Origin of the sequence: Micromonospora psammae (assembly GCF_036902725.1) — a bacterium.
Taxonomy (GTDB): domain Bacteria; phylum Actinomycetota; class Actinomycetes; order Mycobacteriales; family Micromonosporaceae; genus Micromonospora.
The window spans coordinates 1-42,834 of the sequence record NZ_JBAKHM010000035.1 but is presented as its reverse complement, the minus strand read 5'-3'; the positions used below and the strand labels follow the sequence as shown (position 1 = coordinate 42,834).

Genomic DNA, 42,834 nt, shown 5'->3' with positions numbered 1-42,834 from the left:
GGTCAGCCAGTCCTGGCGGCGGCAGTAGGCGGTGAACGAGGTCAGCGCGGACAGGTGCTTGTTGCAGGTGTTCGCGGCTCGCTCGGCCCAGCGGGCCATCGTCTGTTCGTAGAGCTCCGGGGTGAGCGCCGCGACCGGCGCAGGGTCTCGGTGTAGGTGGCGCGGGTGCCGGGGTCGTCGCGGAACCGGTCGAGGAACGCGTCGACGGCGACCACGAGCGCCACCGCGCGCCCGGCGGTAGGTAGCGGGATCACGGACACCTCGGCGACCCCTTCCGGTGATGTGACACAGAATGTGGCCGGGTCGCCTCCGCCGCTGGTGACGGCGTCCCACAGGTGGCGATGGGTAGAGCATCGGTTCTGTGACAGAGAATACGGGATTCTGTGTCACAAGCGGTGAACGGCGGCCCCGCTACCCTGTCCGGCTGAAAGCGGCACCCCGCGGTGCCTGAGCTGCGATCGAACCACTCTTGCGCGGACCCGGATTGAGGCTAGTCGTCCGGCTCCAGTAGGTAGGCATCCTTCGGGGTGAGTGCCGGTAGAGGTCGCTGGTGGACCAGCGCAGCTTGCGCGCTGTATCGACCGTTCAGTCGTCTGTGGCTGACGATCGGCCATTTCCATGTGCGTGTGCCCATTCAGGACGGCTACGAAGTACGGGTGACCAACGAGATAACCGTCCCCCTGCTGCCCTGCGCGTCCATCGACGACATCGTCGCCTTTTACGAGGTGCTCGGTTTCCACACCACTTACAAGCAGCGCAAGCCCAACCCGGCCGCGGGGTTGCAACGTGAAGATCTACATCTGCAGTTCTTCGAGATCGCGGAGTTCGATCCGGCGCAGTCCTACGGTTCGTGTATCGTGCTGACCTCGGACACGGGGCAGCTGTACCGGGCTTTCGCGGCGGGAATGCGCGCCGCGTACGGCAAGGTGTTGGTCTCCGGAACGCCGCGGATGACCCGGCCCCGGGCGCGGAAGAACGCCGACGGGCTGAGCGGCTTCAGCGTCATCGATCCAGGCGGCAACTGGATCCGCGTCTTCCAAAACGCCCCGGCCTCCCCCGCACCGGCGCCGACTGGGCGGCTGGGCAAGGCGATGGCGAACGCCGTCGTGCAGTCCGACTCCAGAGGGGACGCCCGGCAGGCGGCTCGGATTCTTGACAGTGCATTGGCCCATCCCGAGGCAGACGACGACCCGGTCGCGTTGGTGGAGGTGCTCGTCTACCGCGCTGAGGTTGCGATGGTCCTGAACGATCCGGCCACGGCGGTCGAGATGCTGGCCCGTGTTGACCGTGTCGCGTTGAACGCGGACGAAGCCACACGGGCTGCTGCTGCGCATGAGGCCGCTACCGACCTTGCGGCAGCGCTGTCCTAGGTGCCGCATTCAGCCGACACCGTGCCCCGGCTGAGACCTTGAGCCAGGGCACGGTGTCGGCTATTTGCCGGGAGCGGTCTCGGTCAGCCGTAGCGGCCGGTAGCCGTCGGTGTCGAGTTGGGCGAGTTCGCCGTCGATGTCGACGGAATGGGTGCCGTAGAAGTGCACGTTCTCGTGGTGGGTGGGCCAGATGTGCGCCAGGACCTCGTCGTCGACGTCGCGGCCGGTCCGGCGTAAGGCGGCCACGCCGAGGCCGTGGTACTCCGTTGACCAGCAGACGATCGCGTTGGTGGCCAGGGTAAGGCACCACATCTGCTCGGTCTGTTGTTCGTGGTGCCGGCGCCAACGCCACTTCATCGGGCACGAACCCGAGCCACGGCAGCGTGCACAGCTGGACCGCCACGCCCAGCACGTTGCGGCCCGTGCGGAACTGGCGCACGAACGCCTCGTCCGCACCGGTCAACGTGAAGTACCGGATCAGCTCAGCCCTGTTGATCTCCGGGAAGCCCGAAGCCGCGCCAGTTCCTCCGCAGAGAACACGTCCTGAGTCGCCATGAACCCACCACCGAAGCATCGACCGTCACCAAACGGGACGGCACGCTACGGCCCGGATCAGAGCATGATCAACGCTCAGTTCTTACCGTTGTTTTTGGGCTGGAAACTACGGACAGGCCGATAGCGGGTCGGCCGGCGCGCCGGGCGGCCGGACCGAACAGTTGAGCGACGGCGCGGCTGTCGGCCGCTCACGAGGCACCGGGCTTGCGTTGTGGAGCCTCCACCGCCCCGCCGTACTTGCGCCCCTCCGTCACACCGTTTGGCGCGTCCTAGGACAATAGGTGGCTGCGCTACTGCCTGCCTGCACCGCCTGGGACTGGTTGACTGGGGGCATGAGCGAGATCGTCCTGGTCCGGCACGGCGAAACCGCCTGGAGCCTCAGCCGCCAACACACCTCGTACACCGACCTGGAGCTCACCCCCGACGGCGAGCGACAGTCCCGGGCCCTCGCCGGGGTGCTCGTCGGCCACCGGTTCGTGCGGGTGCTCTCCAGTCCCCGGCTCCGGGCGCTGCGCACCGCGCAGCTCGCCGGTCTCACCGTCGACGCCACGGACGACGACCTGGCCGAGTGGAACTACGGCGAGTACGAGGGCCGGACCACCGCGGACATCCAGGTCGACCGGCCGGAGTGGAACCTCTGGACCGACGGGTGCCCCGGCGGCGAGTCCCCGGAACAGGTGGGCGAGCGTATCGACCGGCTGCTCGCCCGGCTCACTCCCCTGCTGGAACACGGCAGCGTCGCACTGGCCGGCCACGGGCACTGCCTCCGGGTGGTCGGCGCCCGCTGGATCGGGCTGCCCGTCTCCGGGGGCGGGAAGCTGCGGCTGGACACCGCCACGGTGAGCGTCCTCGGGTACGAGCACGGACGGCCGGTCATCCGCCGCTGGAACGGCGGCTGACCGCGCGCCGCCGACCCGCGCCGGCGCGGGTCAGGAGCCGTTGGCCTCCCGCGACCGCACCCGCGACCCACCGCCGGCGGTCTTCGGCGGCCGGCCCTCGTACGGCGTGGACAGCACCACCGTCGTGCGGGTCGTGACGTTCGCGGCGGTCCGGATCTCCTGAAGCACCCGCTCCAGGTCGGCCGGGCCGGCCACCCGCACCAGCAGCAGGTAGAAGTCCTCCCCCGCCACCGAGTAGCAGGAGTCGATCTCGGGCAGGTGGGCCAGCCGCTCCGGGGCGTCGTCGGGCTGCGACGGGTCGAACGGCCGGATCGCCACGAAGGCGGTCAGCGGCAGGTCCAGCGCCTCGAAGGACACCTTCGCGGTGTAGCCGCTGATCACGCCGCGGTGCTCCAGCCGGCGGACCCGCTGGTGCACCGCGGAGACCGACAGCCCGACCTTCTCGGCCAGGTCGGTGTACGACAGCCGACCGTCAGCGGTCAGCGCGGCGACGATGGCGCGGTCGATCTCCTCCACGGCTGGCAACCTACCGGTTGCGGCGCCGCCGTGCGAGTACGGGCCCGCCGAGCGTCACGCTCAGCGGGCCGACCAGTCGCGCACCGCGTCCGCGGCGAAGTTCAACACCTCCGCCATGTCCTCCTCGTCGAGGAAGGGCAGGTCGGTGAGGATGTCCGTGACGGACATTCCCTCGGCCATCATCGCCAGCAGGGTCGCCACCGGGATCCGGGACTGCCGCACGCAGGGCGCGCCGCCCATCACCTCGGGGTCGATGGTGATCCGGGGGAAGGCCACCGGCACAGGTTAGCCCTTCGCCAGCGCCCGGGAGATGACCAGACGCTGGATCTGGTTGGTGCCCTCCACGATCTGGAGCACCTTCGCCTCCCGCATGTACCGCTCGACCGGGTGGTCGGCGACGTAGCCGGCGCCGCCGAGGACCTGCACCGCGTCGGTGGTCACCCGCATCGCCACGTCGGTGGCGAAGAGCTTCGCCTTCGCCGCCTCGATCGAGTACGGCCGGCCGGCGTCGCGCAGCCGGGCGGCGGCCAGGGTCAGCGCCCGGGCGGCGGAGATCTGGGTGGCCAGGTCGGCCAGGTTGAAGCCGAGCCCCTGGAAGTCGATGATCGCCCTGCCGAACTGCTGCCGCTCCTTGGCGTAGCCGACGGCGTAGTCCAGCGCCGCCTGGGCCAGCCCGACGGCGCAGGCGGCGATGCCGAGCCGGCCGGAGTCCAGGGCGGACATCGCGATGGTGAAGCCGGCCCCCTCCCCGCCGATCAGCCGCTCCGCGGGCACCCGGGCGTCGTCGAAGGCGATCTGCGCCACCGGGGAGGAGTGCAGGCCCATCGTCCGCTCGGCGGCCTGCGGGACGATCCCCGGGGTGCCGCGGTCGGCGAGCAGGCAGGAGATGCCCTTCGGGCCGGGGCCGCCGGTGCGGCAGAAGATGTTGTAGAAGTCGGCGACCCGGGCGTGAGTGATCCACGCCTTGGTGCCGGAGACCAGGTAGGAGTCGCCGTCGCGGACCGCGCGGGTGGTCAGCGACGCGGCGTCCGAGCCCCCCTGCGGCTCGGAGAGGCAGTACGCCCCGAGCAGCTCCCCGCCGATCATGTCGGGGAGCAGCTTGCGCTGCTCGTCGGTGCCGAACTGGGCCACCGGGTAGCAGGACAGGGTGTGCACGCTGACCGCCTCGGCGACCGCGAGCCAGCGGCTGGCCAGGATCTCCAGCACCTGGAGGTAGACCTCGTACGGCTGGGCGGCGCCGCCGTGCTCCTCGGCGTACGGCAAGCCGAGCAGGCCGGCCCGGCCGAGGGTGCGCAGCACCTCCCGGGGGAACTCGGCGCGTTCCTCGAAGCCGGCGGCCTTCGGGGCGAGCTCGCGATCGGCGAGTTCGGTGGCGAGGTCCAGCAGGTCGTGGGCCTCGTCGGTGGGGAGGATCCGGTCGATGGTCATAGCGCGATGAGCTCCGTGGGGATGGTGTTGAGCCGGGTCACGCCGTCCGTCGTGCAGACGACGATGTCCTCGATGCGGGCGCCGTGTCGGCCCGCGAGGTAGATGCCGGGTTCGACGGAGAACGCCATGCCCGGTTCCAGCGGACGGGGGTTGCCCGTCACGACGTACGGCTCCTCGTGCCCGTCCAGGCCGATGCCGTGGCCGGTGCGGTGCAGGAACGCCTCGCCGTACCCGGCGGCGGTGATCGGCTCCCGGGCGGCGGCGTCGACGGCCTCGGCGGTGACGCCGGGCGCGACCGCGGCCACGGCGGCGCGCTGCGCCGCGTCCAGCACCGCGTAGTAGTCGGTGAACTCCGCCGGCGGCCGGCCGCCGGCCACGTAGGTGCGGGTGCAGTCGGAGCGGTAGCCGGAGGGCATGGTGCCGCCGATGTCGACCACGACCGGCTCGCCCGCGCCGATCGGCCGGTCGGAGGTGCCGTGGTGCGGGCTGGCGCCGTTCGGGCCGGCGGCGACGATGACGAAGTCGACGCTCACGTGGCCGGCGGCGCGGATCGCCGCGGCGATGTCCGCGGCGACCTCGGCCTCGGTCCGGCCCGGACGCAGCCACTGGCCCATCCGGGCGTGCACCGCGTCGATCGCCGCGCCGGCCTCGGCCAGCGCGGCCACCTCCGCCGGGGACTTGCGGATCCGCAGCTCACGCAGCACGTCCGAGGCGAGCCGCTGGGCGGCGGCCGGGAGCGCGGCGCGCAGCGCGAGGACCTGCTCGGCCCACATCCGGTCGGCCAGGCCGACCGCACCGACCGGCCCGCCGAGAGCGGCGGTGACCAACGGGTACGGGTCGGTGCCGTCGGCGTGGTCGACGATCCGTACGCCGGTGGCCGGGGCCGGGGAGGCCTCCGCCGCCGGGCGTTCCAGGGTGGGGACGATCAGCGTCGGCTCGCCCTGGGCGGGCAGCACGAGGCAGGTCAGCCGCTCCCCCGCGTGGGCGTCGTAGCCGGTCAGGTAGCGCAGGTCGGAACCGGGGGTGAGCAGCAGCGCGTCCAGGCCGGCGGCGGCGGTGGCGCGCTGCGCGGCGACCAACCGGTCGGCCGGATACAGCTCGTCGGTTCCCACCCGGTCAGCTTAACGTTCGTTCGGGGTAGCACCCACCGCGGTGCGCGCCGGACCGCTCAGGCGCGGGCGCCGCCGAGGCCGAGCAGCACCGCGAGCCCCAGGGCGCTGCGCGGCGCGTACGGCACCCGCCACAGCCCGCCGTGCGCCGCGGCGTACGCCTCGTCCTGCCACGGGTGCGCCAGCGCCGGCCCGCCACCGGTGCGCAGGTCGTGCACCAGGAGCGCGGCCATCAGTGTGTTGCTGGTGGCCGGCTCGAACACCTCGATGCCGAACCGGTGGGCGCCGGCGGCGCCACCGTGAACGACACCGTCGCCCCCTCCGCCCGGGCCACCGTGGCCCGCCACCGCTGCAACCGCTTCGGCGACCTGCGAGAGACGGTGCAGCAGGTCGGCGCCCGCGCGGGTGTCCAGCGCCGGGTCGTCGGCGGTGGTGCCGGGCCGGACCGCAGCAGGAGCCGACCGCCGTGGCGGTGGGTAGTCCGCAGCAGCCGGCGCCACAGCTCCGGCGCGGCAGGTCGACCGCGACGACGTCGACGCCCCAGCGCACCAGTGACGGCAACGGGCCCATCTCCGCGCCCGCCCCGAGCACCACCACCCGCTGGTCGCGCAGGTCGAGCCAGTCCGGATTGGGCGAGGACCGCGCGGACCGTCCCACCTCAGTCCGGCAGGCCATCATGGCGTGCCGCAAGGGCGGCACGGTGAGCATCGTCGGCGCCTCGGCGCAGGACGGCTCGACCACGCCGGCGGCGACCCAGGCGTCCAGTCGCCGCCGCAGGTCGTCGCCGCGCAGCCGCTGCCCCCGGTACGGCAGCGACAACTCCCGCTCGACCGGGCCGGCGCCGGTGACCGTCGCCGTCGCCAGGGCCTCGTGGTCGGTGGCGATGGTGAGCGCGGCGTCGCGGGAGAGCAGTCCCGCTCGACGAGCCGAGCCGGCGGAAGTGTCCGAGTTGACGTTCTCTCCGCCTTACGGGACGGAGGTTCCCTCCACGCTGCGCGTGGAACGCGCGGCGTCCGGGCGGATTCCTGCTTCCTCGCGCGGTGCCGGCACGAGTGCCGGTCTTACCTGCGCTCCACAGGCGTTTGAGTTGTCCCAGCGTCCCTGGGCCAACACGTTCATAGCCGCGTTGATGTCCCGGTCGTGGACCGCGCCGCAGGGGCAGGTCCACGACCGGATGTTCAGCGGCTTGGGTCCGTCGAGCCGGCCGCACACCGAGCACGTCCGGGACGTGGGCGCGAACCGGTCGATCCTGGCGAAGGTCCGCCCGTACCGGGCGGCCTTGTACTCCAACATCGCCGTGAACTGCGACCAGCCGGCGTCGTGCACCGACTTCGCCAGCCGAGTCCGGCCCAGACCGACCACGCACAGGTCCTCGACGTACACCGCTTGGTTATCGCGGATGATCGCCGTGGACAGCTTGTGCTGCCAGTCCCGCCGACTGTCGGCCACCCGGGCATGCGCCCTGGCGACCTTCACGACTGCCTTCTTGCGATTCGCGCTGCCCCGCTGCTTGCGGGACAGATCCTGTTGCAGCCGCTTGAGCTTGCGGGCCGCGCGGCGAAGGAACTTCGGCGCGGTGACCTTCGTGCCGTCCGAGAGCACCGCGAAGTGGGTCAGCCCTAGGTCGATACCCACGTCCGCATCCGTCTGCGGCAGCGGCTCGTCCGTGGTCTGCACGACGAACGAGGCGAAGTACCGGCCCGCCGCGTCCTTAATCACGGTCACAGACGACGGATCCGCCGGCAGGCTGCGGGACCAACGCACGTTCAGGTCGCCGATCTTCGGCAGCCGCAGCCGCCCGTTGTCCAGCACCTTGAACCGGGAGTTCTTCGTGAACCGGATAGCCTGCCGGTTGTCCTTGCGGGACCGGAACCGCGGCGGTGCCACCCGCCGGCCCTTGCGCTTGCCCGAGATCGAGGCGAAGAAGTTCCGGTACGCGGTGTTCAGGTCCGCGAGGGCCTGCTGGAGAACAACCGCCGACACCTCGCCAAGCCACGCCCGCTCGGGCGTCTTCTTCGCCTCGGTGATGACCCGCTTCGACAGCTCACCGTTCGGGACGTGCGGCAGCTCAGCCTGGCGGGCCTGCTGCCGGATGCGCAGCCCGTCGTTGAATACCACCCGCGCGCATCCGAATGCCCGGGCCAGCGCTTCCTGCTGGCTGAGCGTCGGATAGACGCGGTATTTGTACCGAAGCTGCACGCCGAACAAATTACCATCGGCCTATGACCGAGACAGAGGGCATGCGGACCGGCAGAGTCTGCGTCTTCGTCCTGCCCGTCCCACTTGGTCTTCGTCTCCGACCCAAGGTGTTCGGCGACCGGCACCTGACCCGCCTGGAGGAAATATGCGGGCGGGTGCGCCGAATTTGAGACCGAGATGGTTGAGTTCAACGGCGAGGACGACACTTGCTGGTCAGCTTTCCCCGAGGTTGCCCTGCCAAAGCTGGTTGACAGCCTTTAAGAGGGCGTCTGATCTCGCTTGGTGAGGTTGGTCCGATAGGTGGTTTCGTTTCGCCAGGTTGGGGTGGATTCTCCGGTGAGGTAGCGGCTCATTGTGTTAGCCATGGCCCAATGGATCATCGCCCGGGTGCGTTGAGGCAGGGTTTCGTAGTCACGCACGAGTCGGCGGTGCTGCATCAGCCAACCGAAGGTCCGTTCCACGACCCACCGGCGGGGCTGGACGTGGAAGCCTTTCCCGGCGTGGCGGGGTACGCGCTCGACGTCGATGCCGAGCCGGGCGCCGTGTGCCCGTACGGCGGTGTTGTAGCCGCCGTCGACCCACGCCTTGACCACCGGTGGATGGTCCGCGGAAACGGTGTCGAGCAGGTGCCGGCCGGCGGTGGAGTCCTGCACCGACGCGGCGGTGACGATCAATGCCAGGAGCAGGCCGAGGGTGTCGGTGGCGATGTGCCGCTTGCGTCCCTTGATCTTCTTCGCCGCGTCGATTCCCTGGCTGGACTCGCCGACGTTGCTGGAGGTCTTCACGCTCTGCGAGTCCAGGACCACCGCCGACGGGCTCCCACGACGACCCCGAGCAACCCGGACCCGCTCCCGCAGCACGTCGTGGATCCGCTGCGTGGTCCCGTCGGTCTCCCACTTGGCGTAGTAGTCATACACCGTCTTCGCCGGCGGGAAGTCATGCGGCAGGTACTCCCAAGCGATCCCCGTCCTGGCCACATACAGGATCGCGTTGACGATCTCCCGCAGGTCATGCACCGGCCGGCTGATCCCCAACCCCACCCGGCCGGCCCGCCACGCCGTCAGCACCGGCTCGATCAACGCCCACCGCTCATCCGACAAGTCCGACCGATACCCACGCCGCTTCGCACCCACGCCACGATCAACGAACCAGGCTCACGATCGCCACGACCGAACGTGAATCAACCACTACACGGATCAGATGCCCTCTTAGCAGATCGCCGTCGGCGGGACCCAGGACGACGTAGCCGACGTCGAGGACGTCGGTGCGGACCTGGCGTACCGGTCCGAGCCGGGGCCGGGCGTCGTTCATGGAACCACCGATCGCCGAGGTCGGGGCGGCGGGCGCCACGTCACATCGAGGCTATGCGGGCCCACCCGGTGGCCTCGGCGGAACCACCGGAAACAGCCGGCGCTCAGTCCGGCAGCACCGCCGCCGCGACCCGGCGGACCCGGTCGGGGTGGCCGAGCACCTCGGTGCTGTGCAGGTACTGGTCGACCGCGCCGACCGGCGGGCGCCGCCGCAGCGCCGGGTCGGTGATCGCAGCGCACAGCGCGGCGGCGAACCGGGCGGCGTCGAGCACCAGGAACGGACGGGAATGGAACGGACGCGCCGCCGGGTCGACCGGCGCGGCCAGCCCGGTGTCGTTGGTCCAGCGGGCGAGGGTCTCCAGGGCCCGGACCAGGCCGGCCTGCCGGTCGGCCCAGTCGCCGGAACCGACGGCGTCGCCGAGCGCGCCGATCACCGGCGCCGCCGCCGGCAGTCGGGCGAAGGCGGTGCCGAGCCATTTGTCGTACGGGGGCCAGCGGCGGTGCAGCAGCAGCCCGAGTCGCATGAGGTCCCGGGCCAGCCCGGCGGCCACCACCCGGCTGCCCAGCTCGTCGCCGACCTCGGCGCACCGTCCCGCCAGGTGCTCGGCCTGCCCGACCCGGCTCCACGCGGCGGCCAGCACGTGCCGCCACACGTCGTCCGGATACCAGGCCAGCCGGGCCCGGGCGGTGGTCAGCGCCCCGTCCAGGCCGTCGTAAAAGACCGCGCCACCGGTCAGCTCGGCGAGCCGCTGGGTGGGTGTGGCCAACCAGTCGGCCGCCACCGCCGCCCCCGGGTCGAAGCCGAGCCGACCGCGCAGCCACCCGCCCAGCTCGTCCACGCTCACTCCGTGCCGGTCGCCCCCGGGATCGGCCACGCCGAGCCGGGTGTCGGCGCCGCCGCGGTACCGGGTCGGCCAGCCGAGGAACTCCGGCGGCAGGTCGGCGTCGAGCACGGCGCGGACCGGCGCGACCTCGGCCGGGTCGGCGACGAAGAGCTGCGCCCGCGGGCCCCAGTCGTGGTCGGTGGAGCGCGGGGTGTCCAGGCCGAGCAGCTCCGAACCGCCGTCGAGCAGACCGGCGGCGTACCGCAGGCCGGGCAGGTGGCGGGCCAGCAACGGGGCGACGACCTCGTCGTGGAAGCGGCGGCAGAGGACCAGAGCGGGCAGGAACGCCATGCCTCGCAGTCTGCCGGTCGACGTCGGCCCCACCCACCCGTTATCGGTCCGCCGGCCGGTCACCGCCGATAGCCTGGACCGGGAGCGGATCGAGCGGAAGGTGGGGGCGGTGGCGGACGACCGGGCCGGGGTACGCCGACGGAGGCTGCTCTGGGCCGGCATCCTCGCCCTGGTCGGGCTGGTGCTGCTCGCCCTCGGCCTCACCGTGGCCGACGGTGCTCTCGCCGGCATCGAGGTGGTGCTGGCGATCGCGCTGCTGGTGGCGAGCTACGCCGTGCAGCACCTGGCCCGCCGGGAGAGCCTCTACCGGCACGACGACCAGCGCTGAACGAGGCGGCACCGCGGGCCCCTTCACACCCGGCGGGACCCGCCCTCCCCCACCTCGTCGGGGGGCTGTGTCACGCTGTCCGGCGTGACACAGCGACCCCCGATCCTGCTGATCGACTCGCCCAGCCTCTACTTCCGGGCGTACTTCGGCATCCCCGAGTCGGCCGCGAGGACCGAGGACGGCCAGCCGGTCAACGCCGTGCGCGGCTTCCTCGACATGCTCGCCCAGCTGGTCCGCACCCGCCGGCCCGACCGGATGGTCTGCGCGTTGGACCACGACTGGCGGCCGGCCTGGCGGGTGGAGCTGCTGCCGTCGTACAAGGCGCACCGGGTGGCGCCCGAGGGGGGCGAGGTGGTGCCGGACACCCTCTCGCCGCAGGTGCCGGTGATCCTGGAGGTGCTCTCGGCGATCGGCATCACCGCGGTCGGCGCCACCGGCTACGAGGCCGACGACGTGCTGGGCACGCTGTCGGTGACGCAGCCCGCGCCGGCCGAGGTGGTCTCCGGCGACCGCGACCTGTTCCAGCTGGTCGACGACGTCCGCGGGGTGCGGCTGCTCTACGTCGGTCGCGGAGTGGCCAAGTTGGACGACTGCGACGACGCGGCGGTCCGCGCCCGGTACGGCGTGCCGGCCGACCGGTACGCCGACTTCGCGGCGCTGCGCGGCGACCCCAGTGACGGACTGCCCGGGGTGCCCGGTGTGGGCGAGAAGACCGCCGCCCGGCTGATCGAGCGCTACGGCGGTCTGCCGGGCATCCTCGACGCGCTCGACGACCCCGGGTCGGGGTTCGCGCCGGGGCTGCGGGCCCGGCTGGTCGGGGCGCGGGACTACCTGGCCGTCGCGCCGAAGGTGGTGGAGGTGGCGCGGGACGTCCCGCTGCCGGAGCTGGCCACCGCGCTACCGACGGCGCCCGTGGACCCGGACCGGTTGCTGGAGCTGGCGCAGCGGTGGAACCTGGCCGGCTCGTGCCGGCGGCTGGTGGACGCGCTGGCCGACCGTTCCTGATGCCCTACGGCCGGCTGCGGCGGTCGTGGTGACCGCCGCGGCCGGCCCGCGTGACCCGCTGGTGACTATGCCGTGGCGTGGTAGGCGAGCACGCCCCGGTTGACGGCGGCGATCGCCTGGCGTGCCGTGGCCCGCAGCTCCACCGACGCGCCGCCGGAGTCGGCGAGCTGGCCGAGCAGGTCGACCACCTGCCGGGCCCAGCGGACGAAGTCGCCGGCGGGCATCTCCCCGTCGATCTCGTGGCCGCTGGCGAGCACCTTGGCGAGGGCCTCACCGCGCGCCCAGCGGTAGATCGGCCAGGCGAAGCCGAGATCCGGTTCGCGGGTCACGGTGAGACCACGCCCGGCCTCGTCGGCCTCGATCTCGCTCCACAGCTTGAGCGTCTCGTCGACCGCGTCGGCTACCGCGCCGCGCGGCAGTGAGGCGCGCTCGTCGACGTCGCGGCGGGCCTCGAAGACCACCACGGAGACGGCGGAGGCCAGCTCGGCCGGGGAGAGACCGTCCCACACGCCGCGGCGCAGGCACTCGGCGACCAGCAGGTCCGCCTCGGTCCAGATCCGACCCAGCATCCGGCCGGCGTCGGTGACCGCGCCGTCGGCGGCGAGGTAACCGCGGGCGGTGAGCAGCGCGACGATCCGGTCGAAGGTGCGGGCCAGGGAGCCCGTCCGGCCGGCGACCCGCTGCCGCAGCTCCTCGGTGTCCTTCTCCAGCCGGCGGCGCCGCTCGGCCCAGCGGGCGTGCTCCTCCCGCTCCGGGCAGGCGTGGCAGGGGTGCTGGCGCAGCTCGGTGCGGAGCTGGCTGAGCTGGTGGTCGTCGCCCGGGGTCTGCCGGGACCGGCCGCCCCGGCGACCGCCGTGCCGGTCCAGCCCGGTGCCGCTGACCTCGGCGGCCAGGTCACGCCGGGCCGCCGGGGAGCGGTGGTTGAAGTGCTTGGGCACCCGGATCCGGGCGAGCACCTCGGCCGGGGTGGTGAAGTCTCCGGGGCTGACCCGGCCGGCCCAGCGGTCCTGGGTGAGCACCAGGGGGCGCGGTTCACCGAAGCCGCCGGTGGCCGGGTCGAGGACGACCGCGAGACCGGCGCGGCGGCCGGAGGGCACCCGGATCACGTCGCCGATCCGCAGCCGCTCCAGTGACTCCACCGCGGCGGCCTTGCGCTGGCTCTGTCCCTGCCGGGCGATGGCGCGTTCCCGGTCGGCGATCGCCACCCGCAGCGCGAAGTACTCCTCGAAGTCGCCGTGGTGGCAGGCGGCCTCCGCGCCGTACTCCTCGATGGTCTCGGTGTTGCGCTGCACCTGCCGGGCCAGGCCGACCACCGAGCGGTCGGCCTGGAACTGGGCGAACGACGACTCCAGCAGCGCCCGGGCCGGTTCCGCGCCGACGGTGCCGACCAGGTTGACCGCCATGTTGTACGAGGGCCGGAAGCTGGAGCGCAGCGGATAGGTGCGGGTGGAGGCGAGGCCGGCGACGTGCCGCGGGTCGGTCTCCGGGGACCAGACCACCACGGCGTGCCCCTCGACGTCGATGCCGCGTCGGCCGGCGCGGCCGGTGAGCTGGGTGTACTCCCCCGGGGTGAGGTCGACGTGGGCCTCGCCGTTGTACTTGACCAGCCGTTCGAGGACCACGCAGCGGGCCGGCATGTTGATGCCCAGGGCGAGGGTCTCGGTGGCGAAGACCGCCTTGACCAGCCCCCGGACGAAGAGCTCCTCGACGACCTCCTTGAAGACCGGGAGCATGCCGGCGTGGTGGGCGGCCAGGCCGCGCTCCAGGCCGTCGAGCCACTCCCAGTAGCCGAGCACCGTCAGGTCCTCGCCGGGGATCGCGGTCACCCGGCTCTCCACCACCTGGCGGATCTCGGCGCGCTCCTCGGCGGAGGTGAGCCGCAGCCCGGCGGCGAGGCACTGCTGCACCGCGGCGGCGCAGCCGGCCCGGCTGAAGATGAACAGGATCGCCGGGAGCAGCCCCTCCCGGTCGAGCCGGTCGACGATGTCGGGGCGCATCGGCCCGCGCCAGCGGGGGCCCCGCCGACCGGCGCCCGGTCCGGCGCTGCGGCCCTCGCCCAGCTCCAGCCGGCGCACCGTGTCGCGGGTGTAGCGCAGCAGCTCGGGGTGCACGTCGTGCTTGCGGGCGGCGTCGGCGTCGTGGAACAGGTCGAACATCCGCTTGCCGACCAGCATGTGCTGCCACAGCGGCACCGGCCGGTGCTCGCTGACCACCACGGCGGTCTCGCCGCGCACGGTGACCAGCCAGTCGGCGAACTCCTCGGCGTTGGAGACGGTGGCCGAGAGGGAGACCAGGGTGACCGAGGAGGGCAGGTGGATGATCACCTCTTCCCAGACCCCGCCGCGGAACCGGTCGGCGAGGTAGTGCACCTCGTCCATCACCACGTACGCCAGGCCCTCGAGGGTGCTGGAGCCGGCGTAGAGCATGTTGCGCAGCACCTCGGTGGTCATCACCACCACCGGCGCGTCGCCGTTGATCGCGTTGTCGCCGGTGAGCAGGCCGACCTGCTCGGCGCCGTAGCGGTCGACCAGGTCGTGGTACTTCTGGTTGGACAGCGCCTTGATCGGGGTGGTGTAGAAGCACTTGCGCCGGGGGGCGGGGCCGTCGGCGCCGTCGGCCACCGCCGGCCTGTCGGGGGTGCCGCGCAGCGCGAGGTGTACGGCGAACTCGCCGACCACGGTCTTGCCGGCGCCGGTGGGAGCGCAGACCAGCACACCGCTGCCCCGTTCCAGGGACTGGCACGCCTCCCGCTGGAAGTCGTCGAGATCGAATCCCAGGTCGAGGGCGAACTCTTCCAGGGCCGGGAACTCGGAGGCCTGCGCGGCCCGGCGGCGCGCCGCGGCGTACCGCTCGGCGGGGCTCGACATGTGTCCAAGATTAGTGCTTCCCCCCGACGCGCACTGGACAAGGCCGTCCGGCGGGACCGTCCGAGGCGGTCGGTAGGGTGCACGACGTGCCGGACCATGCCGAACCGCCCCTCGCCTCGAACGGCGCCGACGACGCCGTCCGTTCGGGCGCGTCCCGCCGCCCCGTGGAGGCGGTCCTCTTCGACTTCCACGGCACCCTGGCGCAGGTGGAGGAGCCCCGCGACTGGGTGCTCGCCGCCGCGTCGGCGTGCGGGGTGAGCCTGGAGCGGATGCGGGCCACCGCGCTGGCCGACCGGCTGATGACGGCCGGGCGGGCGGGCGGGCCGCCGCCGGCCCGGGTGCCGGCCCGGCTGGCGGAGCTCTGGGCCGACCGGGACCTCTACCAGCACGCGCACCGGGGGGCGTACACCGGGTTGGCCGAGACGGTCGACGCCGGCATCGAGGGTTTCGCCGAGGCGCTCTACGAGCGGCTGCTGGTGCCGGATGGCTGGGTGCCCTACCCGGACACCGCCGCCACGCTGACCGCGCTGCGGGCGGCCGGAGTGAAGGTCGCGGTGGTGAGCAACATCGGCTTCGACATCCGGCCGCTCTTCGCCGCCTGGGGTCTCGACGGTCTGGTCGACGCGTACGCGCTGTCCTACGAGGTGGGGCGCTGCAAGCCGGATCCGGGGATCTTCCTGCGGGCCTGCGGGATGCTCGGGGTGGATCCGGAGCGGGCGCTGATGGTGGGCGACACTCCGGCCGACGCGGGCGCGGTCGACGCCGGCTGCGCGGTGCTGGTGCTGCCGTGCGCCGAGCCGGGGCGTCGCAACGGCCTCGGCGCGGTGCTCGACCTGGCGCTGCCGAGCTGACCGACGGTCCCACCGCCCGGTAGCGGGCCGGAGCCGGCCGACTATCACTGCTAACACGATCATGATTCTCGCGTTAGCGATGGCCGCTAACAGCCGGAGGTTATCGTCGCTGTCATGACTGAGACGTCGGCCCGGGACCGGATCGTGCGGGTCGCCGCCGCGCTGCTCGCCGAGGGCGGCCGGGACGCGGTGACCACCCGGGCGGTCAGCCGCGCCGCCGGGGTGCAGGCACCGACCATCTACCGTCAGTTCGGCGACATGCGCGGGCTGCTGGACGCGGCGGCCAGCTACGGCTTCGCCGCGTACCTGCACGCCCAGGCGGCCCAGGAGCCCGCCGAGGACCCCGTGGACGACCTGCGCCGGGGCTGGGACATGCACGTCGGCTTCGGCGTGGCCAACCCCGCCTTCCACACCCTGATGTACGGCGACCCCCGACCCGGCGTCCGGTCCACCGCCGCCCGGGTGGCGGCCGACATCTTCCGCCAGCTCGTCGTCCGGGTCGCCGAGGCGGGCCGGCTCCGGGTCGGCGTGGACCGGGCGGCCGAGATGGTGCACGCCGCGAGTTGCGGCGTCACCCTCACCCTCATCCAGGGCGGCGACCCCGACCTCTCCCCCGCCACCCGGGAGGCGCTCGTCGCGGCGGTCTGTGCCGACAGCGCCGCCGCCCGGGCGATCCGCCCACCCGACCGGCCGGTCCGGCACGCCGTGGCGCTGCGGGCCGCGCTGCCTGAGGTGGCCGCTGCCTTCAGCGCCGCAGAGCGGACGCTGCTCGCCGAGTGGCTCGACCGCCTCGCCGGCGCCGCCCGTCCCCCGACCGCCTGACCCGACGAGTGCTGGTGGCACTGCTCGCCCCGGTGGCCTGGTCGCCGCCGGGCATCGACCTGTCGGCCTGGCGCGCCGCGCTGGCCGAGGACGTGGTGGACCTGCTCGCCACCCTGGCCGAGGTCGAGACCGCGGTGGCCGTGACCGCGGCGGACCGGCCGCTCGCCGAGGCGGTGGTCTGGCCCGGCACCGTGATCCACGAGGTCCCCGAACCCACCGTCAACGCCGTCCTGGCCGCCCTGACCGACCACGACCAGGCGGCCGTCGTCGCCGCCGACGCGCCGGACGGCCCCGTGCTGCGCTCGCTTCCGCGCAACCCGAGACCCGGTCGGCTGACCCTTTAGAGCTGATGACGTAAACGACTCACCCGGGTCCGGGGCGGTGATTCGTTTACGTCATCAGCTCTAAAGGACGCACAACCGGCACCGTCGCCGCTGGGACGAGTCGAGCCCGGTGACGTCTGGGCCGCCCTGCGGCGCCGTCCGGCGATGCCTGCGGGCGCCGTCCGGCGATGCCTGCGGGCGCCGTCCGGCGATGCCTGCGGGCGCCGTCCGGCGATGCCTGCGGGCGCCGTCCGGCGATGCCTGCGGGCGCCGTCCGGCGATGCCTGCGGGCGCCGTCCGGCGATGCCTGTGGGCCGCGCCGGCGGCGGCTGCGGGCACGGCGCTACGTGCGGGCCGGCGACGGCAACGGCTGCCGAGGGCCGCGGCCGCCATCGGCGGGGGCTGGTAGGCGTTATCGGTCCGGAGACGCCACCCCGCGACGTGCTTCGGCGGTGTGGCGGCGTCGACCCCGGCGACCACCGGCCGCAGGGCCGCCGGGCCGGCACACTAGCGTCGCCGGCATGGACGCCCGCACCGCAGGCCCGTCGACGCCCGCTGGCGTGGCAGGCCCGACCACACCCGCCCGCACCCTGCGCCGCTGGGGCGCCGGCCGGGCGGGGGCGGTCGGACTGGTGCTCGGCGGGGCGCTGTCGGTGAACTTCGGCTCGGCGGTCGCCGCACTGCTCTTCCCCCGGGCCGGGGTGGCCGGCACGGTGACCCTGCGGCTGGCCCTCGGCGCGCTGCTGATGCTGCTGGTCTGCCGGCCCCGGCTGCGCGGGCACGACCGGGCCGACTGGCTTGCCGTGGTCGCGTTCGGGCTCGCCCTCGCCGGCATGAACTCGGTGTTCTACCAGGCCATCGAGCGGATCCCGCTGGGGCCGGCGGTGACCCTGGAGGTGCTCGGACCGCTGACCCTGTCGGTGCTGAGCGCGCGCCGGTGGACCGCCTGGTGCTGGGCGGCCCTGGCGCTGGCCGGGGTGGCGCTGCTCGGCCAGGGTGGCTTCGACCGGCTGAACCCGGTCGGCGCGGCTCTCGCGCTGGGCGCCGGCGCGCTGTGGGCGGCGTACATCGTCTGCTCGGCGCGGGTCGGCGGCCGCTTTCCCCGCGCCGACGGCCTGGCCCTGGCCATGGCGGTGGCGGCGCTGGTCACCCTGCCCGTCGGGCTGCTCGACGCCGGGGCGCGGCTGTGGCAGCCGGGTGTGCTGGCGCTCGGCGCCGGGCTGGCGCTGCTCGCCTCGGTGCTGCCGTACACCCTCGAACTGCTGGCGCTGCGCCGGCTGGCCACCTCGACGTTCGCCGTCCTGATGAGCCTCGGCCCGGCGCTCGCCGCGCTCGCGGGGTGGCTGGTCCTTGGGCAGGAACTGCACGCCACGGAGGTGCTCGCGATCGGCCTGGTGATCGCCGCCAGCGTCGGCGCGGTCCGGGCCGCCAGCCCCACCGCCGGTCAGGCACCGGACGGCGGCTCTGCGGCCGAGGGCGCCGACGGGCGGCTCAGCGCAGCAGCCGCACCGCGCCCGGCACGGCGGTGATCCGCACCGGCAGGGCGAGGGAGCGTTCCCCGTCGGCGTACGTGGTGATGCCCTCGGCGGAGAGCTCCACCTCGCGCGCCCGGTAGCTGCGCACCAAAGGGTGCGTCACGTGGGTGCCGGCGTAGATGCGCGGCTTGACCCGCATCAGGGTGCGCCGGTCGAACCGCCCGCCGACCACCACGTCCAGCAGGCCGTCGGTCGGGTCGGCGGCCGGGCAGATCCGCATCCCGCCTCCGTAGCTGGCGCAGTTGCCGATCGCGACGAGGACCGCGTCGAGGTGGTGCTCCTCGCCGTCGAGACGCAGCGTGTAGCGGCGCGGGCGTAGCCGGGCCAGCTCGACCAGGATCGCCAGGTCGTACCGGCGGGGACCGCGGGGCCAGCGCATCCGGTTGGCCCGTTCGTTGACGATCGCGTCGAACCCGGCCGCGAGCACCGCCCCGTACCAGCGGTCGCCGCCGTCCGGGCCGGTCATCCGGGCCAGGTCCACCGGACGGCTGCGGCGCTCACGCAGCGCGGCGGCGATCACCTCGACGGCGGCGAGCGGGTCGGCGGGGAAGCCCGTGTCGACCGCGAAGTCGTTGCCGGTGCCCGCCGGGACCGGGCCGAACGGCACCGCCGTACCGGCGACCGCCTGCAACGCCTGGTGCACCGTGCCGTCACCGCCGACCGCGACCAGCGCGGCGGCGCCGCCGGCCACCGCGGCGCGGCACGCCGCCTCGGCCTCGTCGGGGGTACGCGCCGACAGCAGCTCGACCGCGCGGCCGGCGGCGGCCAGCCCGTCGAGCAGCCGGGGCAGCAGGTCACGGTGCCGCCCGCGGCCGGCGGACGGGTTGGCGAGCACGGCGACGGGGCCGGCCGGACGGTGATCGTCTGCGGTCACGGCGAGCACCGTACCGGTCCGCCGGACGCCGGCCGGCAGGGGCGGCATTCCGTGATCAGAAGGTGATGCGGACCTTGAGCGCGGTGCGCTCGTCCATCGCCCGGTAACCGTCGGGCACCCCGTCGAGGGTGACCGTCCGGTCGAAGACCGGCGAGGGGTCGAGGGTGCCGTCGAGCACGTCGGCGAGCAGCTCCGGAACGTACGCGCGGGCCGGGGCGACGCCGCCGGCCAAGGCGACGTTGCGGCCGAACATCTGCCCGATCTCGACGCCGGCGCTGCCGCCGTGCGGCACCCCCACGTAGCCGACCGCCCCGCCGTCGCGAGCGATCGAGATCGCGGTCCGCATCGACTCCCCGGTGCCGACCGCCTCCAGCACGGCGTGCGCGCCCTGACCACGGGTGAGCTCCTGCACCGCGGCGATCGCGGCGTCGCCCCGCTCGGCGACCACGTCGGTGGCGCCGAAGGAGCGGGCAATGTCGGTGCGGTTGGCGTGCCGGCCCAGCGCGATGATCCGCTCGGCGCCGAGGCGGCGGGCCGCCAGCACGCCGCAGAGCCCGACGGCGCCGTCCCCGACGACGGCGACGGTGACGCCGGGGCGGACCCGGGCGGCGAGGGCGGCGTGGTGGCCGGTGGCCATCACGTCGGAGAGGGCGAGCAGCGCGGTGAGCAGCCGCTCGTCGTCCGCGGCCTCGGCCGGCAGCCGCACCAGGGTGCCGTCGGCGTACGGGACGCGGACGGCCTCGCCCTGGCCGCCGTCGGAGCCCTCGGAGCCCCAGAACCCACCCTGCGGGCAGGAGGTGTGCAGGCCCTCGCGGCAGAAGTCGCAGACCCCGTCGGACCACACGAACGGCGCGACGACGAGGTCCCCGGTCCGCACCGAGGTGACGTCGGCGCCGACCGCCTCAACCACGCCGAGGAACTCGTGTCCGATCCGCTGCCCCGGCCGGCGGGCGGCAACCCCGCGGTACGCCCACAGGTCGCTGCCGCAGATGCAGGCGGTGACCACCCGCACCACCGCATCGGTGGGCCGGCGGACGGCGGCGTCCGGGACCTCCTCGACGCGGATGTCGTTCGGTCCGTGGATCACGGTGGCGCGCATGTGGCCGTCCTTCGTGGGCAGGGGTGGGCGCGGCGTCCCCGGCCGGGGCGACGACCGCCCGGAGGACGGTAGTACGGGCCCGCGCCGCGCCAACGCCGCCGGGCGGAGGTGGTGGCCGGACTCACCCCGCCCGGCCGGGCGGGACGACGCGCGGGCCTGCCGGGACCGGTCCGTGGAGCGGACGCCGGGAGGTCGAAAAGGACACGCGGCTGCGGATCGGACCGGGATACGCTGCCGGCCGCCGCGCCGACCGCCGCCGCGGGTGGATCACGGGGAGGAACGCCGTGCCGAACTTCGACCTCCGGACCGCCGACCTGCGGGTGCTCAACTCGCTGACCAAGTACCCGTCGATCCCGACGTACCACGCGCTCGACCCGCGCGACGGCGGGCTGCGTGAGGACGAGGTCGTCGGGTTCACCGGGGCGGTCACCCTCACCGAGAAGGTGGACGGCACCAACAGCCGGATCATCGTCACCCCGGACGGCGGGTATCTGATTGGCAGCCGCGAGGAGCTGCTGTACGCGCGCGGCGACCTGATCGGCAACCCGGCCCTGGGCATCGTGGACGCGCTGCGTGAGCTGGCCGAGCGGCTGCGCGCCGAGGCAGGCGACGGGATCACCGTCTGGTACTTCGAGGTGTACGGCGGGAAGGTGACCGGCGCGTCGAAGCAGTACACCGGCAGCCGCCGGGTCGGTCAGCGGCTCTTCGACGTGGTCGAACTCGACGGGTACGCCGACCTGCTGGAGCTGCCGGCCGAGCGGATCGCCGCCTGGCGCGACGGCGGCGGCCAGCCCTTCCTCGACGAGTCGGCGTTGCTGGACCGGGCGCGGGCGCACGACCTGGCGGCCGTGCCCCGGCTGGCCACGGTGGACGCCACCGAGCTGCCCCGCGACTTGGACAAGACGTACGCGTTCCTGGCCGACCGGCTGCCGCACACCCTGGTGGCGCTGGACGGCACGCCGGGCCGGTCCGAGGGTCTGGTGCTGCGCACCGCGGACCGGTCGGTGATCGCGAAGGCCCGCTTCCAGGACTACGAGCGGGCCCGGCGGCGGCGTTCCGGCGGGCGTTGAGCCCGACCGGGGCAGTCCGGCGCCGCTCGTTCTGGGCCGTGGCCGCCACCGCTGGGCAGGTTCGCCCAGCGGTGGCGGCCGGGTGATCGGTGGCGCCGCGCGGGGACCGTGCGGGCTGCCGGACCCGGGGATACTTGGTCACGTGCTGAATCAAGCGATGAGTCGGTTGCGCCGGCCGGGCAACGGCGGCGCCGCACGCTGGCTTCGCCGCGCCGTACTGGCCGTCGTCGTCGGCACTGCGGTCGGGCTGGTCACCACGGTGGCCAGTGTGAGCTGGGTCCGCTCCCAGGCCGAAGGGCACCTGTTCACCGTCGAGGACGTGCCGGAGGCGCCGGTCGCTCTGGTGCTGGGCGCGCAGGTCGACCGGGACGGTGTGCCGTCCGCGTTCCTCGCCGCCCGCCTGGAGATCGCTCGACAGCTGCTCGCCGCCGGCAGGGTCCGCGCGATCCTAGTCTCGGGCGACCACATGGACTGGGACTACGACGAGCCCGGCGCGATGCGGCGCTGGCTGGTCGACCGGGGCGTCGCGCCCGAGAAGGTGGTGCTCGATCACGCCGGCTTCGACACCTACGACTCGTGCTTCCGCGCGAAGCGGATCTTCGGGGTGGACCGGGCGACGGTGGTGACCCAGTCGTTCCACCTCCCCCGGGCCGTGGCGCTGTGCCGGCGGCTCGGTGTGGACGCCAACGGCGTGGGCGACGAGACGGTCAGGCGGTACCGCACAGCGTGGCGGGTCGGCTCCACGCGGGAACACGGGGCCTGCGTCAAGGCCGCGTGGGACGTGCTGTCCGGCCGCGACCCGGTCCACCTCGGCCGCCGGGAGAGCGGTGTCGACGACGCGCTGCGCGACTGACGGGGGCATCACCGTCCACCTGGTACGGCCGGTTCACCGCTGCCGGTACCGGAGTCGACGGCGGGCTGGCCGGTGTAGTTGGGGCGGGCCCGGTCGCCCCCGGAGGTACGCGTACGGCAGGTCGATCCGGGCCGGTCCGGTGCGGCTGGATGCGGTGCCGCCGCGCCCGACAAGCCGCTAGCATGCGGGCATGTGCCGGTACTTCGAGACCACTTACAAGGTCCACTACGTGTGCGTGTCGTGCCGTCGTAGTCACAAGTACCCCTGGGACGGCACGAAGCACCCATGCACGTCGTGTCGACAGCCGATGGTCCTCGCTGGGCACGACTTCGCGGCCCCCCGTCGACGGAATGACTCCGGGTGGGCCGCGGTTACGGCAGTTCTCGGGGCGGGACTGCGCTACGAGGGCTTCCAGGCCTGCGGGTGCGCGCGGGAGCCGAAGTTCCGGCCACGAACGCGCGCCCAGGTCCGCATACGGCGACGGGTCGCCAGCCGCCTTGGGTTGTCGGAGGCTGAGGCGATAGCTGCTCGGGATCCGTACGACCTCGGTTGACACCTTCGCGCTGACCCCACCGATCAGGTCCGCAATCGCCTGCTGATCGTCGGGCACCCGCGTCGACCACCGCACCCGCCCGGCCGCTCGTCCACGGCCACCCGACGGCAAACGACCTCGAGCCACACCCCGCCGACGCGCCGGCCCGGAACACCATCGGCAGTCCGCCCCTGGACACCCCTGCGCCGTCCGCACAGCCTGCAGCACACGGTCGGTCACCAACCGGCCGTGCACGACCGGTTTCGATCCCGCCCGCTTCTTTAACCTCTTGAAATTAGTCATGTTTCGTTACCTGGCCGTTATTGACGTGACCGGGCTCACTTCGGTTGACTGCGACGGAACCGCTTCCGCAACCGGTTCCGAAGCCCCTCCAGTCACCCGGGAGTCGTCACGTGCCGATCACCATCGCCGACGTCGCCGCCCGGGCGGGAGTGAGCAAGACGACCGTCTCCCGCGTGCTCAACGGCAAGGGCGAGGTCCGGGCTGGCACGGCGGACCGGGTCCGCGGGGTCATCACCGACCTGGGCTACGTGCCGAGCGCCCGCGCCGTCGGGCTGGCCCGCGGCCGGACCCGCGTGGTCGGCATGCTGGTGCCCGCCCTCACCTGGCCATGGACGGGCGAGGTGCTGCAGGGCGTGGTCGACGTCGTCGAGGCCGCGGGGTACGGCCTGCTGCTGTTCACCTGCGACCGGGGTGACGAGTCGATGCGGCGGTTCACCTCCCAGGTCTCCGCCCGATCCTTCGACGGGCTGCTGGTGGTCGAGCCGGAGGGCACCCTCGACCACATCACCGCCCTGCACGAGCGGGGCCTGCCGGTCATCCTCGTCGACGACCGCGGCCACCAGCCCCGCTTCCCCTCGGTGCAGACCACCAACGAGGCCGGCGCCCACGCCGCCGCCACCCACCTGCTGGACCTGGGCCGGCGACGCCCGCTCGTCGTCACCGGGCCGCGACGCTTCGGTTGCACCCACGCCCGGCTGGCCGGCTTCCTCGGCGGCTACGCCGACGCCGGACAGCCGGTCGACGCGGCCCTGGTGGTGGAGGGCGACTTCACCTTCGACTGCGGGCGCGCGGCGGTGCAGCGGCTGCTCGCCGACGACGTGCCGTTCGACGCCGTCTTCGCCCACAACGACCTCTCCGCCGCCGGGGCGCTGCAGGCGCTCCGCGACGCCGGCCGCCGGGTGCCGCACGACGTGGCGGTCGTCGGCTTCGACGACCTGCCACTGGCCTCGCACACCCACCCACCGCTGACCTCCGTACGCCAGCCGCTGCGGCAGATGGGAGCGGCGGCCGCCCGCGCGCTCATCGGCCACTTCGACGGCGCGCCCCTGCCCGACGCCCCCACCGTCATCCCCACCACCCTCACCGTCCGCGCCTCGACCGGCACCACCTGACCCGCTGCGCACCATCCGCCGACGCCGGCCGGCACACCCGCCGACCGGCGGCGGCATCGCACACCCTCTCCACCCACCACCACCCCGCTCCCGGACACGGGAGCACCGAGGGAGATCACCATGAGAAGACGACAGTTCGTCGCCGTCGCGCTGGCCGGCGCGGTGGCCCTGACCGGCTGCGGCGAGACCGCCAACACCCGGGCCCGGGACACCAAGGGCAGCGGCGCCACCGTGCTCAACGTCGGCATGCCCAACGGCCCGCAGACGGAGAACCACAACCCGTTCCTCACCACCTCCGCGGCATCGTCGCTGGGCTACCGCTGGCAGATCTACGAGCCGCTGATGATGTGGAACCCGGTCAAGCCGGCCGAGCCGTTCAAGCCGTGGCTGGCCACCAAGGCCGAGTGGAGCCCCGACTACACCTCGGTCAAGGTGACCATCCGCGACAACGCCACCTGGTCGGACGGAAAGCCGGTCACCGCCGAGGACGTCGCGTTCACCTACAACCTGGTCAAGGAGAACGAGGGCCTGAACCAGTTCGCGACGCCGTACAAGTCGGTGTCGAGCAGCGGCAACGAGGTGACCCTCACCTTCGACTCCCCGCAGTTCGTCAACCAGCAGAAGATCATCGCGCAGGTCCCGATCGTGCCGAAGCACATCTGGTCGGCGATCAAGGATCCGGCCACCGACATCAACAAGAACCCGATCGGTAGCGGGGCCTACACGCTCAAGTCGTTCACCCCGCAGACCAGCACCCTCTCGGTGCGCACCGGCGGCTACTGGCAGGAACTGCCGAAGGTCAAGGAGCTGCGCTACACCTCCTACACCGACAACAACGCGCAGACCACCGCCCTGGCCAACGGCGAGTCCGAGTGGAGCTTCGTCTTCATCCCCAACGTCAAGACCGTCTTCATCGGCAAGGACCCGGCCCACCACAAGATCTGGGCGCCGGCGGTGCTCGGCATCCACGGCCTCTACGTCAACACCACCAAGAAGCCGTTCGACAACCCGGCGCTGCGCCGGGCGATGAACATGGTGATCAACCGGGAGGACATCTTCCAGCAGGCCGAGGCGGGCTACTTCCACCCCCTCGTGCGCAGCGTGACCGGCCTGCCCAGCCCGGCCGGTGACGCGTTCATCTCCCCGGAGTTCAAGGGGCAGGAGCACCGGGTCGACGTGGACGGGGCGAAGAAGACCCTGACCGATGCCGGGTTCAAGTACTCCGGCAACACCCTGCTCGACCCGACCGGCAAGCCGGTCACCCTCACCCTGACCGACCCCGCCGGCTGGTCGGACTACCAGACCAGCCTGGAGATCGTGAAGGACAACCTGTCGAAGATCGGCATCACCGCCACCGTCGACAAGGCCAACCAGGACGCCTGGTTCCGCAACGTGGAGGAGGGCAAGTTCGACGCCACCTTCCGGTGGACCAACGGCGGCGCCACCCCGTACGACATCTACCAGACGGTGATGGACGGCCGGCTGCTCAAGCCGATCGGCAAGGCCTCCCCGGCCGGCAACTTCGGCCGCTTCAACAACCCGCAGGCCACCGCCGCTCTGGTCGCGTACGCCAACGCCACCGACGACGCGGCGCGGACCGCGGCCCTGGCCACCCTGCAGAAGGTCTTCGTCGAGCAGATGCCGATGATCCCGGTCGGCGCGGACAACGTCGGCGCCGCCTACAGCACCAAGAACTGGACCGGCTGGCCGGACGACGCGAACGCCTACGGCGCGGCCCAGCCGACCCAGCCGAACGCCGCCGACGTCGTGCTGCACCTGCGGCCCGCCGGCTCCTGACCCGCTGCGGCCCGGGCGGCGGCGAGCACGCCGCCGCCCGGGCCCCGGCGACCACCCATCCGAGCAGACAGGAAACCGGCATGACACCGTCCACCCCGGACGCGCCGGCCGTCGGCGAGGAGGTGCTGGAGGCGGTCGGCCTGACCAAGCACTTCCCCGTCCGCAGGCGGCTGCGTGGCCTCTTCTCCGGCACCCGGCCGGCCGTGCGCGCGGTCGACGACGTCCACCTCACCCTGCGCCGTGGCCGGGTCACCGCCCTGGTCGGCGAATCCGGCTCCGGCAAGTCGACGGTGGCCCGGTTGCTCGCGCAGCTCTACCCCCGCACCGCCGGCACCGTCCGCCTGCACGGCGAGCCGGTCACCGTCCACGGCGGGCGGCCCTTCCGGGCGTACGCCCGCCGGGTGCAGCTGATCTTCCAGGACCCGTTCGCGTCGCTGAACCCGGTGCACACCGTGCGGTACCACCTGACCCGGGCGCTGCGCATCCACGGCAACGCCGGCCGCGGCGCCGCCGAGCTCGACGCGGCCCTGGCCCGCCTGCTGGAGCGGGTCTCACTCACCCCGCCCGAGCGGTACCTGGACAAGTTCCCGCACGAGCTCTCCGGCGGGCAGCGGCAGCGGGTCGCTATCGCCCGGGCCCTCGGCGCCGACCCGCAGGTGCTGCTCGCCGACGAGCCGGTCTCCATGCTCGACGTCTCCATCCGGCTCGGCGTGCTCAACCTGCTCCGCGACCTGAAGGAACGGCTGCACCTGGCCATCCTCTACATCACCCACGACATCGCCTCGGCCCGCTACTTCGCCGACGAGACCCTGGTGATGTACGCGGGACGCCTGGTCGAGGGGGGCGACAGCGAGACCGTCACCCAGCACCCAGCGCACCCGTACACCCGGCTGCTGATCGCCTCGGCGCCCGACCCGGAACGGCTCACCGGCGAGGCCCGCGACGAGGATCGGGACCGGGGGGACGGGGAGCCGCCGAGCCTGATCCGGCCACCGGCCGGCTGCCGCTTCCACCCGCGCTGCCCGGCGGCGATGCCCCGCTGCGCCACCGAACTGCCGGGGCGGCTGGAGGTCGGTGACCGGCCCGGCCACTGGGCGGCCTGCTGGCTCTACGACCCGCAGACCACCGCGGCCGAGGACGTCGTGGCGGTGGAGCGATGATCTACCTGCTGCGTCGGGCGGCCTTCTACCTGTTCACCGCGTGGGCGGCGCTGACCATCAACTTCTTCATCCCCCGGCTGATCCCGGGCGACCCGGTCAAGTCGCTGATCTCCCGCTACCAGGGCCAGCTCAGCACCGACGCGATCAACTCGCTCTACGTGCTCTTCGGCATCGACTCCGACGAGAGCCTCTGGGACCAGTACGTCGACTACTGGGCGCAGCTGCTCCGCGGCGACCTGGGGCTGTCGTTCACCGCGTTCCCCGCGCCGGTCTCGGAGGTGATCGCCGACGCGCTGCCGTGGACCCTCGCCCTGGTCGGGATCACCACCCTGGTCAGCTTCGCCCTCGGCACCGGCCTGGGCGTGCTGGCCGGCTGGCGGCGCGGCTCCTGGCTGGACGGTCTGCTGCCGGCCACCACGTTCCTCTCCTCGGTGCCGTACTTCTGGTTGGGTCTCGTCGCGATCGCCCTGCTCGCCGGGCCCGGCAGCTTCTTCCCCTCCTCCGGCGGGTACGAGCCGGGCCTGGTCCCGGCGCTGGACACCATCTTCCTGGGCAGCGCCGTGCAGCACAGCCTGCTGCCCGCCGCGACCATCCTGGTCTCGTCGATGAGCGGCTGGATCCTCAGCATGCGCAACATGATGGTGACCGTCGCCGCGGAGGACTACATCACCGTGGCGCACGCCAAGGGCCTGCCGGAACGGCGGGTGGCGCTGAGCTACGCCGCCCGCAACGCGCTGCTGCCGAACGTGGCCGGCTTCGCGCTGTCGCTGGGCTTCATCGTCGGCGGCACCCTGCTGGTGGAGATCGTCTTCTCCTACCCGGGGCTGGGCTTCCTGCTCTTCCGGGCCGTCAGCGCCAAGGACTACCCGCTGATGCAGGGCATCTTCCTGGTCATCACCCTCTCGGTGCTGGTGGCGAACCTGCTGGCCGACCTGGCGTACCTGGCGCTCGACCCACGTACCCGCAAGGAGGGCTGAGTCGTGAGCATCCCCACCTCCAGCATCGAACAGGTCATCCCGAAGCAGGGCGCGATGGCGCAGCCCGCCGCCGCGCGACGCCGGCGGTGGCGCTTCGTCGCCAACGCCAAGGCCGCGACCGGCCTGGCCGTGGTCGCGCTGTACGCGCTGCTCGCGGTTATCGGGCCGTGGATCGCCCCGTACGACCCGGACGCCCGCAGCGCCGACCTGCTCCAGCCGCCCTCGGCGCAGCACTGGTTCGGCACCACCCACCTCGGTCAGGACGTGTTCAGCCAGATCCTGGTCGGCACCCGGGGGGTGATGCTGGTCGGCCTCACCGCCGGGGTGGTGGCCACCGTGCTCTCCGTCCTGGTCGGGGTGACCGCCGGCTACCTCGGCGGGTTCTACGACGACGGGCTCTCCGCGCTGTCCAACGTGTTCCTGGTGATCCCGGCGCTGCCGCTGATCATCATCGTCACGTCCACCGTCACCGACGCCGGCGACCTGGTCGTCGCGCTGGTCATCGGCCTCACCTCGTGGGCGTGGGGCGCCCGGGTGCTGCGCGCGCAGACGCTGTCGCTGCGTCGGCGCGACTACGTGGAGGCGGCCCGGGCCACCGGCGAGACCACCTGGCGGATCATCGTGTTCGAGGTCCTGCCGAACCTGACCGCGATCATCGCCTCCGGCTTCGTCGGCACGGTCATCTTCGCGGTCATGTCGGAGATCACCCTGGCCTTCATCGGCATCTCGTCCATCTCGCCGTGGAACTGGGGCACTATCCTGTTCTGGGCGCAGAGCCAGCAGGCGCTCGCCCAGGGCGCCTGGTGGTGGTTCGTGCCGGCCGGGCTGGCCATCGCCCTGCTGGGCACCGCCCTGGCGCTGATCAATTTCGGCATCGACGAGTTCGTCAGCCCTCGGCTGCGCAGCGCCGGCCGGACCCGGGTCCGGGCCGCCAACGGCCAGGTCGTGCGGATGCGGGTCGGGTTCACCCCCGTGCTGGCGCGGCCCGCGGCGACCCCCGGGCCGCGCCCGGAACCGGTCGCCCCGCAACAGAAGGAGGTCGCCCGGTGAGCGCGAGCAGCGCGACGGTCGCGAGTGCAGGAAAGGTTCCGATGAGCGAGCCGGTGCTGGAGATCCGCAAGCTCCGGGTGGACTACGGGTTGGGCGACGAGGCGGTGCACGCGGTCCGCGACGTGGACCTCACCCTGCACCGCGGCGAGGTGCTGGGCCTGGCCGGGGAGAGCGGCAGCGGCAAGTCCACCCTGGCGTACGGGCTGACCCGGCTGCTCCCCCCGCCGGGGGTGATCAGTGGCGGCGAGGTGATCTACCACCCGGCCGACGGTCCGCCGGTCGACGTGCTGGCGCTGACCCCGGCCCAGCTGCGGGCGTTCCGCTGGGCCGAGACGTCGATCGTGTTCCAGGGGGCGATGAACTCGCTCAACCCGGTGCACCGGGTCTCCACCCAGCTGATCGACGTCATCCGGGCGCACGAGCCGCGGACCACGCCGGCGGCCCGGCTGGCCCGGGCCCGGGACCTGCTGCGGCTGGTCGGCATCGCCGCCGACCGGCTGGACAGCTACCCCCACCAGCTCTCCGGCGGCATGCGGCAGCGCGTCATGATCGCGATGGCGCTGGCGCTGGAGCCGCAGGTCGTCATCATGGACGAGCCCACCACCGCCCTGGACGTGGTGATGCAGCGGCAGATCCTCGGCCAGCTCGCCGAGCTGCGTGAGCGGCTCGGCTTCGCGGTGCTGTTCATCACCCACGACCTGTCGTTGCTGGTGGAGTTCTCCGACCGCATCGCCATCATGTACGGCGGCCGGATCATCGAGGAGGCGCCGGCCGGACAGCTGTACCGCCACGCCCTGCACCCGTACACCGACGGGCTGCTGCACTCGTTCCCGGCGTTGCGCGGCCCACGCCGGGAGTTGACCGGCATCCCCGGCTCACCGCCGGACCTGCGGGCGATGCCGACCGGCTGCGCCTTCCACCCGCGCTGCCCCCGCGCCTTCGACCCCTGCGACAGCCGCCTGCCACCGCTCGGCCCGCCCGCCGACCACGACCCGGGCCGGACCGTGGCCTGCTGGCTGCACCCCGCCGAGCAGGCGGTCCCCCGGTGAGCCGCGGTCCGACCGGCCCGGCGCCCACCCGCGTACCCGATCCACCCGCAACCGCGAGGAGAACCATGGACAGCGACCTCACCCGACCGACGACGACCGGGCAGGCCGACCCGATCGACACCCTGCCGCCGACGTTCCGGTGGGGGGTGGCGACGTCGTCGTACCAGATCGAGGGCGCCGTCGCCGAGGACGGCCGGACACCGTCGATCTGGGACACCTTCTGTCGGGTGCCCGGCGCGGTCGCCAACGCCGACACGGGCGACGTGGCCTGCGACCACTACCACCGGATGCCGCAGGACGTCGCCCTCATCGCCGACCTGGGCCTGGACACGTACCGCTTCTCGGTGGCCTGGCCGCGGGTGCAGCCCGGCGGGCGCGGGCCGGCCAACCCGGCCGGGTTGGCCTTCTACGACCGCCTCGTCGACGAGCTGCTCGGCCGCGGCGTCGACCCCTGGGTCACCCTCTACCACTGGGACCTGCCGCAGGAGCTGGAGGACGCCGGCGGCTGGCCGGTCCGGGACACCGCCTACCGGTTCGCCGACTACGCGGAGCTGGTCTTCGACGCCCTCGGCGACCGGGTGAAGACCTGGACCACGCTGAACGAGCCGTGGTGCTCGGCGATGCTCGGCTACGCCTACGGCGCGCACGCGCCGGGCCGGCGCAACCTGGGCGACGCGATCTCCGCCGTGCACCACCTGCTGCTCGGGCACGGACTGGCGACCCAGCGGCTGCGGGCGGCCGCCCCGGGTCCGGTGGACCTGGGCATCACCGTGAACCTGGCCACCGCCGACCCGGCCACCGACAGCCCGGCCGACCGGGACGCCGCCCGGGCCGCCGACGGGCTGGGCAACCGGCTCTACCTGGACCCGCTGTTCCACGGCCGGTACCCGGAGGACGTGGTGGCCGATCTGGCCCGCGAGGGGGTGCGCATCCCCGTCGAGGAGGGCGACCTCGAGGTGATCTCCACCCCGATCGACGTGCTCGGGGTCAACTTCTACTTCGGGCAGCTCTTCTCCGGCGTCGACGAGCAGGGCCGGGAGCGCGACGACGAGGGCCGACCGGTGCAGCGGGTGGTGCGGCGGGACCTGCCGCGCACCGCGATGGACTGGGAGATCGTGCCGGAGTCCTTCACCGAGCTGCTGGTGCGGCTCAGCAAGGACTACCCGGGCGTGCCGATGGTGATCACCGAGAACGGCGCGGCCTTCGACGACCAGCCCGACGCCGAGGGCTTCGTCGCCGACGACGACCGGGTGGAGTACCTGGCCGAGCACCTGCGCGCGGTGGCCCGGGCCCGGCTGGCCGGGGCCGACGTGCGCGGCTACTTCGCCTGGTCCCTGCTGGACAACTTCGAGTGGGCGTACGGCTACGACAAGCGGTTCGGCATCGTCCGGGTCGACTACGCCACCCAGCAGCGGACGCCGAAGCGCAGCGCGCTGTGGTACCGCGACACCGTCCGGCGGGTCCGCGGGGAGCGCTGAGCCGGCAACGCGGCGGCCGTCCGGGGTTCCCCGGTCGGCCGCCGCACCCGCGCTCGGCGTGGCGCACGCCTGATCTCCTCAGGAGGCGACGCGCTCGGCGATCCGACGGAAGGCCTCCCGGGTCGCCGAGCCCGGCTCGGCGACGTAGATGATCAGCCGCTGGTCGGTCTCCGGGACGTGCAGTACCCGGCACTCGAATTCCAGCGGCCCCAACTCCGGGTGGGCGATCCGCTTGACGGTCGGGCGGCGCTCGCCGACGTCGTGCTCGGCCCAGAGCGCGGCGAACCGGGGTGACACCCCGAGCAGCTCGGTGACCAGCCCGGTGATCCTCGGGTCGGCCGGGTAGCGGCCGTACGCGGCCCGCAGGTCCGCGATCGAGGTACGGGCGAAGCGAAGCGTCTCCGGGTCGTCCCAGTGCGACCGGGGCACCGCCCGGCGGAACATCCGGCGGATCATGTTCCGCTCGTCGGCCGGCACCGCCGACAACTCGCCGACGAACCAGGTGGCCAGCCGGTTCCAGGCGAGCACCTCGTAGGCTGCGTCGACCAGGTAGGCCGGGCTCTCCGTCATGGCGTCGAGCAGGTGCCGCAGCCCCGGCGTGACCTCCCGGCTCGGCCCGGTGGAATCCGGCGGGCACTCCCCGCGGGTGATCCGGAACAGGTACGTCCGCTCGTCCCGGGTGAGCAGCAGTGCCCGGGCCAGCGCGGCGAGGATCTGCCCGGACGGCTGCGGTCCGCGCCCCTGTTCCAGCCGGATGTAGTAGTCGATCGACATGCCGGCGAGCTGGGCGACCTCCTGCCGGCGCAGCCCGGGCGTGCGGCGGCGTACCCCCTCGGGGAGGCCGACCTCGGTGGGACGCAGCCGGGCTCGGCGGCTGCGCAGGAAGGCGGCGAGTTCGCCGCGCCGCAGCATCGTCATGCCCCCAGCTTGCCGTAGCCGCGCCCGGCGAGGGTGGTACCCCCGATACCAGCCTCGGCGGGCCTCTCCCGGCGGGGCGGCGCCGGCGGCAGGCTCGACGGCATGACGACGACGATCGCCCTGATCACCGGGGCCAACAAGGGAATCGGCCTGGCCACCGCCCGGCAGCTCGGCGCGCTGGGATGGACCGTGCTGGTCGGCGCGCGGGACGCCACGCGGGGCCGCAAGGCCGAGCGGACGCTGCGCGACGGCGGCGCGGACGCCCGCTTCGTGCCGCTGGAGGTCACCGACGAGCAGTCGGTCGCCGCCGCGGCCAAGTTCGTCGAGGAGGAGTACGGCCACCTCGACGTGCTGGTCAACAACGCCGGGATCGTGGGAGCCGACGGCCTGACGCTGCCCAGCGAGACCAACCTCGCCACCCTGCGCGAGGTGTACGAGACGAACGTGTTCGGCGTGGTGGCGATGACCAACGCGCTGCTGCCGCTGCTGCGCGAGGCACCGGCGGCCCGGATCGTCAACGTCTCCAGCGAGGTCGGCTCGATCGCGGTGATGACCGACCCGCAGGATGCCCTGTTCCCGCTGACCTCGATCCCGTACCCGACGTCGAAGGCGGCGCTGAACATGGTCACCGCCATGTACGCCAAGGAGTTGCGGAACACCCCGATCAAGGTGAACGCGGCCAACCCCGGCTACTGCGCGACCGACATGAACGGCAACTCCGGTTTTCGCACCTCCGAGCAGGGCGCGGAGGTCAGCGTGCACCTGGCGACGCTGCCGGCGCACGGGCCGAGCGGCCATCTGTGGGGGTTTCAGACGGACGCCGGCGGCGGGTACGGGGTGTTGCCCTGGTGACGACTAGCCACCGATGGCCCAGCCGAGCCCTACGTTCAGGCTGTGCGGTCCGTCGTTCCCAAGCCCGCCGCCGTTACGATCAGGCAGGTCGACCTGATCGAGATGCACCGAGACCGGCGGATGTACGAGTGGCAAGTCGTCGCCCGAATGCCGCTCCGCTAGCTCGGACGGTGTGCGTCGCCCCTCCGGGCAGCGCAGGCAGCGCGCCTGTCTTGTCCCACCACATGCTTGACGAATCCGTCCCAGCACATGCACGACAGTCAGCCTTAATTCCTCGGTCGTCCTGGTGTCAGTCGGTGACATCTGAGTGCCTGCGGGCGCACTCAGGCTCAGGCAGAGAACGAACCATTGCCGCCAAGTCGCCATGCACGAGGGGAAGGCCGCCCAGCTCGCTGATCCCGACCCAGGCGATGTCGTCATGCTCGTCAGGTGCACGGTTGGTGGGAGAGCCAACCCAGTCTCCAATTTGCCAGACGCCCACGTGAACGGCGTCCTCACCACTGCCGGCATGCCAGTCGCCCAACCGTGAAGCGGACTCCGCCACAATGTGAACACCGAGCTCCTCGTGCATCTCACGCGCGAGGGCTTGTAGTTCTGACTCACCCGCTTCGACATGTCCCCCGGGCAGATCCCAGAGATCTGGGTATGCCCGTTTGGTCGGGCTGCGGTGTACTAGCAGGACCGCGCCGTTTTCAACGAGTGCGCCTGTGACGACGACATGCATGGCGGGATTAGAGCACAGGGATTGGACAAGCTCGCTCCAGCCAAAGGGGACACCCAGGCGTCCGGACCCGCGATCCGATCGCTACGGGGCGTGGCAGCCCATCGCCGGCGGTTCGGCCATGCCGCGATGCGCGCCCGTGTCGTGGGGTGAAGGCTTCCGCAGCGCCCTTTGAGGATCATGTCGGGCATCAGGGGACGTGAGCGTCAACTATGTCCCGTGACCTCGACAGGCAACAAGAGCGTGTACGTGGACCAGCGGAGCAACGGCGGGACGTGGCGTTCGTTGGGCACCTTCCCCCTCGCCGCGGGGGACGCCAACCTGGTCGGCGTGAGCCGGTGGGTCTCGGGGACGGGTTACGTGGTCGCCGACGCCGTACGCATCACCCGGGTCTGAGCAACGTCCGACACGTCGCCCGCCCGCCCACGGGCGCAAGCATCACCCGCGCCCGCGCTCGGTGGACGGGACCGAGCCGGTGGCCCGGGCCCCTCCGCCGTCGGCTCAGAAGTGGTACGCGGTGAGGTACTCGGGCACCAGCACCCGGCTGCGCGGCGACACCTCACGAACCGCTGCGATGAGGTCGTCGAGGCGCTGGCGGTCGTTCGGCGCCACCGTCGGCGGGTTGGTCAGGTCCGTCTCGAAGTTGTCCCAGTGCACCGGCACCACGACCTTCGGGTAGTCCAGGGCCGCCATCAGCCGGGGCACGTAGTCGGCGGTCGAAGCGGTCGCGGCCGAGGCCACCATCGCCACGTCGGGGGCCAGGCCCACGAGGTTCCGCTCGGTGAAGTCGCTCGCCCCCATGAAGAACACCGCCGGCCCGCCGGCGATCCGGATCTGGTACGCCAGCGTGTCGCCCTCGGGCAGGTCCGCGATGGTGGCCGGCTTCGGCGGCCGGGTGAACCGCACGCCTGGGAAGGCCATCGAGTACCCGCCGTTGCGGCTGTGCAGCGAACTGACCACCTCGACGGTGTAGTCGCCGAAGTCCAGCACCTCCCCGCCCCTGACCGGGCTGAGCTGCGTGGCCGGCACCCCGTACGCCAGGCCGAGGTGGTAGGCCGTGAGGGTGCCGAAGACCCGGGCACCGGTCCGCCCGGCGATGTATGGGACGTCGTTGAAGTGGTCCCAGTGGGTGTGGGTGACCAGCACGTTCTCCGCCCGGTCCAGGTGGGAGTCGATGACGTCGGTCCGCACCTTCAGCGGCGTCTCCGGCTGGAAAGCGCCGGTGAACAGGCCGGTGCCGAAGCGGCTCAGGTACGGGTCGACCAGGACGGTTCGGTCGCCGATGTCGATGCGCCAGCCGGACGTGCCCCACCAGCGGAAACTGACCGCGCCACGGCGACGGCCAGTGGTGACGCCGCCGGGCGCGGTGGCCGGCGTGGCGGCCTGGGCCGGCGCGGCCCACGCGGCGGCGGTGACCCCGCCCACGGAGACGGCGGCGGTGCCGACCGCGGCTTGCCGGAGCAGGCGGCGACGGTCGATGCCGGAGGTGCGGTGTTCGGGCATGGTGGTCCTTCCGTGAAGCTCGGTGATCGGTACGCCCACCCCACCACCGGGACGAGGCCCACGTCCAAGATCAAGGAGCCGCCCCGGCGATATCCGTTCGCATATCGCTCCAGCGCACGGCCGCTGCCGGCGGCCTCGCCCGGCCAAAAACTCAGTCGGCGCGCAGCGCCTCCACGGCTACCCGGGCCGCTTCGCCGATCGCCAGGTCGACGTCGATCCGCCGGGTGTCGAGCCGTTCGGTGCGAGCGGAGACCGCGATCGCGTACCGGCCGCCGTCGGGGTACTCGACCACGCCGGCCTCCAGGTGCAGACCCGGCAGGGTGCCGCTCTTTGCGGCGACCCGCACCGTGGGTCGGAAGCCGGAGGCGAGCCGGGTCCAGAACAGCTGTCGGCCCATCAGCTCCCGCACCATGGTGCAGGCGGCGGCCGGCCCGGCCTCGTCCCGCCAGATCAGGCAGAGCAGCCGGGTCAGCTCCCGGGCCGTGCTGGAGCTGGTGTGCGCCGGGTCGAAGATCCTCATCGCCCGGACCCGCTCCATTGGCAGTGTGGGGAAGATCCGGGCGAAGTCCGCCTCGGTGCGGGCGCCGACGTCGGCGAGCATCGTCTCCACCAGTTGCCGTGGGCCGCCCACGATCCGGGTACGCGGCAGCCCCAGCTCGGCGGCGAGCATCGGCACCACGTCCGGGCCGACCCGGCGCAGCAGCAGGTCGGCGGCGGTGTTGTCGCTGACCGACATGGCAAAGTAGGCGAGGTCGCGCAGGGAGACCTCGGCGTCGTCGGCGCAGCCAGCGATCCCCCACCCGCCGAGCCGGTCGTCGGCCCGCACCAGCACCCGCTCGGCAGGGTCGAGCTGGCCGGCGGCGACCTGCCGGGCGAACTCCAACGCCAACAGGATCTTGAAGACCGAGGCGATCACCACCTGCTCGTCCGCCCGAACCCCCACCTCCCGCTCGTCCTCGCCGTTCACCTTCACCACGTGCAGGTTCCCCCGAACCGCCACCCGCTCGAAGATCTTCCCGACCCGCTCCCCCACATCCACCTCCCCACGCTAATCCCGCCGCCGCCTCGCGCCACGGGCCGCCAGGTCCGGCGCAACCAGCGCCACAGCAGGAGGGCGATGAGCACGCCGAGAACGACGAGGAGCGTCAGGACGGCCGGCCAGGGACCGCACTGGGGCGGGACGGCCAGGTCGGCAGCAGGCCGGTGACGGACGGCAGGTCGAACACCTGGCAGTTCTGCATGCCCAGTTCGCAGGTGCCGCCCGGGGTGGGACAGGGTCCGGCGGTGTGGCCGCCACATGATCGGCTTGCGCATAGGGTGCGGGGGTGGATCTGCTACGGCAGCTGCGGCACTTCGTGGTGGTCGCGCGGGAGCTGCACTTCGGGCGGGCGGCCGAGGAGCTGGGCATGGCGCAGCCGCCGCTGAGCCAATCGATCCAGCGGCTGGAGCGGGAACTGCGCGTCGAGCTCTTCGACCGGTCCCGGCGGCAGGTCCGGCTGACCACCGCCGGCCAGCTCCTGCTCGGCGAGGCCGACGAGCTGCTCGCCGCCGAGCAGCGGCTACGCAACGTCATCCACCAGGTACGCGAGGGCGCGCTGGGTGTCCTGCGGGCGGGCGTACCGCCGGAGACGCCGGCGGTGACCCTGCGCGCGCTGCTGGACCGGTTCGCCACCGAGGCGCCCGGGCTGGAGGTCGACCTGCACGAGCTGGCCAGCGCCGAACAGGTCCGGATGCTCGCCGAGGGGCAGCTCGACGCGGGCCTGCTGCACCACCCGACGGACGAGGCGGGGCTGCGCTTCGGCCCGGCGGTGGAGGTACCGCTGGGGGTGCTGCTGCCGCGGTCGGCGCCGCTGGCCCGGGCCCGGCAGGTCGACCTGGCCGAACTGGCGGGGCTGGATCTGATCGCCGCGCCGCCCGCGACGGCACCCGGCTGGCACGAGCACCTCCTGGCCGTCTGCCGGTGGCACGGCTTCACGCCCGGCCGGGTCCGGTACGCCCGCAACCCGGAGTTCCTCTTCGGACTGGTGCTGGCCGGCGGGGCGGTGGCCGTCGAGCCGGAGGCGCTGGCCCGGCGCGAGCCGCGGATCGCCTGGCGGCCGGTGGCCGGGCAGCCACTGGTGAAGCGCACCTCGGCGGCCTGGCCGAACCGGTCGCCGCACCCAGCCGCGCCGATGTTCGGGCAGTTCGCCGCCGAGGTGCTGGCCCACGCCGAGCCGCCGCCCGGGCCCGCGGCGATCGCGCCGGCCGCCCGCGCCTGGCCGGTGCTCTTCGAGGCCGGCCAGGGTTGAGAGCTGCGTCGTCGGACAGGCCCAACCAGGCGGACACCGTGAGATCGACATGCGACACCGGCATCTGCCTGCGAGCGGAACATCGGCGGGATGGAGAACGACCGCAGCCCCGACGCCCGGCGCCGCACGACCGGCGACAATCGAGTGCGCCGCGACCTACGGAAGCGCTGCCGGGCACTGGCCCGATCGCTTACGCCCACGAGCGAGCTGCCATGATCAGCGAATGGAGTTGGTACTCGATCCACCTCGCGGGGTAGGCCCGCTGTCGCTCGGGATGACGATCGACGAGGCCCGCGGGGCGCTCGAAACCCTCGGCCGGCTGACGCCGACCGCCCACGGCGAGCTGGCCGTGCACCTGTCGAGCGGGCTGGGGTTCAGCGTGGGATTCGGGGTCGGACCAACACGGGGCCGGGTCATCGCGATCGAGGTGTGGCGTCCACAGGAGCGGGACCTGGTGCGGTACCGCGATGTCGATGTCTTCGGGCTGCCCGCGCTGAAGGTCGTGGAGCGGCTACGTCGCCACGTCGACCTCGTGCCGAACGAGGGCGACGACGGGTTCACCGCGCGGGAGCTGTACCTCGCGCTATGGCGGCCATTCGCCGCGGACGACGACCCGGACGAGCAGCAGGGCCACTTCTTCCAATCGGTGCTCTTGGCCCGGCCCGGCTACGACGACACCCCCGCCGAGGCAGCGGCCCGGCTCGCCGCTGGCGGCGAGCCGGGCTACTGACCCATCTGATCAGCGTCCGGTATCTCCTACCGGGCCACGCTCACCACGGCGCACTCGTCTCGACAGGGCCAGGTGTCGCTGCCCAACCACTCGCAACGAACCGTGACGCCCGATCGGCGGCCAGATGCGCGCCACGGTGGGCCCGCTCAGCGCCGGCGTCGACCGGTGACGGTCAGGGTCACCGCCATGACGGCACAGCCGAGGGTGAGGACGGCGAGGACAACGAGCGACGGATTGACGTACGTCGGTACCAGGTCGTAGCCGGCGTTGCACCGGTTGTGCAGCGGAAACCACCGGCCCGGCTCCCGCCAGTGCTCGGCCCGATAGCCGGTGTCGTAGTGCTGGCCCAGCCAGTCGCACGTCTCGCCGATATCGTAGGCAACCCTGCTGAACAGGCCGTAGACGTACAGCAGCAGGGTGCAGGAGGCGGTGATCAGGGCGAGCCGGACCCAGCCGCCGGGCGACCGCCATGCCCGTACGGCTCCCCGGCCACCCCACAGCAGAGCGCCGAGTACGGCGACCGGCACCAACGACCGCATCATGGCACGTCACTGCAGAACGTGTAGGCGGTGAGGTACTCCGTCATCGCGATCCGGATCCTCGGGGCGACCTTCGGGATCGTGGCGGGCGCGTCGAGGCGCTGGCGATCGTTCCGGTCCAGCGTGCGGCGGATTCCGCAGTGCCGTCTCAACGTTCGTCCCAGTGCACCGGCGCCACGGTACCGGCGGCAACCGCGACGGCTGCACCAGGGTGATGAATGCCCGAGCCGGCACGCGCGGTCGGCGGCATGAGCGTGCGTCTCTATCTGGCGCTGCCCTCGGACGCCTCGGGGCGAACATAGCGCGACAGCACCAACGCTTGAGCGGCGATGACGCAGGTCGGCGCGGTCAGCCAACCGGGCGGCTGCGTCAGGTGAGGGCCACCAGCACGGCCTGACCGTTCGCGGCTGCGGCGCGGTAGAAGCGGCGCAATTCGGTGAAGTGCGACATCAGGTAGTCGAGGTCGTCAGTGCCGTTGGTCCAGATGTTCGGGTAGATGTCAGCCGCCGCCATGGCGCCCGGGTCGAAGCGGGCGCGCAGCGTATCCGCATCCAGTGCGTCGAGCGCGGTGGCGACGGCGCGGACGGTGTCCTCATCGAGCAGCCGGGGTGGACCGTAGCCACCATCCTGTCCGATCTCGACACCGCCGAGGACCGCAGCGCCGGCGCCCTCACCGATCAGCCAGGCGGTGCCGGTGAGCAGGTAGTGGATGCCGTGCCACGACTTGTCTAGGTCCAGCTCAGGCTCGGGCATCTCAGTCTCATCGTCGTCGAGGTCGCCGTACAGCAACGTGTCGACCGCCGTCGGGTCGGCGCGCACCGCTGCCAACTCCTCGCCCGACAAGCGGCGTCCGATCAATGCCATGCCCACGCAGCGGCCCTTCTCGATCGCCGGCACTGTCACGCGGTCGGCGGCCTTCGTCAGGCGACACCGTACCGCCACCTCGATCGCCCTTACAGGTCAGCAGCCGTCAGGGCGACGTCGCCCGTAGCCAACACGACTACAGGAGGTGATTACCTCGGCTCAGCCCGCACGGTGGCACGGGTGGCCCCCGCCTGTCGGCCGATGGCAACCACGGCGGCGACGGTAATCGGGACGAGTGTCAGGTGGCAGAGGGCCAGTGTCGGCTTGCTCGCGGTGTCGAAATCGGCGGGCAGGGTCATCAGGACGATCGCGCCGACCGCCAGTACCGGGCCGACGACCAGGGCGGCCCGGATGACCCAGGCAGCATGCGGTGCCAGCAGAGCGACTGCGGCAAGGCCGATCAGCAGTGGTACCGCGCTGAAACCAGCGACGGTGAGCGCGTCGACCTCGGCCGGTCCGTTGGAAGAGGTGAACTGGAAGGTGCCGCCGGCTGCTCGCCCGGCGCCGTAGAGGATGAGATTGACCGCCACGGCGGTGGCGCCGCCGAGGGCGACGACCGCCACCCGGGAGAAACTAGACATCAGCAGGCTCCGTGCCGCGTTGACGGGCCAGGAACGCCTCGATACGGGCGAACGCGCCGGCCCACACCTCGCTGACGAAGAAGTCACGGATCTCGGGGACGGGGAAGCCGCTCTGGACGACGGTCATCAGGGTGCCGCCGTCCTTCTCTTCGAAGGTGACCTCGATGCGGGTCGTCATGGTCATGCCGTCCGGGCTGGCACCGGTGGACTCGGTGACGAGTCGGTGCGGGCGATCGATCTCGACGAACGTCTGCGTCTCCCGGAACAGCATGTCGCGGCTGGGCCCCCACACCGCGGTCTGCTGTCCGCCGACCCTCAGATCGACCTCGATCTCGACGATGCCGGGCTGCTCGTCGAGGATGGTGAACCAGATCTTCTGCTTCTCGGCGTCGGTGTACGCGTCGAAGACCTCCTCCGGTGTCGCGGGCAGTTGCCGCGTCATCCGCATGTCGAGTGTCATGAATTCTGTCCCTTCGGGCCGGGCTGGAGGGTGAGGTAGGCGTCGAGACCGTCGAGGCGGCGGGCCCAGAGCCGCTGGTAGAAGCTGATCCAGGCCATCGCTTCGTCCAGCGGCGCGACGCCGAGGCGGCACTGACGTGACCGGCCGACCTTCTCTGTGACGACGAGTCCGGCATCTTCGAGCACCTGGACGTGCTTCTTCATACCGGTCAGGCTCATCCCGGCGGGCTCGGCGAGCTCGCCGATGGTGGCCGGGCCGTCGCCGAGTCGGATCAGAATGCCTCGGCGGGTCGGATCGGCCAGCGAGGCGAACACCCGGTCCAGGACATGTTGATGAACCATGTGGTTCACCTTACGACTCTGAACCTTCAAGTTCAATATCCTCAACAGCAGGACGGCGTGCTCGCCACGCTGCCGGGTGCCGCGACTGCCTTGGCCCTGATCCCGAAGCAGGACGCCGACCTGCTTCCCGATCCGGCTCGCATCGGGCTGCCGACCGGCGATGGATCCTCAACTGCCGGCCCAGTGCTTCGGCTGGTACCAGCGCCGGCTCCCGGAGCCGCATCGCGAGCGGCAACGCCGCGCCTTGTCAGCGGCAGATCCGTGCATGCGATCATGGGCTTGGTTGCGCGGTCAGGCTGTCGAGCCGGTGGTACCTCGACGCGGGACGGGGCGGCCCTGAGCCGGGTTGGTGAGGCCTGGCATAGGCCGCCACCCGTGCTGCTGACGCGGTCCGCCAACCGCTATCCCCGAGTCAGGTGGTGTGCGCCGTTGCGTCGCGGTGCCACCGTGACTCGCTGACCGCCGCGGCCGCCCAGACCAGGAGCAACCCGAGCCCGGCCAGGGTGATCTGCCGGAATCTGATGAGTCATGAACGGCTCCCAGAGCAGCGTGTACGGATACGTGCCGAATCTCGCGGCCACGCCGTAGACCAGGCCGCCGGGCACCTCGTCGCTGCGTCAGAGCAGGGTGACCGCGTCGCGGCGACGATGTAGCGGCGGCCGTGCGGCGCACGATCAGAATCGTGCGGGTCCGCGGCCTGCCAACGACATCAACACCTGCGTGGCGAGTAGCTTGCGGATGCCGGTGACGGCGACTGTCCCCATCCGATCGTAGGGCAGTTCCAATTGCAGCCCTTCGACTGCGTTGCGAAGGTCTGTCGTGATCTCGTCCGGGCGGAACGTGCCGCCCCAGCCGTTGAGTCCTCCGCGCTGGTTGGTACTGAGGGAAGCCATGCCGGATATGCATGCGCCGTCGGCCAGGATCAGCCTCGCAGGACCCGAGTAGGTCGTCGTCATAGTCATCAACCCTTCAGGATGTAACGCCGTGCACCCCGGGTCCCGGCTGTCTGGCAGTCATCAGGAGGCGAGGCGTCGAGTCCGACCATGGTGTGCTCCACCTGGACCGCGACCGTACGTGCCTCAACCGTCAGGACGACGGCGATGCGGAATTCGGCTCGTCAGCGATAAGGGTCGACGTCTGCGTCTGTCTGGTTCATGAGTCAAAGGCGCGCGCCTTGGGCGAGCTGACAGTCGGCCTGGGCAGATTAGCGCCCGAGGTCCGAATCGATCCGAAGAGAACACGCCGGCAATGCTGAGCTGGCTCCACAGCGAGATGGCCGGCCTTTTGCCGATCAGACGATTTTCGCGATGCCGTGGTGAGCGCATGAAACGCCGAACGGCGGCCCGCTGAACCAGTCGGGCCGCCGTTCGCAGAGTGTGAATCAGAGCGGG

General features: G+C 72.4%; 41 protein-coding genes and 4 pseudogenes. 21 read left to right on the top strand and 24 right to left on the bottom strand.

Features of this window, described 5'->3' with window-relative positions:
* The first annotated feature begins 656 nt into the window (after positions 1–656).
* Positions 657–1,370, top strand: coding sequence for a DUF8817 family protein (locus V6U79_RS27790; RefSeq protein ID WP_334616446.1), 714 nt, complete (start codon positions 657–659; stop codon positions 1,368–1,370).
* A 60-nt stretch (positions 1,371–1,430) separates the two neighbouring features.
* On the opposite strand, the pseudogene V6U79_RS27785 reads toward V6U79_RS27790, so the two are convergent.
* Positions 1,431–1,712, bottom strand: a pseudogene (locus V6U79_RS27785) (Tn3 family transposase); the annotation flags it as partial.
* Positions 1,705–1,925 (bottom strand): annotated as a pseudogene (locus V6U79_RS27780) (DUF4158 domain-containing protein); the annotation flags it as partial. The pseudogenes V6U79_RS27785 and V6U79_RS27780, both read right to left, overlap by 8 nt.
* 332 nt (positions 1,926–2,257) lie before the next feature.
* On the opposite strand from V6U79_RS27780, the gene V6U79_RS27775 reads away from it, so the two are divergent.
* Complete coding sequence (locus V6U79_RS27775; RefSeq protein WP_334616442.1) at positions 2,258–2,824, top strand: histidine phosphatase family protein; 567 nt, start codon at positions 2,258–2,260, stop codon at positions 2,822–2,824.
* A 30-nt stretch (positions 2,825–2,854) separates the two neighbouring features.
* Here the strand turns inward: V6U79_RS27775 and V6U79_RS27770 are convergent, their stop codons facing one another.
* From V6U79_RS27770 to V6U79_RS27730, 9 genes are all read right to left on the bottom strand, one after another.
* A complete protein-coding gene (locus V6U79_RS27770; RefSeq protein WP_334530474.1) occupies positions 2,855–3,340 on the bottom strand; it encodes an Lrp/AsnC family transcriptional regulator in 486 nt (161 codons plus the stop codon).
* Between the two features lie 60 nt (positions 3,341–3,400).
* Positions 3,401–3,616 carry a DUF433 domain-containing protein gene (locus V6U79_RS27765; RefSeq protein WP_334616441.1) on the bottom strand — a complete coding sequence of 72 codons (216 nt, stop codon included), beginning with the start codon at positions 3,614–3,616 and terminating at the stop codon, positions 3,401–3,403.
* Positions 3,617–3,625: 9 nt separating this feature from the next.
* On the bottom strand, positions 3,626–4,768 hold the full coding sequence (locus V6U79_RS27760) for an acyl-CoA dehydrogenase family protein (protein WP_334616440.1): 1,143 nt from the start codon (positions 4,766–4,768) through the stop codon (positions 3,626–3,628).
* Positions 4,765–5,880 carry a M24 family metallopeptidase gene (locus V6U79_RS27755; protein WP_334616439.1) on the bottom strand — a complete coding sequence of 372 codons (1,116 nt, stop codon included), beginning with the start codon at positions 5,878–5,880 and terminating at the stop codon, positions 4,765–4,767. The genes V6U79_RS27760 and V6U79_RS27755 overlap by 4 nt, the downstream gene beginning before the upstream one ends.
* Positions 5,881–5,936: 56 nt before the next feature.
* Positions 5,937–6,377 carry a hypothetical protein gene (locus V6U79_RS27750; protein WP_334616438.1) on the bottom strand — a complete coding sequence of 147 codons (441 nt, stop codon included), beginning with the start codon at positions 6,375–6,377 and terminating at the stop codon, positions 5,937–5,939.
* Between the two features lie 466 nt (positions 6,378–6,843).
* A complete protein-coding gene (locus tag V6U79_RS27745; RefSeq protein ID WP_334616437.1) occupies positions 6,844–8,076 on the bottom strand; it encodes an RNA-guided endonuclease InsQ/TnpB family protein in 1,233 nt (410 codons plus the stop codon).
* Positions 8,077–8,333: 257 nt separating this feature from the next.
* The gene (locus tag V6U79_RS27740) at positions 8,334–9,209 is read right to left on the bottom strand and encodes an IS5 family transposase (RefSeq protein ID WP_334616436.1); all 876 of its coding nucleotides are present in this window, start codon (positions 9,207–9,209) and stop codon (positions 8,334–8,336) included.
* A gap of 7 nt (positions 9,210–9,216) precedes the next feature.
* Positions 9,217–9,426 (bottom strand): hypothetical protein, encoded by a 210-nt coding sequence (locus V6U79_RS27735; protein WP_334616434.1) that lies wholly within the window; start codon positions 9,424–9,426, stop codon positions 9,217–9,219.
* A gap of 64 nt (positions 9,427–9,490) precedes the next feature.
* A complete protein-coding gene (locus V6U79_RS27730; protein WP_334616433.1) occupies positions 9,491–10,561 on the bottom strand; it encodes a DUF4037 domain-containing protein in 1,071 nt (356 codons plus the stop codon).
* Between V6U79_RS27730 and V6U79_RS27725 the strand changes: the two genes are divergently transcribed.
* Entirely contained in the window at positions 10,560–10,889 is a 330-nt protein-coding gene (locus tag V6U79_RS27725; RefSeq protein WP_334616432.1) for a hypothetical protein, read from the top strand. The two genes, V6U79_RS27730 and V6U79_RS27725, sit on opposite strands and share 2 nt — an antisense overlap.
* A gap of 84 nt (positions 10,890–10,973) precedes the next feature.
* Positions 10,974–11,894, top strand: coding sequence for a 5'-3' exonuclease (locus tag V6U79_RS27720; protein WP_334530495.1), 921 nt, complete (start codon positions 10,974–10,976; stop codon positions 11,892–11,894).
* A gap of 65 nt (positions 11,895–11,959) precedes the next feature.
* Here the strand turns inward: V6U79_RS27720 and V6U79_RS27715 are convergent, their stop codons facing one another.
* Entirely contained in the window at positions 11,960–14,761 is a 2,802-nt protein-coding gene (locus tag V6U79_RS27715; protein ID WP_334616431.1) for a DEAD/DEAH box helicase, read from the bottom strand.
* An 86-nt stretch (positions 14,762–14,847) separates the two neighbouring features.
* Here V6U79_RS27715 and V6U79_RS27710 point away from each other — a divergent pair, with 86 nt between their 5' ends.
* From V6U79_RS27710 to V6U79_RS27695, 4 genes and pseudogenes are all read left to right on the top strand, one after another.
* Positions 14,848–15,612 carry an HAD family hydrolase gene (locus V6U79_RS27710; protein ID WP_442933828.1) on the top strand — a complete coding sequence of 255 codons (765 nt, stop codon included), beginning with the start codon at positions 14,848–14,850 and terminating at the stop codon, positions 15,610–15,612.
* A 114-nt stretch (positions 15,613–15,726) separates the two neighbouring features.
* A complete protein-coding gene (locus V6U79_RS27705; RefSeq protein ID WP_334616430.1) occupies positions 15,727–16,434 on the top strand; it encodes a TetR/AcrR family transcriptional regulator in 708 nt (235 codons plus the stop codon).
* Positions 16,431–16,754 (top strand): annotated as a pseudogene (locus V6U79_RS27700) (hypothetical protein); the annotation flags it as partial. The gene V6U79_RS27705 and the pseudogene V6U79_RS27700, both read left to right, overlap by 4 nt.
* Before the next feature lie 524 nt (positions 16,755–17,278).
* Positions 17,279–18,286: an EamA family transporter gene (locus V6U79_RS27695; RefSeq protein ID WP_334616429.1), complete on the top strand. Its 1,008-nt coding sequence runs from the start codon at positions 17,279–17,281 to the stop codon at positions 18,284–18,286.
* Here V6U79_RS27695 and V6U79_RS27690 read toward each other — a convergent pair.
* A complete protein-coding gene (locus tag V6U79_RS27690; RefSeq protein WP_334616443.1) occupies positions 18,249–19,175 on the bottom strand; it encodes a diacylglycerol kinase family protein in 927 nt (308 codons plus the stop codon). The two genes, V6U79_RS27695 and V6U79_RS27690, sit on opposite strands and share 38 nt — an antisense overlap.
* Before the next feature lie 46 nt (positions 19,176–19,221).
* Positions 19,222–20,265 carry a zinc-dependent alcohol dehydrogenase family protein gene (locus tag V6U79_RS27685; protein WP_334616428.1) on the bottom strand — a complete coding sequence of 348 codons (1,044 nt, stop codon included), beginning with the start codon at positions 20,263–20,265 and terminating at the stop codon, positions 19,222–19,224.
* Between the two features lie 284 nt (positions 20,266–20,549).
* Here V6U79_RS27685 and V6U79_RS27680 point away from each other — a divergent pair, with 284 nt between their 5' ends.
* The 9 genes from V6U79_RS27680 (at position 20,550) to V6U79_RS27640 (ending at position 31,646) form a co-directional block, all read left to right on the top strand.
* Positions 20,550–21,335, top strand: coding sequence for an RNA ligase family protein (locus tag V6U79_RS27680; protein WP_334616427.1), 786 nt, complete (start codon positions 20,550–20,552; stop codon positions 21,333–21,335).
* 157 nt (positions 21,336–21,492) lie between these two features.
* The gene (locus V6U79_RS27675; RefSeq protein WP_442933829.1) at positions 21,493–22,188 is read left to right on the top strand and encodes a SanA/YdcF family protein; all 696 of its coding nucleotides are present in this window, start codon (positions 21,493–21,495) and stop codon (positions 22,186–22,188) included.
* 945 nt (positions 22,189–23,133) lie between these two features.
* The gene (locus tag V6U79_RS27670) at positions 23,134–24,135 is read left to right on the top strand and encodes a LacI family DNA-binding transcriptional regulator (RefSeq protein ID WP_334616425.1); all 1,002 of its coding nucleotides are present in this window, start codon (positions 23,134–23,136) and stop codon (positions 24,133–24,135) included.
* Between the two features lie 120 nt (positions 24,136–24,255).
* Positions 24,256–25,932 carry an ABC transporter substrate-binding protein gene (locus V6U79_RS27665; protein ID WP_334616423.1) on the top strand — a complete coding sequence of 559 codons (1,677 nt, stop codon included), beginning with the start codon at positions 24,256–24,258 and terminating at the stop codon, positions 25,930–25,932.
* Positions 25,933–26,012: 80 nt separating this feature from the next.
* Positions 26,013–27,092 carry an ABC transporter ATP-binding protein gene (locus V6U79_RS27660; protein ID WP_334530529.1) on the top strand — a complete coding sequence of 360 codons (1,080 nt, stop codon included), beginning with the start codon at positions 26,013–26,015 and terminating at the stop codon, positions 27,090–27,092.
* Positions 27,089–28,069, top strand: coding sequence for an ABC transporter permease (locus V6U79_RS27655; protein WP_334530531.1), 981 nt, complete (start codon positions 27,089–27,091; stop codon positions 28,067–28,069). Before V6U79_RS27660 ends, V6U79_RS27655 begins: the two co-directional genes overlap by 4 nt.
* 3 nt (positions 28,070–28,072) lie before the next feature.
* Complete coding sequence (locus tag V6U79_RS27650) at positions 28,073–29,119, top strand: ABC transporter permease (protein ID WP_334616422.1); 1,047 nt, start codon at positions 28,073–28,075, stop codon at positions 29,117–29,119.
* 41 nt (positions 29,120–29,160) lie between these two features.
* On the top strand, positions 29,161–30,168 hold the full coding sequence (locus V6U79_RS27645; protein ID WP_334616420.1) for an ABC transporter ATP-binding protein: 1,008 nt from the start codon (positions 29,161–29,163) through the stop codon (positions 30,166–30,168).
* A gap of 65 nt (positions 30,169–30,233) precedes the next feature.
* Positions 30,234–31,646: a GH1 family beta-glucosidase gene (locus V6U79_RS27640; protein WP_334616417.1), complete on the top strand. Its 1,413-nt coding sequence runs from the start codon at positions 30,234–30,236 to the stop codon at positions 31,644–31,646.
* Between the two features lie 78 nt (positions 31,647–31,724).
* On the opposite strand, the gene V6U79_RS27635 is transcribed toward V6U79_RS27640, so the two are convergent.
* Complete coding sequence (locus V6U79_RS27635) at positions 31,725–32,564, bottom strand: helix-turn-helix transcriptional regulator (protein ID WP_334616415.1); 840 nt, start codon at positions 32,562–32,564, stop codon at positions 31,725–31,727.
* Between the two features lie 102 nt (positions 32,565–32,666).
* Here V6U79_RS27635 and V6U79_RS27630 point away from each other — a divergent pair, with 102 nt between their 5' ends.
* Positions 32,667–33,416 (top strand): SDR family oxidoreductase, encoded by a 750-nt coding sequence (locus tag V6U79_RS27630; protein ID WP_334616413.1) that lies wholly within the window; start codon positions 32,667–32,669, stop codon positions 33,414–33,416.
* 289 nt (positions 33,417–33,705) lie between these two features.
* Here the strand turns inward: V6U79_RS27630 and V6U79_RS27625 are convergent, their stop codons facing one another.
* The gene (locus V6U79_RS27625) at positions 33,706–34,140 is read right to left on the bottom strand and encodes an NUDIX domain-containing protein (RefSeq protein ID WP_334616411.1); all 435 of its coding nucleotides are present in this window, start codon (positions 34,138–34,140) and stop codon (positions 33,706–33,708) included.
* Between the two features lie 219 nt (positions 34,141–34,359).
* Between V6U79_RS27625 and V6U79_RS27620 the strand changes: the two are divergent.
* Positions 34,360–34,533, top strand: a pseudogene (locus V6U79_RS27620) (golvesin C-terminal-like domain-containing protein); the annotation flags it as partial.
* A gap of 105 nt (positions 34,534–34,638) precedes the next feature.
* Here the strand turns inward: V6U79_RS27620 and V6U79_RS27615 are convergent.
* Together V6U79_RS27615 and V6U79_RS27610 are read right to left on the bottom strand one after the other, a co-directional pair.
* Positions 34,639–35,640, bottom strand: a complete 1,002-nt coding sequence (locus V6U79_RS27615) for an MBL fold metallo-hydrolase (RefSeq protein WP_334616409.1) — start codon at positions 35,638–35,640, stop codon at positions 34,639–34,641.
* 151 nt (positions 35,641–35,791) lie between these two features.
* Complete coding sequence (locus tag V6U79_RS27610) at positions 35,792–36,679, bottom strand: serine hydrolase (RefSeq protein WP_334616407.1); 888 nt, start codon at positions 36,677–36,679, stop codon at positions 35,792–35,794.
* Between the two features lie 286 nt (positions 36,680–36,965).
* Here V6U79_RS27610 and V6U79_RS27605 point away from each other — a divergent pair, with 286 nt between their 5' ends.
* Positions 36,966–37,928 carry a LysR family transcriptional regulator gene (locus V6U79_RS27605; RefSeq protein ID WP_334530554.1) on the top strand — a complete coding sequence of 321 codons (963 nt, stop codon included), beginning with the start codon at positions 36,966–36,968 and terminating at the stop codon, positions 37,926–37,928.
* A gap of 223 nt (positions 37,929–38,151) precedes the next feature.
* Complete coding sequence (locus tag V6U79_RS27600) at positions 38,152–38,658, top strand: hypothetical protein (RefSeq protein ID WP_334530557.1); 507 nt, start codon at positions 38,152–38,154, stop codon at positions 38,656–38,658.
* A gap of 146 nt (positions 38,659–38,804) precedes the next feature.
* Here the strand turns inward: V6U79_RS27600 and V6U79_RS27595 are convergent, their stop codons facing one another.
* From V6U79_RS27595 to V6U79_RS27570, 6 genes are all read right to left on the bottom strand, one after another.
* Positions 38,805–39,200, bottom strand: a complete 396-nt coding sequence (locus V6U79_RS27595; protein WP_334530560.1) for a hypothetical protein — start codon at positions 39,198–39,200, stop codon at positions 38,805–38,807.
* 366 nt (positions 39,201–39,566) lie between these two features.
* Entirely contained in the window at positions 39,567–40,094 is a 528-nt protein-coding gene (locus V6U79_RS27590; protein ID WP_334530563.1) for a YfbM family protein, read from the bottom strand.
* A gap of 116 nt (positions 40,095–40,210) precedes the next feature.
* On the bottom strand, positions 40,211–40,624 hold the full coding sequence (locus V6U79_RS27585; RefSeq protein WP_334530566.1) for a DUF6069 family protein: 414 nt from the start codon (positions 40,622–40,624) through the stop codon (positions 40,211–40,213).
* A 10-nt stretch (positions 40,625–40,634) separates the two neighbouring features.
* A complete protein-coding gene (locus tag V6U79_RS27580) occupies positions 40,635–41,102 on the bottom strand; it encodes an SRPBCC family protein (RefSeq protein WP_334616406.1) in 468 nt (155 codons plus the stop codon).
* A complete protein-coding gene (locus V6U79_RS27575) occupies positions 41,099–41,443 on the bottom strand; it encodes an ArsR/SmtB family transcription factor (RefSeq protein ID WP_334530572.1) in 345 nt (114 codons plus the stop codon). The genes V6U79_RS27580 and V6U79_RS27575 overlap by 4 nt, the downstream gene beginning before the upstream one ends.
* Before the next feature lie 674 nt (positions 41,444–42,117).
* Positions 42,118–42,399: a hypothetical protein gene (locus tag V6U79_RS27570; protein ID WP_334530575.1), complete on the bottom strand. Its 282-nt coding sequence runs from the start codon at positions 42,397–42,399 to the stop codon at positions 42,118–42,120.
* Positions 42,400–42,834: the final 435 nt, after the last annotated feature.

Coding starts and splice junctions, on each gene's coding strand:
- V6U79_RS27775 (WP_334616442.1), top strand. CDS start 2,258: ATGAGCGAGATCGTCCTGGTCCGGCACGGCGAAACCGCCTGGAGCCTC.
- V6U79_RS27760 (WP_334616440.1), bottom strand. CDS start 4,768: ATGACCATCGACCGGATCCTCCCCACCGACGAGGCCCACGACCTGCTG.
- V6U79_RS27725 (WP_334616432.1), top strand. CDS start 10,560: ATGCCTCGCAGTCTGCCGGTCGACGTCGGCCCCACCCACCCGTTATCG.
- V6U79_RS27730 (WP_334616433.1), bottom strand. CDS start 10,561: ATGGCGTTCCTGCCCGCTCTGGTCCTCTGCCGCCGCTTCCACGACGAG.
- V6U79_RS27715 (WP_334616431.1), bottom strand. CDS start 14,761: ATGTCGAGCCCCGCCGAGCGGTACGCCGCGGCGCGCCGCCGGGCCGCG.
- V6U79_RS27705 (WP_334616430.1), top strand. CDS start 15,727: ATGACTGAGACGTCGGCCCGGGACCGGATCGTGCGGGTCGCCGCCGCG.
- V6U79_RS27695 (WP_334616429.1), top strand. CDS start 17,279: ATGGACGCCCGCACCGCAGGCCCGTCGACGCCCGCTGGCGTGGCAGGC.
- V6U79_RS27685 (WP_334616428.1), bottom strand. CDS start 20,265: ATGCGCGCCACCGTGATCCACGGACCGAACGACATCCGCGTCGAGGAG.
- V6U79_RS27675 (WP_442933829.1), top strand. CDS start 21,493: ATGAGTCGGTTGCGCCGGCCGGGCAACGGCGGCGCCGCACGCTGGCTT.
- V6U79_RS27665 (WP_334616423.1), top strand. CDS start 24,256: ATGAGAAGACGACAGTTCGTCGCCGTCGCGCTGGCCGGCGCGGTGGCC.
- V6U79_RS27660 (WP_334530529.1), top strand. CDS start 26,013: ATGACACCGTCCACCCCGGACGCGCCGGCCGTCGGCGAGGAGGTGCTG.
- V6U79_RS27655 (WP_334530531.1), top strand. CDS start 27,089: ATGATCTACCTGCTGCGTCGGGCGGCCTTCTACCTGTTCACCGCGTGG.
- V6U79_RS27645 (WP_334616420.1), top strand. CDS start 29,161: ATGAGCGAGCCGGTGCTGGAGATCCGCAAGCTCCGGGTGGACTACGGG.
- V6U79_RS27640 (WP_334616417.1), top strand. CDS start 30,234: ATGGACAGCGACCTCACCCGACCGACGACGACCGGGCAGGCCGACCCG.
- V6U79_RS27635 (WP_334616415.1), bottom strand. CDS start 32,564: ATGACGATGCTGCGGCGCGGCGAACTCGCCGCCTTCCTGCGCAGCCGC.
- V6U79_RS27630 (WP_334616413.1), top strand. CDS start 32,667: ATGACGACGACGATCGCCCTGATCACCGGGGCCAACAAGGGAATCGGC.
- V6U79_RS27625 (WP_334616411.1), bottom strand. CDS start 34,140: ATGCATGTCGTCGTCACAGGCGCACTCGTTGAAAACGGCGCGGTCCTG.
- V6U79_RS27615 (WP_334616409.1), bottom strand. CDS start 35,640: ATGCCCGAACACCGCACCTCCGGCATCGACCGTCGCCGCCTGCTCCGG.
- V6U79_RS27600 (WP_334530557.1), top strand. CDS start 38,152: ATGGAGTTGGTACTCGATCCACCTCGCGGGGTAGGCCCGCTGTCGCTC.
- V6U79_RS27595 (WP_334530560.1), bottom strand. CDS start 39,200: ATGATGCGGTCGTTGGTGCCGGTCGCCGTACTCGGCGCTCTGCTGTGG.
- V6U79_RS27580 (WP_334616406.1), bottom strand. CDS start 41,102: ATGACACTCGACATGCGGATGACGCGGCAACTGCCCGCGACACCGGAG.
- V6U79_RS27575 (WP_334530572.1), bottom strand. CDS start 41,443: ATGGTTCATCAACATGTCCTGGACCGGGTGTTCGCCTCGCTGGCCGAT.
- V6U79_RS27570 (WP_334530575.1), bottom strand. CDS start 42,399: ATGACGACGACCTACTCGGGTCCTGCGAGGCTGATCCTGGCCGACGGC.